The organism is Myxococcus guangdongensis (genome assembly GCF_024198255.1).
GTDB lineage: Bacteria > Myxococcota > Myxococcia > Myxococcales > Myxococcaceae > Myxococcus > Myxococcus guangdongensis.
Genome location: NZ_JAJVKW010000021.1, coordinates 115344 through 171219, shown reverse-complemented (window position 1 = coordinate 171219; position 55876 = coordinate 115344). Strand labels below are relative to the sequence as shown.

Sequence of the window (55876 nt, the reverse complement as noted above, 5' to 3'; positions counted from 1 at the left end):
CGTCCATGCGGACCGGGGGAGGTCGGGGCGGAATCGTCGTGAGCGGTCATCGTGAGGTCTTGGCTCTCAGAGCCGGAGTCGAACGTTGATGCCGGCGCGGAACAGGCCCATGTCCACCGGCGCGCTGGGGGCGATGCCGGCGTCGGGCTGGAAGCGGAACTCGCCGCCCCGCTCTCCGAAGGGAACTTCCACGTAGGCGGCGACCGTCACGTCGCGCAGCCGGGAGGCATTGATGTCCAGTCGCGCCACGTAGGACGGGTCTCCCACGTTGCCCATCACCGTGAGCGTCGTCGTGGGCTCGTAGATGTTTCGCGCGGTGACGGCCACCTGGGCCATGGCGTAGAAGCGGCCGAAGTAGAGCGGCTGGAAGTCACCCACCGCCTGCACCCACGTCAACAGCTCGCGGTCGTCGCTGCCCAGCTGGTTGTAGAACCCCTCCAGCCGCACCACCGTCTTGAACGTGTCCGCCACGCGCAACTCCGCCTGCGCGCCGCCGCTGGCCTGCACCTGGAGCCCGTCGAGCGGCCGCACCTGAAAGCCCCCCGCCGGCGAGCGCTCCCACGTGGCCACGTCCGCGCCGTGCACCAGCGCAATCTCCGTGTTGAAGTCCAGCCGCCCCAGGCCCACCGAGTAGTCCACGCCGTAGCGAGGCCGCCGGCCCTCCACGAACGAGCCCGACACCGCGAGCTCGCTGGTGCCCAGCGCCATCTCCGCGCGCACCGCGCCGCCGTAGCGCACGCGGTCCCCGTCCGCCGTCACCTGGTCCAGCAGGTCCGCCGTGCCGATGAGCCACAGGTTGGCCGCCATCGACTCCCACGGCACGTTGACCTTCACCATGTCCACGCCCGGCCTCAAGTCGTAGAGGAACAGCGGGTCCGGATTGCGCGCGCGCAGGAAGTCGGTGGTGTTCCAGATCTTGGAGCTGCCCCACTTGATGTGCTGCCGCCCCGCGGTGATGAAGACGTGGTCGAACAGGCCGAAGTAGATCCACAGCCGGTCCAGGCTCGTCGCGGGCGTGGAGAGCACCGGGTCCAGCGGGTCGTACGCCATGCGGCCCACCGCGAAGCTGCGCAGCCCGTCGAACGGCTTGAAGTCCAGGTACACGTCGAGCAGCGCCGGGAAGAACGGGTCCACCCCCGTGCGCGCCGTGCTCGTGCGCCGCGCCCCGGCCACCTCCGCGCGCTGCAGATAGAAGCCGCCCACCGTGAGCAGCTCGGGCACCTTGAGGAACGCGGACGGGTGCAGCGGGTCCTCCTCGACGGCGTCCTCCGTCACAGGCTGTGGACCTCCCGCGGCCCCTCCCGCCGCGGAGGCGATGCTCGTGCCCGACGCGGCCACGTCATCCACCACCACCGGCCTGAGCGACGTGTCCACGTCCATGGGCGTCGCGGGGCGCGGGGAGGATGACTCGCCCTCGATGGTGGGCACCGCCAGCTCCAGGCTCGCCACGGCGGGCTGCGTGGCGGCGGCGGGCTCCGCGAAGGCCTCCACGGTGTTGCCGTCGGCGGTCTCCGTATCGTCCTCGGACGGGGTGCCGGCGGCGGACACCGTGTCGCTTCCTTCGGCTGTGTCCGCGGTGCCGGGGGAGGACAGCTCCGGGGGCGGCTCCACGCTCGCGGTGAGCGCGAGCTTGCCTCGCGCGGGCTTTTGATACGTCAGCGCGCGCACGTCGCCGCCGGTGAAGAACACCGCGAGGCCTCGCGACGGGTAATGGAAATACAGCGAGGTGTCCGGCGTGGCCTTCACCACGTAGCAGGGCTTCTTGCTCCAGCCTGTCTTGGGACACGCGGGGCCGAATTGTTTCTCCACCGCGGCGCGCGTGGGCGCGCGGGTGGGGAAGACATCGATGCGCCGCAACTTGCGCGTGCGTGTATCGACGGTGAAGCGCGCGCGCTGGGTCCCCGCTGGCGAGGACTGCCCTTGATAATCGAGCACCAGCGCGCCGTCCTCCCGACGTCTCGCGTCGGGCTCACCGAACAGGATGCGCAGCTGCGCCTCCGTCGTGACGCCCGGTCTGGCTTTCTTCCAGGGCTCCGCGTGAGCCGTGCCATGAATCAGACACAACATGGCCACGATGCGCACGACAGAGGGGGCAGGGGGCATGGAGGGCCGCACTCTAGTGGTGTTGTGACACGCGTGGAAATCCACGGTGGGTTGACATTCCCCTGCTCTTCCTCCGAGCATCCACCTCCCCTGCGTAGTGGAGGCCACCCACATGGCGTCGGAAGAGGCGGTTCAGTCCCCATCCGAAACGGCTGCGAATGCGGTATCCACTCCGAATCCGGCCGAGGCGCCCGAGGCGGTGTCGGCGGCTCCCGAGAAGCTCGACGAGATAGAGGAAATCGATTTCCTCCTCGAGGAGATTGAAAGCAAGATCGCCCCGCTCGCCCTGGCATGAGCACGGCTGGCGAGGTCCGCTCGTACCGGGACACCTTCGTCCCGTACTGGCATCCGGTGGCGTACGCCCATGAGCTCCGGGAAGGCCCGCTGGCCGCCCGGCTCCTGGAGACGGAGCTGGTCCTCTGGCGCACCACCTCCGGTGTCGCGGCCACCCAGCGCTACTGCGCGCACCGTGGAGCCGACCTCTCCGCTGGGACTGTCACACCCCAGGGACTTCGCTGTGCGTTCCATGGATGGACATACGCCCAGAGTGGCTCGTGTGTCCGCATTCCCTCTCAACCCCAGACGCCCGTGCCGGAGCGGGCCCGGGTGAACAGCTACCTTGCCGCGGAGCGGCATGGGCTCATCTGGGTCTGTCTTTCACCCGCGCCGGCGGCGCCGCTGCCCGAGTGGCCGGAGCTGGCCGACAGCGCGACGGTGGCCACGGTGCCGCTGCCCCGATTGGACTGGGAGACGTCCGCCGGACGCATGGTGGAAATCGTCCTGGACGTGGCTCACCTATCGTTCGTTCATGAGGGCACGTTCGGCAATCCGGACCAGCCGGAGGTGCCGGCCTATGACGTGGAGAGGCTCCCGGATGGGCTGCGCGCGCAGATTGTCTATCCCGCGCTGGCACCCGCGGTGGGCAGCGCTCCACCCCGGGTGGACCGCACCACGCTCACGTATGAGGTGACGTTCCCGTTCACCGCGCGGCTCACCTTCAAGCCCACGCTCTTCTATCCACACACCGTCTACGCGGTGGCCTCGCCCTGGTCCGAGGAGAAGATGCAGTGCTTCTACTTCGCCTCGTACCACCCGCGGATCCGCAACTTCGCGGAGCTGTTCGTGAAGTCGGAGTCGGCCATCCTGGAGCAGGACCGCCGCGTGGCGGAGGGACAGCGCCCGCGCGCGCACCCGCTGGACTTCTCGGGGGAGGTCCCCGTGAAGGCGGACCGGCTCCCCATCGAATACCGCCGGGCCGTCGCGGCCCTGCGCCTGGGCCGTCCTCCGGACGCGCCCTCATTGGACTCTCCATAAGGAGTCGCTGAACGTGAATGCCGGGGGCCGAAGCTGGGAGAGGTGTGTGTCCATGGTGGCGCTGCTCGTCGCCGTGAGCGGCTGTCGTGAGAAGGACGCGGCCCCCAAGCCGCCACCGCCCGCCGCCGCCGAGGCGAAGCCCGCCGCGCCTGCCGCACCCAAGCCCGTGTCCGCCGAGGCCGCGCTCGTGGAGCGGGGCCGCTACCTGGGTGAGTCGGTGCTCGGCTGCGTGGACTGTCACACCCAGCGAGACACGGGCCGCTTCGGTGGGCCCTTGTCGGGGCCGGTCCTGGCGGGCGCGTGCTTCGGCCCGGAGTGGGACCTCCCCGGCACGCTGTGCGCGCCCAACATCACCTCCGACGCGGAGCACGGCGTGGGCAAGTGGACCGACGCCCAGCTGCTGCGCACCCTGCGCGAGGGCTACGGCCAGGCAGATCGCACGCTGTTTCCGATGATGCCGTACATGGAGTGGCGCGCCACCCTGTCCGACGGTGACGCCAAGGCCGTCGTCGCGTGGCTGCGCACCGTGCCCGCCGTGGCCCGCGCCACGCCTCCTTCCAAGCTCGCGCCCGAGGTGCTCGCGGACATCCAGGACCTGGCGGGCCCGCTGCCCGGACCGGTGGCCGAGCCCGCCCAGGACGACGTGTCCCGGGGCCGCTACCTGGCCACCATCGCCCAGTGCGCCTTCTGCCACTCGAGCGCGGACGAGGAGCCGAAGCCCTTCGCCGGAGGCCGCGCCGCCCCCACGCCCCTGGGCGAGGAGCCCGTGCCGTCGCTGCTCCCCGATGGGCCCATCCTCAAGGGCCTGAGCGAGGACGCCTTCATCGCCCGCTTCACCGCCTTCAAGGACCTGGCCCCGGCGCCCAGCAAGAAGGGCCAGGTCAACAAGCTGTCCATGCCCTGGCGCGCGTTCGCCTCCATGAAGGAAGACGACCTTCGCGCCGTGTACCGCTTCCTCAAGACGCAGGGCGCGGCAACGCAGCGCGCCAGAGGCCCGTGAATTGGCGCGGCGCTTTCTGAGAAAGTAGGATACACGCCTTGCCCTCCGCTGACCGTCACCGTGCCCTGCGCTGGTGAGCCGCGCTGGACTCGAATCTCATGACCCTGTCCTTCAAGAAGTGCGTCCTGATGCTCCCGGTGCTGGCGGTTGCCTCGGGATGCAACCTGCTCGACACGTCCGACGTGGAAGGCACGCGCGGCCGTGGTGCGCGAGCGTTCGACCCGTACTCGAGCTCCGCCTCCGGGGCCATCTCGCTGTCCCTGCTCTGGTTCAAGGGCTGCGCCATCCTCCCCACGGGCGAGCCCGTGACGAAGGGCGACCTGAACCTGCCGGACTACGGCGCCACCTGCTACAACATGAACAACGGCTACCCCTCGGAGCAGAGTCCCTTCGAGCCGATGGAGCCCTTCGCCCGGATGGTCGTCACGCCCGGTGAGCTGTACTTCCTTCGCGAGTTCTCCGCGATGGACGTGGCGCTGGCGCGCTTCGAGGACCCCAATGACAGGCGCACGCCCGCGGCCTGGATGCGGATGGAGTCGCTCTTCAAGGACCTGGACTGGTCCGGCCTGTCCTCGGGACGTGATGGGTGGAAGCGCCTGCAGCCGAAGACGTTCATGCGCGAGACGTTCTACGAGAACGCCGCGTGGATGCTGGCCACGGACGACACGTTCCTCCTGGAGGTGCTGGACGCGGACGGCAACGTGCGCACCGGCATCACGTACTCGCGCCGGGACTTCCTCGCGGAGAGCACCGTCACGGGTCGCACCCGCGCCAGCTTCGCGGTGACGGGCCTGCAGCGCCCGCTGTTCCCCGGAGACCCGACGCCGCGCCGGGCGGAGGGCTACGACGCGCTCGAGTTCGCCACGGCGGTGAAGGTGTCGCTCGCCAACTCCACCAACCCGTTCAAGTCCTTCACCATGCCGGACCTGCGGGGCGAGGGCGTCATCCGCATCACCTGGAGCCAGCTGCCGCTCAAGCCCTTCCTGTTCCCCGTCATCTTCCAGCCCTCCTCGGAGCGTCTCGCCACCTGCTACCAACTGGGGCCGGACGGGCTGGCCACGGACGTGCCCGCGCCGTGCGGCTTCGGCCTCAAGCAGCAGGTGCGCGTGGCCCGCCCCGCCAACGGCAACTTCTTCAACGCCGGTGAGACGGTGGACTTCGTGGTGTCGCTGCAGGACGGCGACGGCCACGGTCTGCACCCGCGCGACTCCATGCCGTCGTACTTCGACTACATGGGGGAGGGCTCCAACGGCCTGGCCTACTTCAACGAGCAGATGCTGCTGACGTGGCGTGACAGCAGCGCGTCCGAGTCCGGCTTCAAGGTCGTGGGGCCGCTGCAGAACCTGAAGGTGGTCAACGGGGACTACGTGCCCACGGACTACTTCGCCTATCCGGCCGCGAGCGAGCCGCAGTTCTACGTGCCGCCGGACATCATGGCCGTCGCCGGTGGCATGGCGGTGCGTCCGACGACGCGCTACGCGGTGCCGCTGCCCCCGGACGCCAAGCCCGGCACCTACGCCATCCTGCTCAAGGGGCACCGCAACTTCGAGGGTGAGCGGCTCAACCGGTTGGACCCGTTCTTCTTCCAGGTGGGCCAGGCCGCGCCGACCTCGTACCCGGGCCGCATCGGCAACTGCCAGGTGTGCCACAACGGCGTCGGCTCGCTGAGCAACGTGCACCACGGCGTCTCGGTGGACCACGTGGAGACGTGCAAGGTGTGTCACCACGACGACGTGGTGGGGCACGTGTCGGACTTCATCCACCGGCTGCACATCGCGTCGCCCAAGTACGCGCAGAACAAGGGTGACTGCACCCTGTGCCACCTGACGCGCGAGAGCACGCTGCGCCCGAGCATGAACGCGTGCGCGGGCTGCCACCCGGGCACACACGGCACCGAGTACTTCGACTTGCAGTTCCAGGAGCTCAACTCTCCCCCCAACGCCTTTGGCAACTGCGCCAACGCCTGCCACGTGACGACGGCTCCCGCCGAGCACGTGCTGCCGGCGCGCTGAGCCCTTCCGAGGACCGCGATGAAGCTCCGCTCCCTTGCCTCCAGCTTCCTGCTCTTCGCCGCCGCCGGTGGGTGTTCCAGCTCCGACGCGCCCGTGAACATCCCGCCGGACACCGCGCCCGTCGTCGACCTGCCGGCGCGCGCGACGAACATCTCCGGCGTGCTCTACGACCCGGAGGCGTTCCTCGTCGCCTTCATGACGCTGCCCGAGGAGGACGCCGAGGGGGCGCTGCCCGGCCTCTTCAACGGGCCGTATACAATCCTCTCCTCCATCATGGGCGGGCAGGTGTCGCTGTCGTCGCCGGAGGGCGGAGCCGCGCTCGTGTCGGCGCCTTCGGACTTCCTCGGCAGCTGGGGTGTGGTGGGCGCGCCCTCAGGGGAGACGACGACGTATCTCGCGTCGGCGACGCCTCCCGAGGAGGCCGTGGAGCCGAACCCCGACTTCCCCGTCCCGTTGCCGCCGGCGACGTACTTCCCCACGACGTACGTGCGGCCCATCCTGGCGAGCGTCACGCAGTGCTACGGCCAGGCCGCGGTGCTCGTGGGCAACACGGGCGCGCTGGACGCGGTGGCGCAGGCGATGACGGAGGCGGGCACGCCGACGACGCCCGCGGACCTGGTGGACCCGACGAAGACGGGCGGTGTCGCGCTCCTGTGGGTGCACGACATGAGCTTCCTGGCGGATTTGTTCCAGACGCCGGTGTCCAGCATCGCGGAGGTGTCCGCGGGGCGGCTCTTCGCGCTCGACTGGGCTCCGCCGGAGGAGGCGCTGCCGGGGCAGTCGCCGATGGGCTTCATGGTGCTGCCCGGCTCGGAGAGCATGCTGGGTTACTTCGCGCTGGTGCTGCCGCCCAACGCGACCGAGCCGGTGACGGTGAACCTGGTCGACACGTTCGTCCCGGAGCCGGAGCCGGACCCCGAGGCGCCGCCCCGGCCGTACCTGATTCCGCCGGTCATCGTGGAGCCGCGTCCGGGTGAGGTGAGCGTGTACCGGGCCTTCGGGCAGATTCCGATGCCGCCGGGCGAGGAGCCGCCGCCGGGCGGTGGGCTCGAGGACCCGCCGCCGCCGTCCCCGGAGCCCACGTGGACCTGCTACGTCCCGCCTCCGCCGGTGGAGTTGCCGGAGGCGCCCATCGACCCCGAAGGTCCGCCGGCGGGGTAGCGACGAGGCCCGCGAGACTCGGCAGGATTCATCCGGGGTGCGCGCCAGTCCTCGCGAACATTCCCTCCGAGGCCGCGTGTCTTCGGCCGGCTGAGAGGGCTCGTGGCGGCATGTTTCGCCTCGAGCCAATGCTCAGGCGCCGGGGCGCACGTGCAGCTCGCGGAAGCGGACCGAGGGCTGGCCGAAGGACACAGGGAGCGGGCCATGGTCCAGCTTGCGGCACCCGCGCGTGGCGAAGAGGTTGCGCGCGTCGGAGCCCACCGCGTCGATATGCGCCAGCGCTGTCAGTCCGTTGCCGAAGAGGACGCCCGGTCCCACCCGGGGGCCCGCGAGCCCGTCGCGCACCAGGCGCGCCTCGACGATGTAGAAGCTGAAGTCCCCCGACAGGAGGTTCATGTGCCGCGGCGTGAGGTGCTGCACGAGCAGCCCGTGGCCCATGTCCGCGAGGAGTGACGCCAGGTCGCCCTCATGCGGCTCCACGCGCGTGTGCGCCATGCGCGGAAGTGGCGGATGACGGAAATCCACGCGCCGGCCATGGCCGTTGGGCTCGAGGCCGAGTGCACGCGCGCTGCGCGCATCCAACATGGGTGAGGTGACGATGCCTCCACGCAGGAGGGGCACCGCGCGCGCTGCGTGTCCCTCGTCATCCCAGGTGAAGCCGAGTGCTCCCTGCGCATCCGTGGGGTCGTCGGACACGTGGACGAACGGCTCGGCCACGCGCTGTCCCATTCTGCGCGCGAGGAAGGAGCCGCCGCGCGCGACGACATCGCCCTCCAGCGGATGGCCGCAGACCTCATGGAAGAAGCACCCGGAGGCCGCGCCCGGAGGGAAGAGCACGGGCAGCGCTTCGTCGGGGCACGGCACCGCGGGAGTCGTCTCCCGGAGCTCGCGCACCAGCGTCTCCACCCATGCCTCCAGCGAGGGCAGTGCGGCATGGAGGCGCGTGGCATCGGGATGTGTCACGCAGCGCCAGGCGTCGAACCGTGGCCCTCCCGCCTCGCCATGGAACGCCTTCACTTCCAGCAGGGCATGGCGCGTGTGTTCCTCCACCCTCCGCTCGGGCTGCGCGTGGAGCGTCCAGCGGTCCACTTCGCGCAGCGTCACCTCGAGATGGAGCGCGCCGGCCGCGCGAGCGACGTCCACGAGCCTGCGCACCACGTCCTCGCGGAGCGAGGCACCCTCCACGAGTCTGGAGGAGTCGGAGAGGGGCGCGCGTGCCCGCTCGAGGACTTCGGACGGAAGGAGTCCCGGAGCAGGTGCGTCACGAGACAGCTCCGTCCACGTGTACTCGCCGTGGCTCGGAGGGCCTTTGCGGACACAGACGCCACGCTCGAAGCTCGCGGGCTGCACCCGGGTCCCGGAGCGCAGATGGAGCACGTCGGAGACTTCGCGCCGCTCCACGAACCAATCCAAGACGAGGGCTCCTTGTGTCAGCGTCGGGGGGCGCGCGAGGGGACGCGTCCTCCGGGTTGTATCACGCCGTGCGGTGCCTCGCCGAGGCCGCGACAGGCTTCAGGCGCCGTGCCTTCGTCCCGAACACGTCGAGCGTGCCCCCAGACCGACGGATTCCAATGAGTGCCCGCCAGGCCGTGTCGACAGGGTTCGTCGCATCGGGCCGAGGAGCGAGACGGCCCCAGGAAGAGCCCCTGGGGCATGTTCGTGGGCTCATGGTGGGAGCCGGTCTCGGCCGATGGCGCGCTTCACGGTGCGCGGGTCATCGGGTCGTCGAAGACCGCGACGACCTTCGCGTGGGCTTCCGTGATGCACCTGTCTCGGTCTCGCCGGTTGATTCATGATGGGCATCCGCCCTCCCGTGCCGACGGTGGGCAGGTCATCAAGCCGAGGGCCTGTGATGGACAGGTCCCGAGCGATGCGTGCCAGGAGTCCGCATGTCGGAGCATGACGAGGACGTGGGGTTGGAAGAGGCCTGGCCTGGCCTGGCGCGGGAATCGATGGAGCGTCTGGGGCGCGAGCGTGGATGGCGGGGCGTGGAGCTCTACATGCTGTCGCACGAGAACCTGACGCTGGACTACGAGGTCGCCTCGGGGACCTTCTCCAGCAGCGCGGGTGGCGGGTTCACTGTCTCGGCCCGGGTCTGGACCGACGAGCGCGTGGGCACCGCCATCGAGTCCGTTCACAGCAAGCAGACCCTGGAGAAGGTGTTGCTGGCCGCGGAGGAGAAGGCACGCACCGGGACTCCCGGAGCCTTCCCCACATCCTCGCTCGCGAGCACGCCCCTCCCCACGAACGCGTGGCGCGCGGCGGCCGACTTCTCGCGTGCCCACCTGTGCGCGGAGCGCATCGTGAAGGACGTCCTGCCTCCCGGCGTCGTCGTGCAGGCGCTGGTCGTGAAGCAGGAGTGCACGGGCTCCCTGCTCCTGCGAAGTGACGGCGTCGAGGTGTTCCGGCGGGCCGAACAGGAAGCCGCGTTCCTGCGCTGCGAGACCTCGCGCGGCGCCGTGGTGGATGCCGTGCCTCTTCCCCCCGGAGCCGCGAAAGGGCGAAGCGACCTCGAGCCCATCCGCGCCCGACTGGCCGATGCCGTGGCCGCGCTCGAGGGTCCCGCGAAGAAAGCGGACCGCTCGCTCCCGCTCGTGCTGCGGCCCCTGGTCGCGGCGCCGCTCGTCGCGGGACTCGCGTGGCTGCTCAGAGGTGACATCGCCACCGCGACGCCCGCGCTCGTGCGCGCCGTGGGCCGCAAGCTCTTCCCCTCCATCCTGACCGTGGAGGACGACCCGATGAATCCACGCGGCATCCAGCGCCGCCAGCTCGACGACGAAGGACGGCCCACCCGCGTCCTGCGCCTCGTCGACGAGGGGCGGCTCGTGGGCTTCCTCCACTCGGAAGAAACAGCCGCGCGCCTCGGCGTCGAACCCGGAGGCCGAGGGCTCCGAGACCTCGTGCACCCCGCGACGCCCACGGCCCTCAACCTCTGCATCCTCCCGCGCGAGGACACGCTGCCCGCCGACTACACGGAGCTGGTGGCGCGCGTGGAGAACTTCTCCACCATGCCCACGCCCGGCACCGTGTCGCTCATCGCGGGAGGCTGGGAGGTCCGCGACGGTCGTCGCGTGCACCGCGTGGAGCCGCTGGAGCTGGAGCTGCCCGTGCTGGAGACGTTCCGCTCCCTGCGCGGCGTGGGCTCGGACCTGGCCTTCTTCCCCTCGGCGGAGGGCTGCGGCACGCCCACTTTGATGCTGCCTCCGCCGGGAGGCTGAGCCTTCAGCGTCGACGCGCGGGCTCGTGGCGCCACACCGCGCGCCACCGCGCCAGCTCATCCAGCAGCGAGCGCACCCCCGCGCGAGGAAACGCACGCGGCGGCAGTCGCCGGAAGAAGTCCTCCTCCAACGTCCCCACGCAGAGGGGCTTGCCGGAGCTCAACACCTCCGCCAGCGCCTCGAGACGTCTGCGCGCCACCGGCGAAGGACGCAGCGTCCGCGAATATCCATTGGCCGCCACCACGAGCTGTCCACCCTCCAGCGGCACCGTGACGATGGGACGCGCGCAGCTGCCCACCACCGTGTCCTCCCGCGTGAGCGGAGCGAGCCCCCGCGCCTCCGGAGGAGGCCCATCCAGCGCGCCGTTGGTGAGGAAGCGCACCCAGCCCTCGGTGAGCGTGTTGCGCGCCGCGCGCAATCCCTGTCCGCGCCCCTGCTTGCCGAGCGCGTCGCGCACCGACTTCGGCAGCGCCCAATCCCCGACCTGGGGCAGCTCCCCGTGCGGCAGACGCTGAGGCCACGGCTGCTCGGGCGCGCGGTCCAGGAACATGGGCGCGCGGAAGTTGAAGCCCAGCGAGGCGGCGATGGTGAGGCCCTCGCTCGGCTCGGAGCGGTGCCAGTACGACGACGGCCAGTACATGATGTCGCCCGCGCCCGCTTCCAGGAAGCTCGCCTGGGCCATCACCTGACGCGTGTCCTCCGCGTCGCGCAGCACCACGCCATGCGGCCGGTCCTTCAACCCGGGGTCCGCGTGCGGCGCCACCTCCGGCCGGGAGCGCATCGCCTCCAGCGGCCAGAAGCTCATCCGCCGACGTCCCCGGATGACGAAGTAGAAGACGTGCAGGTCGTCCTTGTGGATGCCGAAGGGCGTGTGCCGGTAGTTGCCCAGGAACAGCGCGGAGTCCGCGCCCCCCAGCGGCACACCCAGCGCGCCGTGGACGCCGGACAGGAAGGTGCGCATCTGGAGCCAGTGACTCCAGTGGTGGCTCTGCGTGTTGCTCAGCACCAGCCCGAACCTGCGGCCGTGGAGCAGGTGCTCCATCCGCCGCGCGTACCCGTCGACGTCACCGTCTTGCGCGAGGGGCAGGTAGCGCGACAGCGCCACGGCCGCGAAGACCTCCGGCGGCCCCTCCGCGGTGGCCTCGTTCTCCACATAGAAGCGCACCGGCAGCATCACCTCGCCCTGGCGGTAGCGCGTGCCCACGTCCACCAGCGCCTCGAAGATTTCGGCCGGCGACGGGAAGTGGCGGGGGAACAGGCCCGGGAAGAGGGTGGGTCCCACATCCCAGTGCTCGCGGGCGAAGCGCCTCCAGAAGGCCTTGGGCAGGGCGAGGGACGGTTCGACCGGGAGTGCGGCGGAGGCTCGTGCCATGGGTCCGGGGGGATGCGCGAGGAGAAGGGTGGGTGATACTAGCATCCGGCATCCGGGCTCCACGACACGGGGCGTCCGGCGAGGAGAATCGAGCATGGGGACGGAGTCATCGTTGGCGGCGCGCGTGGACACTTCGGTGGAGCGCGGCGTCGCGGCCCTGTGGACCGCGAAGCCGACGGAGCTGGTGGGCGACTCGCGGGTGCTGCGCGCCCTGCCCAGGGTGGAGCTGCGGCGCGTGGGCCCCTTCGTCTTCTGCGACCACTTCGGCCCCGCCCCCGCCGTGCCGGGCACCATGTCCGTGCCGCCCCATCCCCACGTGGGCCTGCAGACGGTGACGTACCTCTTCTCCGGCGCCATCCGTCACCGCGACTCGGTGGGCTCCGTGCAGGACATCCACCCGGGGGACGTGAACTGGATGACCGCCGGGCGCGGCATCGTCCACGCCGAGGACGTGGACTCGGGGCCCGGCGCCGCTCCGCTGCACGGCCTGCAGACCTGGGTCGCCCTGCCGCGCGAGCACCGCCACACCGCGCCCTCCTTCGAGCACGTCCCCGCCGCGAAGCTGCCCCTCGTCGAGCACGAGTGCGCCCGGGTGCGCGTGCTCGCCGGACGCCTGGGGGACGCCGTGTCCCCCGTGCCCTCCTTCCATCCCCTGACGTACCTGGACGTGGAGCTGGAGCCGGGCGCCTCGGTGTCACTGCCCGTGGAGCCCTCGCACGCGCTCGCGCTCTACGTGGCGGAGGGGGAGGTGGCCGTGGGTGGGACGACGGTGGCGCGGGGTGTGCTGGCGCACCTGGAGGACGGCGGCGCCACGCTGACGTTGCACTCGGTGCAGGGTGGCCGGGCGGTGGTGCTGGGCGGTGAGCCCCTGCCGGACCCGCTGGTCATCTGGTGGAACTTCGTGGTGGACAGCGTGGCGGAGGGCCGCGCGCGGCTGGCGGACTGGGAGGCTGGACGCTTCCCGCCGCTCGCCCCCTGAGCCTCCGGGGTGACAGGCCCTCGTACCCGAGGGCTTGCTTCCCGCCACACGAATCCGGTGCATGCTGCGCGCGCACTCGGGAGGACATGGATGTCGGGTCAGTCGTTGGCGATGAAGCTCTTGGAGGGCGCTCGGGAGTGGGCGAAGCGCCTGCCGTCCCCGCTCTCCGGAGACGTCGCGGTGGACATGGGCGGCAAGCGGCTGCGGCTGTCCCACGTGCGCGTGGAGACGGTGGTGCGCCAGCTGCTCGTCAAGGCGAAGAACGTGGAGCTGCGCCACTGGGAGGCCCGCCCGGAGCTCTATGACATCCGCCTGTCCGTGAAGGGCTGGAAGCTGCGCGTGGAGACGACGCTGGAGCGCGTGGAGTTCGCCTCGGGGCGCTACCGGCTGTGGCTGCGCACGCCCGGCCGCGTCGAGCTGGAGGAGTCACGCGGCGCCTCGTCCCTGGTGATGGGCCTGTTGCGCGCGGGGGCCGGCCGCTCCGCGCTGCGCGCCCTGGCGGAGCGCCTGTTGCCGCCGGGCTTCCGCTGGGATGGACAGGTGCTCCAGGTGGAGGGGCGCCTGCCTCCGGAGGGCGTGCTGTCCGCGAAGCTCTTCGAGAACGCGTCGCTGGCCATGAGCGTGGAGCACGTCGAGGAGGGCCTGTGGCTGGGCGCGGAGGCGTGGCCCGGCCTGGTCGACCTGCTCCAGGCGGTGTTCGGCACGGAGCTGCCGCGCACGCCCCCGGGGACCTGAGTCCCCAGGGCGCGGGTGTCACTCAGGCGAGCTCGACCTTGAAGCGGTGGCCGTGGGAGCGCTGGAGGCTCGCGCGAATCCGCACCCGGTCCCCGGCCTTCACCTGCACCCGCTCCTTGAACTCCTTCACCAGGAAGCCCCAGCACGTCGCGGGCGCGGTGGGGGAGGTCGACAGGACGGTGTGCTCGTCCATGTGCGCGCGGAAGTAGAGCGCCACGCCGCCCAGCGTGCCGGGCGCGTTCGCCTCGAGCACGGACTCGACGGGCGCCTCGTTCATCACCTCCGTCAAGTCCTGGTCGAGCCTCACGTCCCGCAGCACGCAGGGCCGGGTGAGCAGCGTCTGCGGCGGTCCTGCCGGCACGTTCATCCCGCCCAGGTCGAAGTTCGGTCCGGCCACGTCGTACGCCTCGCGCAGGCGCGCGAGCACGGGGCGGAAGGACAGGCCGTAGAAGTCGTCCAGGTTCTCCGCCTCGCGCAGCATGCGCTGCCCGGAGCTCACCGGCTCGGCCATCTGGACGCCGACGCACATCGCCTCGATGCGATGCGGAATCAACCGGCCTCCGGGCGCGAGCAACCGCCGGGTCGCGTCCTGCATCGCGGGCAGCAGGTTCTCCCCGAACGGGTCCACGTTGAGCAGCTCATGGACAATCACATTCGCGCGCTCGGGTAGCTCCACATCCCGGCTGTTGCCGTGGAAGAGGGTGATGCGGTCCGCGACGCCGTTCTCGGCGTACATCTCCAGCGCCACCTCCGCGATGGCGGACTCGTCGATGGCATAGACATGCCGGGCCCCCGCCTTCGCGGCGAGAATCGCGAGCAGCCCCGTCCCCGTGCCGATGTCCAGGACGACCTGGTCCCTGGCGTGCCGGAACAGCGCCGAGCGGTATGCGTGCACCCGGACCGTGTCGTAGAGCATCCGGTGGTGCTCGGTGATGTCCGCCCAGCCTCCGGGCCCCATCAGGTAGCGCGAGCTGTCCACGGCCGCGCCCTTCACCGGCACCACGAGCGAGTGCTCGACGAGGGTGTCGAGCGCCTCGGTGAGCTGCTCGCGCGAGAAGGCGCTCGGCCTCGACAGCAGCGCCTCCTTCGGGAGCGCGGCCTGCAGCGAGCCCACCAGCCACCACTGCGCGGGGGAGAGCGTCAACGGCGGCTGGGACATGGACCCGATGGCGGTCATCTGCCCCTGCGCGTTCATCATCAACAGGATGGACTGAGATACCCGGAGCTGCTCGTTCGACACGGGGGCCTCGCTCGGTTTCAACCCAATTCTGGGAAAGCGAGGCTGAGTCTGCCTTATCCCGAGGCCAATCCCACGCACATTCGCGCGCTATTCATCCTCCGGGACGTTGAGGGCGCGTCTGGCCATGCCCATCGTCACGCCCATCGTGTGGAACGCCAGGCCGATGCCCCAGCCCAGCGCGGGCCAGACCACGAACCAGGTGGGGCCCGAGAGGATGTCGATGAGGGTGAGCGCGCCGATGACGATGGTGTAGCTGATGCCGTGGGTGGCGAGGCCCAGCAAATCCTTGCGCAGCTTCTGGCGATCTCCGTCCTTCTTCCCGCGGGAGGCCAGCGCGGCCTCCACGGACGCCTCGCTCAAGCCCATCTCGCGCGCCATGGCGAGCACCTCCTCGCGCGTGAGCTTCCGCTCGTGGGCGCGGCTCTTGAGGGCGTGGGTGCTCGCCTCGCGGATGAGGTCCGCGGCCTCTGCTTCGGTGAAGTGGGTGGGAGGCGCCTGGGTTCGTGTCTCGGCCATGGCCCGGGGACGTTAGTGCGTCACCCAGGCCCACGTCGATATGGGGCCTGCGCGCCCGACGACCCCGGGCTCAGCCCGCCTTCTGCGCGGACTTCGGCGCCTGGTACGTGCCGGGCAGCGTGCGGGCGGAGATGGCCAGGCGGTTCCAGGCGTTGATGGTGGCCACCGCGCCGGTGAGGTCCGCCAGCTCCTTGTCCGTGAAGTGTGGCTTCACCGCCTGGTACACGGCGTTGGACACGTGGCCCTCCTTCAGGTTCGTCACGGCCTCCGTCCAGGCGAAGGCCGCGCGCTCGCGCTCGGTGTAGTAGGGGCTCTCCTCCCACGCGTCCAGCCCGTACAGCCGCTGCTCCGACTCGCCGATGGCGCGCAAATCCTTCCAGTGCATGTCGATGCAGTAGGCGCACCCGTTGAGCTGCGAGGCGCGCAGCTTGATGAGGTGCAGCAGGCCCGCCTCCAGGCCGCACTGGTGCAGGTACTTCTCCAGCCCCAACATCGCGGTGTAGATGCCCGGGGCGAGCTTCGCGACTTCGAAACGCTGCGCTTCCATGGTGCTTCCTCCGTGGCCTCAGGGACCTGGTGTCCCTTCGTCGATGGGCGTGAAGTAACCGGGCGGCTCGCCCGGCGCGAGGGCCACTCGCGCACCCGTCGATGGGGCCACTTCGCGCGGCCGTCACGGGCCCCGAGTGGCCCCACGCCTTCAGCGCAGGGCCCGCGCGAGCAGGCGGACCCCTTCTTCAATCTGCGCCTCGGGCACGCAGGAATAGCCGAGCATCAGCGCCCCGGGCCCCCGCGACGCGACGCGGAAGGCGGACAGGGGCTGCGACATCACCCCGGCCTCGATGCCCCGCGCCGCGGCCGCCACGTCGTCCTCGCCCTCCGGCAGCCAGCCCACCAGGTGCATGCCCGTGTGCAGGGGCTCGAGCCGCAGCCGTCCGGCGAGCTCGCGCCGGGCCGCCTCCAGCAGCGCCTGCTGCCGGCTCCCGTACAGCACGCGCATGCGGCGCACGTGGCGGCTGAAGTGGCCCTCGTTGAGGAAGTCCGCGAGCACCGCCTGCTCCACCACGGGCGTGTGGGTGTCGACGAACCGCCGCGCCGCGCAGAAGGCCTGCACCAGCGGCTCCGGGACGACGAGGTAGCCCACCCGCAGCGCCGGGGACACCACCTTGCTGAACGTGCCGATGTAGATGACGCGCGCGTCCGGCGACAGCCCCTGCAGCGCGGGCAGGGGCCGGCCCTCGTAGCGGAACTCGCTGTCGTAGTCGTCCTCCACGATCCACGCATCCGAGCGCGCCGCCCACGCCAGCAGCGCCTTGCGCCGCGCCTCGCTCATCGCCACGCCCAGGGGGAACTGATGCGCGGGCGTGACGATGGCCAGCCGCGCGTCCGGCGAAAGCCGCGTGCCCGCCTCCACGTCCAGCCCCTCGTCGTCCACCGGCACGGGCACCAGCGTGGCGCCCGCGGCCACGAGCGCCCCCCGGCTGGCGAAGTAGCCCGGGTCCTCCACCCACGCGGCGTCACCGGGGTCCAGCAGCACCTGCGCCGCCAGGCTCATCGCCTGCTGCGCCCCGTTGACGATGATGACCTGCTCCGGCACGCACCTCACCCCGCGCGAGGTGGCCAGGTAGTCCGCGACGGCGCGGCGCAGCGGCGGGTGGCCTCCGGGGTCCGCGCGCTTGAGCAAATCCCCCCACGAGCGCCGCCAGCGCGTGTTCAGCAGCCGGCCCCACAAGTCGCTCGGGAAGGCATCCACCGCGGGGGTGCCCATGCGGAAGGCCAGGCGACTGTCGGGGATGCCCGGCGCGCTGAGGCGCACGTCCGGCAGCCCGGCCACCGCGCTGCCCCGGCGGGAGATGCCCGGCGTGTGCTGGGCCACGGGCGCCTCCTGTCTGGCGCGCCGGGAGGACTGCAGCCGCTCCGGCAGCTCGCTGGCCACGTACGTGCCCGAGCCCAGGTGGCCGCGCAGATAGCCCTCCGACAGGAGCCGCGAGTACGCGTTGAGCACGGTGTTTCGCGACACGTCCACCTGCTCCGCCAGCGCCCGCGTGGAGAGCAGCCGCGTGCCCGGCCCCAGCCGCCCCGAGACGATGGCCGAGCGCAGCGCCTCCACCAACTGCGTCTGGAGCGAAGCGCCCGTGGAGCCGTCCAGCACCACCGACGTGGCCGCCATCACCGGAGGCCGCTTGCGCGCGCGCCCCCGGGCCGGCCTGCCACCGCGCGGTGCGGGCTTCGCGGACGTCATCGCGCCCGCTCCCACTTGGCGCTGGAGCCCGGAGCCATCCTCTCCCAGGGGAATTCACCGGGGTGATGTCCTGAATCACGAGCCATCACTGTTGGAAACGGGCGCAAGCGGGCTAGGTGGGGGGCGTAGCGCCCATCCAACGAGGCAAGGGGGAGCGTCATGTTCGGGGTGCCCTGGTTCCACTTCATCGTCGCGCCGCCGCGCGCCAGAATCGAGGGAATGCGTGAGCGCCTCCTCCACGCTGCGGAGGGCCTGCTGCGCGAGGAGGGCCCCCAGGCTTTGACGCTGGAGGCCGTGGCCCGTCGCGCCTTCGCGGGCCGAGGTGCACCGCGCTACCACTTCGGCGGTCGACAGGGGCTGCTGGAGGCATTGGCCGCCCGTCAACACCCTCGCGTCCGAGGCCGACGTCGAGTCCCGCACACTGGACGTTGAGGGCCCTGTCGACCCCTCGTCACTTCGAGGGCGGACCCGGCGTTTCGCCTGCCTGCCTGGATGCTTCGTCCAAGCGTCCCACATGTCGCGTCCGGGGGCGCGCCTTACCTTCCGAGATGCGGCGGACCGGAGGGGCGACCATTAAGCTGAAACGAGAATTGTTCGGGGAGCCCGTGCGTTCATCCGCGCGAAGTTGGGGTCGGTTGGTTTTTTCGAGGTCACCCGGGAGATGACAGGGGCCTCCTATCAGGCTAAGGGCAGTTCCGCTCCCCAGGTTCGGGGGGTAGGGCGGCCTTGGATGCCGCGAGAAGAAAGAAGACGCATATGGCGACTGGTTCCGTGAAGTGGTTCAACGACGCGAAGGGCTTTGGCTTCATCGCGCAGGATAATGGCGGCCCTGACGTGTTCTGCCACCACACCGCAATCGTTGCGGACGGGTTCCGGACCCTGGCCGAGGGTCAGAAGGTGGAGTTCGATGTTGCGAAGGGCCCCAAGGGGCTCCAGGCGTCCAACGTTCGCCCGATCGGCTGAGCGCGTCGCCTGAGTAACCCGTGGCCCGGTCTCCTCGCGAGGGGCCGGGCCTTTACTTTCAGGAGGGAGGCGGCATGCAAGGAAGATCGACGAAGCGCCAGAAGGAGCAGGCGCGCAAGCAGCACCAGCAGGAGAAGGGCGTCAAGCGCGAGGAGCGCAAGAAGGCGAAGGCCGAGAAGGGACCCCGCCAGCCTGGCGACGTGGACCCCGACATCGCGGACATCGTCCCGGGGCCGCAGCCGCAAGTGGAGTACTGAGTCGTGTTCTCCCCATCGAGGCCCACCACGCGTCTTCGTGGTGGGCCTTGTCGTGTCTGGCGCTGAGCCGTCCCCGGGGCAATCGCTCACTGGTGGATGATCGCGTCCTTCCCTCGTCGACACATCCTCTGAGTGTGGGCTACGCGTCCACTGCCATGCCACGTTCCAGGCATGCGGCGACGTCCAACGTCGCGACAGGGAGGATGTCGAGTATGGCGACGGGTACCGTGAAGTGGTTCAACGACTCGAAGGGCTTTGGCTTCATCGCGCAGGACGATGGGGGCGCCGACGTGTTCTGCCACCACACCGCCATCATCGCGGATGGGCACCGCTCCCTGCGGGACGGGCAGAAGGTGGAGTTCGTCGTGAAACAGGGGCCCAAGGGGCTCCAGGCGGAGAACGTCCGCCCGCTGGACTGAGCGCGCCGCCAACTGCCCGCGGCCGTGCAATCGCACGTGGGGTGGGAGCGTAGGTGGGAGGTCTCCCCCAACGCTTCCTTGGGCGCCCCATGCTGCGAATCTCCGCGGTCTCCAAGTCGTACCCCAACGGCGTCCAGGCCCTGCGCGGCATCGACCTGGACATCGGCCGGGGGCTGTTCGGTCTGCTCGGACCCAACGGCGCCGGCAAGTCCTCGCTGATGCGCATCCTCGCGACGCTCCAGGCCCCCGATGCGGGGCAGGTGACGTTCGACGGGTTGGATGTGCTCGCCCACCCGGAGGCGCACCGCCGTCACCTGGGCTACCTGCCCCAGGACTTCGGCGTGTACCCGGGCGTGAGCGCCGTGGAGCTGTTGGACCACCTGGGCCTGCTCAAGGGCCTGACGCACGCGAAGGCGCGCCGTGAGCAGGTGGACGCGCTGCTGCACCTGACGAACCTGCACGCCCACCGCAAGAAGGCCGTCAGCGGCTTCTCCGGCGGCATGCGGCAGCGCTTCGGCATCGCCCAGGCGCTGCTGGGCAGCCCGCGGCTGCTCATCGTGGACGAGCCCACCGCGGGCCTGGACCCGGAGGAGCGCCAGCGCTTCCACAACCTGTTGGGCGAGGTGGGGGAGAACGTCGTGGTGCTGCTCTCCACGCACATCGTCGAGGACGTGCGCCAGCTGTGTCCGCGCATGGCCATCCTGTCCGAGGGGCAGGTGCTGTGCGAGGGCGCGCCCGAGGCGCTGGTGGCGTCCCTGGAGGGGCGCGTGTGGCGCAAGACGGTGGAGAAGGCGGCGGTGGAGCGCTACCGCGCGGACTTCCCGGTGCTGTCCACGCAGCTGAGGGCCGGGCGCACGCGCGTGCACGTGCTGGCGGACGCGCGGCCGGAGGAGGGCTTCGAGCCGGTGGCCCCGGATCTCGAGGACGTCTACTTCTCCACCCTGTCCGCGCGTCGCGCGGCGTGAGGGGCGCGGGCATGCTCGGCGGAATCCTCCACTTCGAGTGGCGCCACCAGACGCGCCAGGCGGTCTTCTTCGCGGCGGCGGCCGTCTTCGTCGCGCTCGCGTTCCTCTTCGTCTCCACCGGCTACGGCGGTGACAACCTCCACGTCAACTCGCCGCACAGCGTGGCGCAGTCCTTGGGGTTGTTGTCGCTGACGTCGCTCTTCGTGCTGGGCCTCTTCTGCGCGAACACCGTGCAGCGCGACGCCGAGCACGGCATGACGGAGCTCATCTACACCACGTCCGTGCGCAAGCGGGACTACCTGCTCGGCCGGTTCCTGGGCGCGACGCTGGCGACGCTCGCGGTGTTCGGCGTGGCGACGCTCGCGCTGATGGTGGCGCCCTTCCTGGTGCCGCTCGCGCCGGAGCGGGTGGGGCCCTTGGGCGTGGGCCGCTACGTTTGGGCGCTCGTCGTGTTGGTGCTGCCCAACATCGTCTTCGCCGCGTCGCTGCTGTTCGCCGTCTCCGCGCTGACGCGCAGCACGTTGGCCACGTACGTGGGCGGCATCCTCGTCTACGCGCTGTATGTGGTGGGCGCCATGTGGGCGGACTCGCCGCTGATGGCGGGGACGTCGCCCCAGACGCCGGAGGCCCTGGCGCGCGCCGCGCTGTGGGACCCGTTCGGCCTGTCCGCGTTCCTCGAGCAGACGCGCTACTGGACGGAGGCCGAGCGCAACACCCGCGCCTTCGCGCTGGAGGGCCACCTGCTGTGGAACCGGCTGTTGTGGCTGGGCGTCGCGGCGTGCGTGCTGGGGTGGGTGCACGCGCGCTTCTCCTTTCGCGACTCCGCGGTGAAGCGCCGGCCCGACGCGCGCCTGGAAGAGGTCTCCGGTGGGCCGCCGTCCGCGTACCGGCCCGTCGAGGTGGGCGCGGCGTCGACGTGGGCGGCGCTCGTGTCCGCGACGCGGCTGGAGCTGCGGCACGTGCTCAAGAGCTGGCCGTTCCTGGCGCTGCTGGTGCTGTGGCTCTTCATCGTCTGCATGGAAATCGTGACGGGCGCGGGGCGGGGGGAGTACGGCACCCGCCGCATCCCCACCACGGGCCGGGTGGTGGAGCACCTCTGGTCGCCCCTGTCGCAGCTGGGCACGCTGGTGCTCATCTACTTTGGCGCGGAGCTGGCGTGGCGCGAGCGCATGGCGCGCTTCGACGCGCTGCTCGACGCGACGCCCGTGTCGAGCGCGGTGTTCGTCGTCTCCAAGCTGCTGGCGCTCGGGGCCCTGGTGGGCGTGCTGACGGGCGCGCCCATCCTGCTGGGCATGGGCTTCCAGCTCTCGCGCGGCGTGACGGCGCTGGAGCCGGGGCTGTACCTGTCGTCGTTCTACTTCGCGGGGCTGCCGCTGGTGCTCTTCGCGGTGGCGGTGCTGTTCCTCCAGACGCTGAGCCCGCATCGGTATGTCGGCATGGTGCTCAGCCTGGCCCTGGCCATCGTCTCGAGCCAGGGCGCGGGCTGGGGGCTGGAGCATCCGCTGACGCGCTTCGGCGCGGCGCCCGGCGTGGTGCACACGGACCTCAACGGGCTGGGGCCCATGGCGGGCTCCTTCACCGCCTTCATGGCGTACTGGAGCGCCTTCGCGGGGGGGCTGGTGCTCGTCACCTGGGGGCTGTGGCGACGCGGCCTGGGGTTCTCGTTGGCGGCGCGCCTGCGGGCGCTGCCGGCGCGGTGGGGGAGGGGCGGGTGGCTCGCGGCCAGCGTCGCGGGGGCCGTGCTGCTGCTGGTGGGCGGCGTCATCCTGCACGACACGGTGCTGCGGGGGACGTACGCGTCGCGCGCGGCCTCACGCGACTGGAAGGAGGCGTACGAGCGCACGTACAAGGTGCAGCAGGCGCTCCCGGTGCCGAGCATCACCGCGGTGACGGCGAAGGTGGACCTCTTCCCCCGGGAAGCGCGCTACCGCGTCACCGGCGGCTACCGGCTGGAGAACCGCACCCAGGAGCCCATCGACACGCTGTGGGTCGCGGTGCCCCGGTCCGCGCGGCCCGTGTCGCTGGCGCTGCGCGGCGCGGAGCAGGTGTCCCATGACGAGCGCTTCGGCATGGTCCGCTTCGCGCTGTCCCCCGCGCTGCCCCCGGGCGGGGTGTCCGAGCTGTCGTTCGACGTCACCCGCGAGGAGCAGGGTGTTCGGGCGACGGACTTCGAGCTGGCGGTGGTGGAGAACGGCACCTTCCTGCGCAACACGGAGGTGTTCCCCTCGCTGGGCTACCGCCGCACGTACGAGCTGGGCAACGCCGCCGAGCGTCGCGCGCGGGGCCTGCCGGAGCAGCCGAGGCTGCCGCGCCTGGACGAGCGCGGCACCGTCCCCCTGCCCGTGGACCAGGGCTGGCACACGCTGGACCTCACCGTGTCCACCGAAGAGGACCAGACGGCGATTGCGCCGGGCACGCTGCGACGCGAGTGGCGCGAGGCGGGACGCCGCTTCTTCCACTTCGTGGAGGCGCGGCCGATGACGCCGATGTTCGCCATCGTCTCCGCGCGCTACGCGGTGGAGCGGACGCGGCACCAGGGCGTGGACGTGGAGGTGTATTACCACCCGTCGCACCCCTACAACGTGAAGGCCATCCAGGCGGCGATGACACGCTCGCTGGACGACTTCGGCGCGCGCTTCCAGCGCTATCCGGACGCGCAGCTGCGCGTGGTGGAGATTCCGTCGTACTGGGACTTCGGCGCGCTGGCGATGCGGCAGGTCATCTACTTCGTGGAGGACCGGGGCTTTCTCACCGACATGGGGCGCGAGGACGGCGCGGTGGACCTGGTGACGCGGCGCACGGCGCACGAGGTCGCCCACCAGTGGTGGGGACACCTGCTGGACCCGGCCCCCGTCGAGGGCGCGACGATGCTGGTGGAGTCCCTGACGAAGTACGCCGAGCAGCGGGTGCTGGCGGGGCAGCACGGTGAGCGTTCGCTGTTGCCCGTGCTCGCGTACGACCGGGACCGCTACCTCTCCGGCCGGGGCGAGGACGCGGAGGCCGAGCCGCCGCTCTACAAGGGCGCGGGGCAGTCCTACCTCTACTACGGCAAGGGCGCGCTGGTGATGAACGCGCTCCGGGACTTGCTGGGCGAGGCGAAGCTGGACGCGGCGCTGCGCCAGTTGCTGGCCTCGCAGACGCGGGAGAACACGCTGACGACGCTGGACCTGCTGGCCGCGCTGTCCGCGCAGGCGTCCGCCGAGCAGCGCGTGCTCATCGACCAGTGGATGAAGCAGGTCGTCCTCTACGACTTGAAGGTGGAGTCGGCCTCGGTGGAGGCGCTGGAGGACGGGCGCTTCCGGGTGACGGCGCGCGTGGCCACCGCCAAGCACGCCCAGCGCGGGGGCGAGGACGTGCCGCTGCCCATGGACGAGGTGCTCGAGTTCGCCATCTACCGCGGCTCGCCGCGCGACGGCGCCGCGGAGGACGTGCCGCTGCGCGTGGAGCGCCACCGCTTCCAGGGCCCGTCCACGCAAGTGTCCTTCATCGTGGAGGAGCGCCCCGCGTACGTGGGCGTGGACCCGGGCTTCCTGCGCATCGAGCGGGAGCGCGGGGACAACTTCCGGAAGCTGACGCCCCACGTTCAGGCGTCAGCGTCCCGTTAGCGCTCCGCTCCGGCGGCCAGGGCCAGCATTGCCCGGGCCGCCGTGACGCGTGGAGCGCCGTTCGAATCAGGCGACCTTCTTCTCGCGCAGCTCGCGGCGGAGGATCTTGCCGACGTTCGTCTTCGGCAGCTCCGTGCGGAACTCGATGTGCTTGGGCCGCTTGTAGCCGGTGAGCTGCTCACGGCAGAAGTCCATGACCTGCGCCTCGGTGAGCGACGGGTCCTTCTTCACGATGAAGAGCTTCACCACCTCGCCCGAGTGCTCGTCGGGGATGCCCACCGCGGCCACCTCCAACACGCCGGGGTGCATGGCCACCACACCCTCGACCTCGTTGGGGTACACGTTGAAGCCGGACACCAGAATCATGTCCTTCTTGCGGTCGACGATGCGGGTGTGGCCGCGCTCGTCCATGATGCCGATGTCGCCCGAGCGGAAGAAGCCGTCCGGGAACATCACCTTCGCCGTCTCGTCCGGGCGGTTCCAGTAGCCCGCCATCACCTGCGGACCGCGGATGCAGATTTCGCCCGACTCGCCCATCGGAACGTCCTTGCCGTCCTCGTCGCGGATGGCGATTTCGGTGCCCGGCACCGGCAGGCCGATGGTGCCCGAGTACTCCGTGGCCACGGGCGTGTTGCTCGTGGCGACCGGGGACGTCTCCGACAGGCCGTAGCCCTCGATGAGCGGCACGCGCGTGAGCGCGAACCACTTGTCCGCCACCGCCTTCTGCACCGCCATGCCGCCACCGTTGGAGACCATCAGGTGGGAGAAGTCCAGCTTGGCGAACTCGGGGTGGTTGACCAGCGCGTTGTACAGCGTGTTGACGGCCGGCAGGATGTGGAAGGGCTGCTCCGACAGCGTCTTGATGAACGCCGGGATGTCGCGCGGGTTGGGGATGAGGATGTTCATCGCGCCCATGCGGATGCCCATCAGCCCGCACACGGTGAGCGCGAAGATGTGATACATCGGCAGCGCGCAGACGATGTTGACCTGGTCGATGTTGCGACCCTTGGTCGCCGGCTGCAGCCACGCCTCCACCTGCAGCAGGTTGGCGATGACGTTGCGGTGCAGCAGCATGGCGCCCTTCGACACGCCCGTCGTTCCACCCGTGTACTGGAGGAAGGCGATGTCGTCGCGCGTCGTGGCGGCCGGCGTCAGCGTGCGCGAGCCACCCTCGGACAGCACCTGCTTGAAGCTGACCGCGCGCGGCAGCTCGTACGCGGGCACCATCTTCTTGACCTTGCGCACCACGAAGTTGACCAGCGTGCCCTTCAGGCCGCCGAGCAAATCACCCATCGTCGCGACCACGACGTGGCGCACCGGCGTCTTGTCCAGCACCGCCTGCAGCGTGGTGGCGAAGTTCTCCAGGATGAAGATGGCCTGGGCTCCGCTGTCCTTGAGCTGGTACTCCAGCTCGCGCGGCGTGTAGAGCGGGTTGACGTTCACCACGATGTAGCCCGCGCGCAGGATCGCGGCGATACACACCGGATACTGCAACACGTTGGGCATCATGATGGCGATGGTCGCCCCACGCTCCAGCCCTCGCGACTGCAGCCACGCGCCCACGCGCCGCGACAGCGCATCCAGCTCGCGGTAGGTGATGACCTTGCCCATGCATTTGAAGGCCGGCTTGTCCGCGTACTTCGTGAAGGCCTCTTCCAGCAGGTGCGTCAGCGTCGGGTACTGACGGTCATCGATCTCCGCCGGAACTCCAGGCGGATAGTGCTTCAACCAGGGCTTCTCCATCGGCTCGCCTCCAAGGCGCGTGTCGTGGGTGGGTTGGGTTGGGGGACGCGGATGGTATCCCGATTGCGCTCCTGTTCGACCCTTCACGTCACGGATGTTCGTTGTCTGCCTTTGATGCGGTGCGGCATGACGCGCGGCGCGCGGGGAATTCAGGGCTCGAAGGCGCGCAGCACCTCGGCGTGGACGATTCGGTCCAGCCGGAAGGGGCGTCGCTCGCCGCTCTGGACGTCCTGGGTGTCCAGGCGTGTCTCATGTCGGTCCATCACGACGGAGCGGATGCGCACCTCGCGCGTGGTCTCCAGGTAGTTGCCGTCCACGTACGTCAGGCGCAACGGCTGCTGCTCGAACCAGGCGCGCTCGATGGCCGCTCGCACGGCGGGCTTGCTCGGCAGCGACGGCACGCCCAGGAAGCTCAGCTCCTTGAGCCGGTCGAGCAGCTCGCGCTGCGCGGACGTGGAGAGCGCGGCGCGCACCTTGTCCAACGCCGAATCAAGCGTGCCCGCGAAGGGCATCAGCCGCATGTCGATGGCGAAGCGCCCCAGCGCCACCAGCAGCGCGGCCTCGCGCGCGGTGAAGTTCACCGGCGGCAGGCTGTAGCTGCGGTCCAACGCGTAGCCACCGCCGCGTCCCCGCTCCGCGGCCACCGGCATTGACGCGGCGCGCAACGTGTCGAGGTCGCGGTAGATGGTGCGGATGGTGACGCCGAAGCGCTCGGCGAGCGTCTCGGCGGTGACGCCGGTGCGGCGGCCCCGGAGGTACTCGGCGAGTGCGAAGAGTCGCTCGGTGCGTTGCATGGCGAGGGTTTCCTGACATACCGCTGACACCCGGGAGCGGCAAGCTGTGGGGCATGATGGCGGGCATGGTGGAGGACGAATGGCTGTGGGGTTGGGACGCGACGCCGGGCATCGTCTCGGTGTGGGCGGAGCCCGACGGCCGCGCCTTCGTGTGGCGCAGGCTCCCGGAGTCGGGGGCGCTGGTGCGCGAGGACGTGCGCTTCCGGCCGTGGTTGGTGCTGTCGCACCTGGAGGACCTGGAGCACCTGGGGCCGCGGCTGCGGCCGGAGCGTGAGGGGCCCGCGCCGCGTCGGGTGACGTACCAGGAGCTGTCGGGGCCGGGGGCGCTGCGCTTCCTGATTCGCGCGGAGGATGGGCGCGCGCTCGCGTCCGACGTGTTGCAGGGCGCGTCGCGGCGGCTGGGGCGGCCGTTCGCGAACCTGCGGGACTTGAGCGCGGAGACGGTGCTGTCGCTGCCGCCGGAGGAGCAGTACCTCACGGCGTCCGGGCGGACGTACTTCCGGGGGCTCTCTTTCGAGGCGCTGCAGCGGCTCCAGTTCGATTTGGAGACGACGGGGTTGGACCCGGGGAAGGACCGCATCTTCCTCATCGCGATGCGGGGGCCGGGCGGCGACACGGACGTGCTGGAGGCGCACGGGGAGGGGGACGCGGCGGAGGCGGACCTGTTGCGCCGGTTCGTCGAGCGGGTGCGCCAGTGGGACCCGGACGTCATCGAGAACCACAACCTGCACGGGTTCGACCTGCCCTTCGTGGCGCGGCGCGCGCGGCGGTTGGATGTGCCGCTGGCGTTGGGGCGGGCGGGCTCACCGGGCTTGCGGCACCGGCCGTCGGCGAGGGGCTCGGCGCTGGGGCGGGGGGCGGAACGCAACGCGGACTCGATGCGGCGCGCGCGCTACACGGTGCCGGGGCGCGAGTTCATCGACACGTTGGACGCGGTGCTGCGGCATGACTTCTCCGCGCGGGACTTGCCGGGGCATGGGCTCAAGGTCGTTGCGCGACACTTCGGCATCGCGGGCCCGGCGCGTGAGTACATCCCCGGGGCGCGGGTGCACGAGGTCTTCAAGACGGACCCGGAGCGGGTGCGGCGCTACGCGCGCGACGACGTGGCGGAGGCGGAGGGCGTGGCGCGGTTGTTGGGTGGGGCGGCGTTCGCGTTGGCGCGCATGGCGCCGCGTCGCTACGAGCGCCTGGCGGACGCGGGGCCGGCCACCGGGGTGTTGGACCCGTTGTTGGTGCGGGCGTACCTGCGCTCGGGGGCGGCGATTCCGGCGCACGAGGGGGGGGACGGCACGGCGCACAGCGGCGCGGCGCTGCACCTGTTCGCCACGGGGGTGGCGCGGCGGGTGGTGAAGGCGGACGTGGCCAGCCTGTATCCGTCGTTGATGCGCGAGTACCGCATCGGTCCGAAGCGGGACCGGCTGGGGGCGTTGTTGTCGATGGTGGACCGGCTGGTGGACCAGCGGCTGGCGGCGAAGAAGCGGGGCCGGGCGGCGCCCGCGGGCTCCACGGAGCGGCACGAGAACGACGCGCTGTCGGCGGCGATGAAGATCATCGTCAACTCGGCCTATGGCTACATGGGCGCGGTGGGGCTGACGCGCTTCTCGGACGTGCACGCGGCGAACGAGGTGACGCGGCGTGGGCGCGCGGTGCTGGCGCTCTTGTGTCGGGAGCTCGCGCGGCGGGGCGTGACGTTGTTGGAGGCGGACACGGACGGCGTGTACTTCGCGGTGCCGGAGGACTGGCGCGAGGAGGACGAGCGGCGGGTGGTGGCGGAGGTCGCCGCGCTGTTGCCTCGCCGCGTGCAGTTGGAGTTCGACGGGCGCTACGCGGCGATGTTGTCGCACGAGCCGAAGAACTACGCGCTGCAGTCGCATGACGGGACGCTGCACCTCAAGGGCGTGGCCTTCCGCTCCAGTCGCGCGGAGCCGTTCGGCGAGGTGTTCCTGCGCAAGGCCCTGCGGTGCCTGTTGGCCGGAGACGTGGCGGGCGTGCGGGACGTGTACGTGGACACGGTGATGGCGCTGCGCAGGCGGCGGGTGCCGACGACGGAGGTGTCGGCGCACGTGCGGCTGACGAAGGACTCGGCGCAGTACGCGGCGGTGCGCGAGCGTCGGCGGGAGCTGGCGTACGAGGCGATGCTCACCGCGGGCAGGACGTCGTGGGCGGTGGGTGAGCGCGTGCGCATCTACCGCGCGGTGGGCGGGCGCGCGGGGCTGCTCCCCGAGCCGGAGATGGATGACGTGGAGGAGGTGTCCGCGCAGGGCGCCGAGGACCCTCGGGACTACGACGTCGAGTATTACGTGCGGCTCTTGAAGGACACCTTCGCGGCGCGCCTGGAGCGGGGACTGACGCCGCTGGACTTCTCCACCGTGTTCGACGACCCGGGGCAGCCCTCGCTCTTCACGCCGTCACTCGCGGACTCGCGTCCCATCCTCACGGTGGTGCAGGCGCCGCCGGAGGAGGAGCCGCTGGAGCCGGCGCCAGAGGAGTCCCTGGGCGGTCCGTGAGTTCAGGAGAAGAATCAGAAGCTGGAGCTGCCACCGCCTCCACCACCGTCGCCGCCTCCTCCTCCTCCGCCACCGTCACTCCAGCCTCCGCCACCCCAGCCTCCGCCACCCCAGCCTCCGCCACCTCCTCCCAAGGACCCGCCCGAGTCGCAGATGTCGTCTGTTCCTGGGGCAGAATCCAGGCGCGACTGATGCTCACGAAGGTACTCGGGGTTGTAGCCGAGCCAGATCATCGCTCTCAGGCTGAGTGAGAAAGGCTTCGGCCTGGCGAGTCCATGGATATCCATGGCGTTCAGGATGGAGCCGAGGGTGTAACGGAGCCCCAAGGCGAGCAGCAGGGTCGTGACGAGGCTCGGAGTGAGCAAGCAGGCCCACAAGGTGGGCGCGCGTTCGAGGTCGCCGGACGCGTGAAAGTAGCTGAGCAGGGGCGTCCCGTTGGCGACGAGCATGGCGCTGGGGGGATGGGAGTTCAGCCAGCGATACATCGTGCAGAAATAGGCCACGAAGGCTCCGAAGAAGCCCAGGGTTTCGACGATGGAGATGCCCCGGGTGAATGCGGATGTCGCCACGACAGCGACCTCGATCGCGAGGAACCAAGGAATAGTGCCACGTGACTCCTTCATGTCGCGCCAGATGCCGAACATCACGAGGCTGCTCGCCGCGGCGAAGATCAACACCGTGAAGAAGACGTCCTTGGTCGCTGGAGGTCGTCGAGGCCGCTTGGCGGCCACGCCGCTTCGATGGTGGGTGGTCGTGGGCGATGTGTTGGCCTCCACCAGTCGTTCCTGGACTCCCTCGACGATGTTCAGGATGCCCCCGCGCCAGTCTCCTCGGGCGAACCAGGGCGACTGTGCTTCGAGGAGGGCTCGCGCGACGCTGTCGGGGATGGGCCCTTCCAGGCCGTAGCCGACTTCCAGCCTCACGCGCCGGTCCTTCACCGCCACCACGAGCAGCAGCCCATCGTTCCTCTCCCGGCTTCCTCCCTTCCAGCCATCGAAGATGCGCCGCGCGAAGTCCTCGATGGGCTCATCGGACGTTGTCTCGACGAGAACCACCGCCATCTGGGCTTCGGTCCGCTCGCGCAGTCGGACCAGCTCCGTGGAGATGCTCTCCTCTTCTTGCGGGGGCAGTACCTCCGCGAGGTCCTCGACGGAGCGCGTGATGGTCGGGACGCGGGGCTGGGCGGAGACCGTCAGCGCGAGCAGGGGGACCAGCACCAGCAGCGATGGCTTCACCATGACTTCAGCTCGGTGGACAGGGGAAGGCTTCGAGGCAGCTGGGTGCGCTCCACCACCCAGCGGTTCGGGATGGAGGCCGCGGCGGCGTTGTAGTCGGCCACCAGTTGGTCGTAGCGGCGCTGCTCCACGAACACGCGGTTGTCGGCGCCGGACAGCTCGGCGTCTCGTTCAGGACTCGCCGTGACGGTGGCGAAACGCGCCCGCACCTCGTCTCGCCGTACCAAGACGTTGTGCACCTGGGCGCGCTGCCGAGCCACCTCCAACGCCCGTGTCCCCAGGTCATTGTGAATGGCGCTCATGACCAGTCCAGACAGGGCGACTGCGCCCGCGAAGAGCGCCATGCCCCAGCGCGCCCGCAGGAGATGGCGTTGGCGCCGTGCCTGACGGGTGACCTCCATCGCCCGTCGCGACCGCGCTTCTTGTTGGAGCCGCTCGATTCGAAGCGCCCGGGCTTCGTCGATGTAGCGAGCGGGGATGTCCAGCTCGTCGCCGATGCGCTGGAGTTCCTCGGGAGTGAGCGTCTCCAGCGACTGGTCTGCCTGCATCAGCTCGGTCGCTCTGCGGATGATTTCGTCGACGTCCTTGTACGAAACGGGGGCATCCTGTGGGGAGGTATCCGTGCGTCGCCGGTCACTCATGCCGGTCCTCCATGACGGCCGCCGGGTGGGGCGGCCCGTCGTCCTGCGTCGGGGAGGAGTGTGGCGGTGGGCGCGGGCGGAGGTCAGCGTTCCCTCGGTCTCGCGGATTGGTGGTGGGTCAACACTCGTTGCTCGGTCAGGATGGCGTGGACACCGCTGCGGGGGACCTCCGGGGCAGACTTGAACTCAGCGAGAGGATTGAGGCCGCCGGGAGGTCTGGGACGCTCCATGCAGCGCAAGCTCTCCAGCAACGAGGAGTCCACCGCCGGGCACGTACGCGGCGCGCCCGTGCTGGGCCGTCGGTACGTGCCCACGCTGACGCTCATCTCCCATCCAGACCTTCAGCGCGCGGGCGAGCGCGCCCTGCTCGAGGTGCTGGAGACGCTCGGCGTCCCCATGTCGATGTCTCGCAACGGCCCGGACTTCTCGCGGCCAGGTGTCCCAGGTGCACGGCCCCTGGATGACCCGTTCCTGAGTCGCACGCCGCTGTGGCTGGAGCCGAGGCCTCGTGGGGGCCTCCGCCTGGTGGCGCCGGCGCAGGGCACGCACGTGGCCGTGGCGGACACCCCCGTGCATGGCGCGGTGGAGCTGACGGCCGAGGCGCTGCGGGAAGGTGTGCCGTTGGTGCTCGCCGAGCGGCTGGTGTTGCTGCTGCACCTCACGGCCGTCCCAGGCCCGCGGGGTGTGGATGACCTGGGGCTTCTGGGGCCCTCGGAGCGACTCCAACAACTGCGCGAGGACATCCTGCGCGTGGCGGACCTGCCGGTGCCCGTGCTCATCCGAGGAGAGACCGGCACGGGCAAGGAGCTGGTGGCGCGCGCCATCCACGAGCACGGACCGCGCCGCTCCGGTCCCTTCGTCAGCGTGAACCTGGGCGCGCTCTCCAAGGAGCTGGTCGCCGCGGAGTTGTTCGGCGCACGGCGCGGCGCGTACACGGGCGCGAGCGTCGAGCGCGACGGCTTCTTCCGCGCGGCGCACGGCGGCACCCTGTTCCTGGACGAAATCGGCGAGGCCCCCACCGAGGTCCAGGCCGCGCTTCTTCGCGTCATCGAGTCGGGCGAGGTCTGCCCCGTCGGCGGGCACTCCCCCGTCCCCGTGGACGTACGACTGGTGGCGGCCACGGACGCGGACCTGGAGGCTCGCATCGAGGAGCGCCTGTTCAAGGCGCCGCTGCTCCACCGGCTCGCGGGCTTCGAGCTGCGCGTCCCTGCCTTGCGCGAGCGTCGAGAAGACATCGGCCCGTTGTTCCTCCACTTCGCCCGTCGCGAGCTCGCCAACCTGGGGGAGTCACACCGCTTGAGCCGAGGCGACGCCCGGGCCGAGCCGTGGCTGCCCGCGTCCCTGATGGTCCGCCTGCTGCGCCACGCGTGGCCCGGAAACGTCCGGCAGCTCCACAACGTCACCCGACAACTCATCATCGGAAGCCGGGGGCTCCCACACCTGCGGGTCCCCTCCTTCCTGGAGCAGGAGCTGGCCTCGGCTTCCACGCCCTTGGGCGGACGCCTGGCGCTGGCGCCCCTGCCCGCGTTGGAGCGCCCGCCCTCGAATCCCCGCGCGCGACGCAAGCCCTCGGACGTGGGTGAACACGAACTGCTCGAGGCCCTGCGCGAGAGCGCCTGGGACCTCCAGGCCACCGCAGAGCGGCTGGGCATCCCGCGCTCCTCCGTCTACCTGCTCATCGAGCGGAGCTCGCTGCTGCGCGCAGCGGGGGACGTGAGCGCGGAGGAACTCACCCGGTGCTTCCACGAGTGCGCGGGAGACATCGATGCGATGGCGAGACGCCTGGAGGTCTCCCGCCGCGCCCTCCAACGTCGCATCCGTGAGCTGGGCCTGAGTGGCGGCTGACAGCCCACGACGCCGCGCTGTTCAGAAGACGTCCTCTGTCACCCGCGCCGCGTTGAATCGGCGCGTGCGCTGCGTCAGACCAGGAGCCTCCAGGGGGATGGGATGCGGCCAGCATCGATGGAGATGATGCCGGCGCGCGGGATGTCGCGCACGCTGCTGACGACGGCGGACCTCGCGGGCACCTTCGTCTTCGCTCTGGAGGGAGGACTGACGGCGGCGAGGGCGGGGCCGTCTGCTTCACGCTGAGGACGCTCGCCATCCTTCTCCACTGGAAGCTCCCAGGTGTCCTCCCCACACCCTGAGTGGCTTGTTGGCAATTTCGCGCGTATTCCAACGCTGACGGGCTGGGCCTAGAGTTCCCGTCCATGCGCGAAAAAGACACGCAGTATGTATTGGATTGGATTGCCATCCAGGAGCTGGTGGCGGAGTACGGGCAGGCCATCGACTTCGGCAAGGACACCGGGGACTGGAGCCGGTGGGCGAGCGTCTTCACGCCCGAGCTCACCGCGGACTACAGCCGCTTCATGGGTGGTGAGCCCCTCCGCATCACCCGCGAGCAGGCCGCCGAGTACGGCCGGGTCGCGGTCAGCCCCTTCACCCGCGTCCAGCACGCCACGGCGACGACCGTCCGCATCCACTTCAGGAACGAGACGCATGCCCAGGTGATGGCCTACGCGGAGGTGGCCCACTATTTCACGCTCGGCGGCGTGCAGCAGGAGTGGACCATCGTCGCGCGCTACACCCATGACGTGGTGAAGACCGCCGAGGGCTGGCGCATCGAGAAGGTTCTCCTGGACCCCGTCCACTACCGCGGCAACCCCCTGGGCCTGGAGTTCGTGCAGGGCAAGCGGCTGGCCTGAGAGAGTCTGCTTTATCCGGAAACTATTGTCACTGGGTTGCCGATACTCCGGGTGTGGGTGCTTCATCCCCCCTCACCCTGGAGTCCCGCATGCCGCGTGCATGGTTCGTGTCGTTGTGTCTTTTGCTGCTGGGGCTGTCTTCGAACGCGCTGGGACAGCCCCTGGTGGACGCGGGTGAGCCCTTCGGCTTGCTGCCGTTGATCGACGAGGTCAACGTCGGAGACCCGGCGGACCCGCACCCCGTCGTGCACGGAGCGAACAGCACGTCGACGCTGCGCTCCCTCACCCTGGGCGGGGTGACGCGGCCGGTGCGCGTCATGACGATGGGGCCGCAGGCGAAGTCCTTCTCCTACAAGCTGGGGGTGGGCAAGGGGCTCCAGGCCGGGCGCGCGTACCTGCTCGTGGTGGAGTACCCGGACAACGAGTCGCGACTGATGGCGGTGGCGAACAAGGGCGCGGACAAGTTCCGGGGCTTCAGCACCGGAACGTCCATTGGCGACTTCCGCGAGCAGTACGCCTATCCCAACCCGGAGTCGCTCCGCTTCCCGCTGTCGAACCAGTGGCAGCAGTTCCGCCAGTTCTTCTACCTGCATGACCGCTTCGCCCCCATCGTCGGGCAGCGCAACCTGAAGGACACGCGGCGCCCCGAGGGACCGGCCCAGGGCTTCTGGGTCTCCGTGGGCCACTTCGCGCGCCACGGTGGACCGACGGACAAGGGCACGGCCGTCTCGCGCATCCGGCTGTTCGAGGTGCCGAACCCGTCGAGCCTGGACCTGGCCATCCACTACCCGCCCGCGCCGCTGCCGCGTCGGCACATCTTCTGGCGCGAGGAGATGAACGACGACACGGCCATCTGCGCGCAGGGCGCGGGGACGGGCTGCCAGCCCGGGGCCTCCCCCGGCAACTGGTTCGATTACCGGATGAAGCAGGCGAAGTTCCTGGGCATCGACACGTATGGCCACGACTTGATGGAGTTCGGCTACACGGAGGGGTGGGACGCGGACTCGTTCTCCGCGCCGCCCTGGTACGTGCAGCCCAAGGACCCGACGCTGTGGGCCACGGCGGTGTCCCGCGCGGCGGCCAACGGCTTCTCCGTGTTGCCCTATTACGAGTACTCGGGCGCCATCTCCGGTGAGCGGCTCTTCACGGACACGCCCTGCTCGGAGGACTCCGACTGCAAGTCCATCTCCCAGTGGCACGAGTGCATGGAACCGTGGGAACAGCCGCTGGCATGCGGGCTGCGGCCGCTGGGCGAGCAACGTCGATGCAAGCCGTTGTTCGACCGGGATGGGGACATCTACTCGCCCATCTACTGGTCGGACGAGAACTGCGTGGACGTGTCGGACCCGGACGCGCTGGCGGACGTGAAGAAGGTGATGGACGCCACGGTGCTGCACTTCAAGGGGCAGGTGAACTTCCTGGGCGCGTGGTTCCGCACGCGGCCCACGGACCTTCCGATGAGCTTCTCTCCTGAGACGCTCGGCCGCTTCTCCAGCGACACCGGACAGAGCGTGTCACGCGTGATGCTCCAGACGGACCTGGCCCTGCGGGCGCGCTACTTCGCGTGGTGGTTCGGCAAGCGGCGCGCGTTCCTGGAGGCCATCCGCGACTACCTGAGACAGAACGGCGTGCCGAACGCCCAGGTGCTCTTCACGCCTTATCCGGAGGAGGGGTTGCCCACCCCGGAGGACCTGTCGGAGATGGCCGTCACCGTCACCGACGACCCGGCCACGTGGGCCACCATCGATGACCAGGGATGCTGCGCTCCGGGGGACACGACGACGAACTGCTGTCAGTACCGCTACCCGCCCACCGAGCCGGCGGCATTCCTCCAGGATGGCACGTACCGCAAGGCCATCACCGCGGACGAGCTGCCGCCCACCGAACACCTGGACCGTCCCTGGGGCGAGCCGTTCAGCAGCTTCCCTCCCGCGGACCCGGATGGCTTCAAGACGTCGGAGGGGCTCTACGTGACGTATCCGTTCAACCGGCTCTTCAGCGTGGCGGACCCGACGTTGCTCGGTCGCTTCCGTGGGGCGTCGGGTCTGGCGATGGTCCACCACTTCCCGTTGAACGAGGACGACGGCACGGGCAACCACGCGCAGGACACGGCGAATGACCGCTATGGCAATTGGCCCATGGGGGGCCTGTGGGGTTACCTCTCCATGGCGGTGGACCGGCAGGGGCCGTACTCGATGCTCGCCGAGGCGCGCGCGGTGGCGAACGGCGACCCGACGTTGCTGGGCTACCTGGAGGCGTCGTCCATCAGCCGTGGCTTCCCCGAGTACACGCGTGCCTTCCACGCGGCGTTCCTGGCGCTGCCCGCGCTGCCGAGCACGGTGGTGCCGGGCGCGGCCTCCACCGCGGAGGTGGTGGTGCGGAAGATGGCCACGGCGCAGGGGAACTTCTACGCGGTGGTGAACACGTCCATGCAGTCGAAGACGGGGGTGAACATCGTGCTGCCCGGCGAGACGCGGCCCATCGTGGACCGGGTGCGGCGCACGGTGGTGACGGGGACGAACCTCACGCTCTACCCAGGTCAGCTCCTCGCGTGGCAGGTCGGCGGAACGGAGGGAGTGCCGGGTCCGACGGACGCGGGCTCGGAGCCTGGATGTGTCGATGAGACGGGTGTGGGGACGGCCCGGCCGCTCGAGGGGAGGGATGGCGAGGTGGAGGCGGTACAGGGCTGTGGTGGCTGCGGCTCGACGGGTGGGGCGGGGGCGCTCACCCTGGTGGGGCTCGTGGGGCTGGCCCTGATGCTGCGCCGCAAGCGCGCCTGAGTGATGCTCCTCCCAGGTGGTCAGGGTTCCGGCTGTAGACCGGTCCGCTCGCGCAACTGGGAGGAACCGCATCATGCGTGACGAACACCCCTTGCGCATCGCGTCCGAGCTCGCGCGAGAGGGCAGGACGGCCGAAGCCATCTTCGTGTCTGGAGGCCGCGCTGGAGCGCACTCGCTCCATGGAGGAGCGCCCCGCCAACACCTCGCTCCTGGCGAGGACGGCGGGGCTGCTCTGCGAGGAGGCCGGGAGGCTTCCTCGCGCTGCGCTCTACTACGAGGAGGCTCTTGGCGCAGCGGCTGAGCGCGAGCCGCTCCTGTTGCTCGCCCTGGCGGAGGTGCATCGGCGCTCGGGACAGGTCGCCCGCGCCCATGCCTGTCTGGATGAAGCCGAAGCCCTGGCGCGCGGCTCCGCGGATGTCGACGCCCCGAAGATGATCGCCCAGCTCCGCGAAGCGTTGGCGCGCGACGCGTGTTGAGAGAGGCCTCGAGGTTGGTGGCCCCTCTCGAAGTAGAACCTCGCCGGAGGTGAGACCCTCGTGAGGTGACCTCCGACGGATGATTCCAGTCCGAGGCGCGCGAGTCCTCGGCACATGTGGGTGTCATATGCGTGAGTGACGCGCCCGCTGGTGGACGATTCGGGCCCGTCGCCCGCGTGTCCCCGGCACGAGCGCGTCACGCGCGTGGTTTACTCCCGCCCCTGGAGTGCACGTGTCGCCAAGGAGCGGGAACCGGTGAAGAAGCTCGTCAATGAGCCCAGGGCCGTCGTGAGGCAGATGCTGGAGGGATTCGTCGCCCTCGCTCCAGGACAGGTGTTGCTCGACGACGAGACCGTGGTCATCCGGAGCGACACGCCCGCGGACCCCCGGCAACGCAAGGTGTCCATCATCTCCGGTGGTGGCAGTGGCCATGAGCCGGCGCACGCGGGCTACGTGGGCGCGGGCATGCTGGACGCGGCGGTGGCCGGTGACGTGTTCACCTCGCCGAGCACCGACGCCGTGCTCGCCGCCATCCGCGCGGTGTCGGGCCCCGCGGGCTCGCTGCTCGTGGTGAAGAACTACACCGGAGACCGCCTCAACTTCGGCCTCGCCGCCGAGCTGGCCCGCGCCGAGGGCATCCCGGTGGAGGTCGTGGTGGTGGCCGACGATGTCGCCCTGCGCGACACCGTGGAGCCCTCGCGCCGGCGCGGCATCGCCGGCACCGTCCTGGTGCACAAGGTCGCGGGCGCGGCGGCCGACGCCGGACTCCCTCTGGCGGAGGTGCTCCGTGAAGCCCAGGCCGCGTCGGCGGAGCTGGGCACCATGGGCGTCGCGCTCGGCCCCTGCACGGTGCCCGCGGCGGGACGTCCCGGCTTCACCCTCGGCGACGAGGAGATCGAACTGGGCCTGGGCATCCACGGCGAGCAGGGCGTGCGACGCGCCCAACTCCAGGCGGCGGACGCGTTGGTGGACACGTTGCTCGCAACCATCATCGAGGACCGTCGCCTCGCCGCCGGCGCTCGCGTGGCGTTGCTCGTCAACGGACTCGGGGGCACGCCGCCCATGGAGCTCGCCATCGTCACGCGCCGGGCGCTGTCCGTCCTGCGTGAGCGCGGCCTTCGCGTGGAGCGAGCCTGGAGCGGGACGTTCCTCTCCGCGCTGGAGATGCCCGGCTGCTCGTTGTCGCTGTTGAAGGTCGATGACGCGCTGCTGGCTCGACTGGATGCGAAGACATCCGCGCCCGCCTGGGGTGGCGAAGGGAGGCTCGCTCCCGAGCGTGCGCCGAGGCCCGTCACCGCTGCGCCCTCCGTGCCCTCGGCCCCCGCCGCGAAGTCACCGGGGATGGAGAAGGTCCACGCGGCGGCGCTCGCGGTGGCGTCCGCTTTCGAGGCGAGCGAGTCGCGCCTGACGGAGCTCGACAGCGCGGCGGGAGACGGCGACCTGGGCATCAGCCTGTCGCGCGGCGCCGCGGCCATCCGCGCGCTCCCCGAGTCCTCGTGGACCCATCCCTCGCGAGCCCTCACCTCCATCGGTGAGGCCCTGCGCCGCGCCATCGGCGGGAGCTCCGGTCCGTTCTACGCCACCGCGCTGCTGCGGGCCGCGCGCCGCTTGTCGGAAGGCCCGGTGGATGCACCGGCCTGGGCGGAGGCGTTCGTCCTCGCCGTCGACGCCGTGGCGAACCTCGGCGGCGCCAGACCCGGAGACCGCACCATGCTGGATGCACTCCGTCCCGCGGCGGACACCTTCGCCCAGTCGCTGCGGGCAGGGACGTCTCCAGCGGAGGCCTGGGCCGCGGGTGTGCGCGAAGCGGAGCAGGGCGCCGACGCCACCGCGCGCATGCAACCTCGCCTGGGCCGCGCCAGCTACCTGGGGAGCCGCGCGCTCGGTGTTCCGGACGCGGGCGCCGCCGCCGTCGTCGTCTGGGTGAAGGCGCTCACGCCCTTCATCGGATGAGGGGCGACGTGTTGCCCTTCGCCGGAGGCATGCCCGACAGGCTGTCTCCGGTCGGACGCGCGGACGCCGCGGCCCGCTTCGGGGGCCGCCACCCGAGCGACACCCGCAGGTAGGGCGCCGGGCCCGTGGACTGGAGCATCCCCAGTTCCACCCGGTCCCGGTTCCTGTCGAGCAGCGCATAGTCATTCAGGAAGTCGAGCCCCAGCGACGTGCTCAACCACAGGCTGCTGCCACCCAGGCGCGTGTTCACCGTGGGGCCCGCGCGCAGCGCCGTCTCGCGCACATAGCGAGCGGCCAGGTCCTGGCTGCCCTCGGGCAGGCGCGTGCGGAACACCTGCTGGTCGAACATGCCAGTGAGGCCCAGCTCCAGACCGTCGCCCACCTTGAGCATCGCGGTGAGCCGGGGCAGCCCCAGCTCCAGGATGTACGGCCCCTTGCGATAGGTGAAGGCCACCATGGGCACGACGGGCGTGGCGTCGAACGGATAGATGGCGACGAGCCCGAAGGTGAGCCGCACGTCCGGGTCTCCGCCAATCAGGTAGTTCGCCATCGCGAAGCCCGCCCACGACGTGTCCAGGCCGACGTCGAACGAGCTCTTGAAGTCCGTGCGTGGATTCGCGGACACGCCCGAGATGAGCATCCACCGGGGCGCCAGCGGACGAATCACCGTGAGCCCCAGGCTGAAGCGATGGAAGCGTCGGCTCAGGTCCTCCTCGGACACATCCGCGAGCGGGCCGCGCTGCTCCATCCCCATGAAGCGCGTCTCGTACCCGAACGAGGGCAACACCACCGTCTTCCCCAGGAAGAGGGGCGGCAGCGGCAGGCGGAGATCCAACTGCCGCCTGTCCTCCAACCGGCCGCCCTGCGAGCCGATGCGAGTCCCTCGCGCGACGGTGATGCCGACATAGGCCCGGTCCTCCGTCGTCTGCGCGGAGACCGCACCGGCGAAGACGAGCACGCAGGCGAGCAGCACCTGTTGAAGGGGCGCCCAGCGCACAGCCCTGGTCACTGACACATGGACCTCACCACGGTTTTCCCGGCCGAGCCCCCACTATACAGGGAGTCGGTGCCGCCGAGCCGGCATCGAGAGTCCGTCGAAGACATTGTCCTCGTCACCGAGACCCGGGACTTCTACCCTGGGTGCATGAAGCTCTTCGATACGTTGCTGCAGGAAGCCTCGTTGCATGACAAGGCCGGCTCGGCCTCCAAGCGGGCGGCGCTCAAGGCGAAGCTGACCCCCACCGGCACCAGCGAGCAGGTTGCGGGCGACCTGCGGGTGTCCGAGGGCGAGGACCGGCGCGTGGACGGTGGCCTCGTGGTGAAGGGCAACCTGGTGCTCGAGGACCAGGGGCGGCTGCTCGTCGCGGGTGACCTGGTCGTCGAGGGCAACATCATCCACGAGGGCTTCGACTACTCGCTGCTCTTCGTCGGTGGCTCGCTGCAGGCGGGCAACCTGCTCGTGCACGGCGAGGTCGTGGTGCTCGGTGGCTTCAAGGTCCAGGGCGTCGCGTGGACGTACTACAGCGACTACTCGACCTACGCTGACACGCTGACGGCCCGGCTCGTCGTGGCGGATGACCGCGAGGACGCCATCGGCAAGGTGAGCGCGGAGAACCACCTCATCGGCCACTCGAGCGAAATCGGTCCCAAGCTGAGCAAGCTGCTCCAGAAGGGCCTCGTCGATGAAGAGGGCGAGTGGTCCTACACCACGCTCGCCAAGAAGCTGCTGAAGAAGGAAGCGCTGCTGGCGTGAGCCGGCCTCCGCGCGTGGCGCGCAGTCGATAGAGCCAGGAATCCTCCGGATTGTTCGCGCCATCCGGAGCGTGCGTGTGTCCGAGGAGTAACCCCCCACCCTTCCGCCTCCAGACGAAGGGCCCTCCGAGGTTCACTCCATGCACACACCCTGGGCTTTCCCCTGGGCACGGCTCGCCGTGTCCCTGCTGGTGCCGTTGCTCTCGTGGTCCTGCGCGGGTGGAGCACCGGAGGAGCAGGGCCCCTCCGCGGGCGACACACCCCAGGGCGAGGCCCCCTCGGCGCCCATGGAGGCGGGCTCGCTCGGGACGGACGCTGACGCGCTGGCGACGGTGCTCGTCGCGTCGGGCGCGACGTGGCGCTATCTGGACACGGGCGTGGACCTGGGCACGGGGTGGACGGCGCCGGGCTACGGGGACAGCGCGTGGGCCTCGGGTGCGTCGCCCCTGGGGTACGCGGAGACGGACCTGGCCACGACGGTCTCCTTCGGGAGCAACACGGCCAGCAAGCACATCACCACGTACTTCCGGCACACCTTCACGGTGACGGACGTGGCGTCGGTGCGGGAGCTGCTCCTGCGCTTGCAGCGTGACGACGGCGCCATCGTCTACCTGAATGGCGTGGAGGTGCTCCGCAGCAACCTGCCCTCGGGCACGGTGGGCCATCGCACGTTGGCGCCCGCGACCGTCTCCCTGCCCGTGGAGGAGCAGACGTGGCACACACAGGCCCTCGACACGGCGGCGCTGCGCACGGGCTCCAACGTGCTCGCGGTGGAGTTGCACCAGTCCGCGGCGAACACGTCGGATGCGCGCTTCGACCTGGATCTGAGCGCGACGGTGGTGCCCGCGCCCTCGCCCCTCTCGCAGTGCTATCCGTTCGACATGCCCTCGACGGGCGTGCTGCGCGCGGCGCCGAAGAAGGTCTTCGGCTTCTATTACGCCATCTTCCCCATCTCCATCGACAACAAGGCGCCCGCTGAGGACCACTGGACCAGTTGGTTGACGCCCGAGGCGCGCGGCGGTGAGTACGCGAACATCGGCGGGCTGATGCGTGACCGGCCGCTGCCGCGTGCGCCCTGGACCGACAGCGCGTGGCGACAGCGCGACTTCGAGGTGGAGGTGCGCCGCGCCATCGCCGCTGGCATGGATGGGTTCATCTACGAGCACCCGTACCGCGTCTCGTCCGACACGCGGAACAACCAGCTGACCACGATGCTCGCCGCGGCGGCGGCCGTGGACCCGGAGTTCCGCATCGTCCTCAGTCCTGACTTCCCCACCGAGGCCACGGGCACCACGGACGGCCTGGTGTCGATGATTGCCTCCGTCGCGAACCACCCCTCCGTGCACAAGCTCGACGGCGCCATCGTCCTGGCCAGCTTCAACCCGGAGCGCAAGTCGGTGGCGTGGTGGACGGAGGTGAAGACGCGGCTCGCGTCACAGGGAATCCAGGTCACCTACTGGCCGCTGCTCGCGTACACGGGAGACGTGACGAAGTACGCGGAGTGGAACACCCTGGTGACGGGCTTCTCCACCTGGGGCGAGCGCACCGCGCAGTCCGGAGAGGCGATGCGCCGCTGGAGTGTGGAGTCGCACCGGCGCGGCAAGAAGTGGATGTCTCCCGTCGCGTTCGAGGACGTGCGCCACAAGCTCACCGACAGCGAGAACAGCAGCCGCGTGTACTGGGAGGCGCAGAACAGCCTGACGTTCCGCACGCAGTTCGAGAAGGCGATGGAAGGCGACGCGGACTGGGTGACGCTGCTGACGCTGACGGACTACGGCGAGTCGTGGATGACGGCGTCGCAGGAGCGTGGCTACGTCATCATGGATTGGATTGCGTACTACACCACCTGGTTCAAGACGGGGCAGCGGCCCACCATCGTCCGCGACACGCTCTATTACACGCACCGCCGGCACCGCACCGACGCGCCCTTCGATGCCACGAAGCAGACGGCGCGCGCCATGAAGCTGCGTGGCGGCGTGGCCGCATCCAATCAGGTGGAGTTGCTCGCGTTCCTCAAGGAGCCGGGCAGGCTGGTCATCACGCAAGGAATGGATGTGCGCACGCTGGATGTGGCGAGCGCGGGCGTGACGGCCTTCCAGGCGCCGCTCGTTCCCGGCACCACGCCCGTGTTCGAGCTCCAGCGCAACGGCGTGACGGTGCAGCGGCTCCAGAGCGCCACGCCTGTCGTCGCGCAAACCGTTTATCAGGACTTCATGTATCACGCGGGCGGTGGACGCTCCTGCACGAGGCCTTGAGCGTGGACGGGCGCGGACCCGGTGGTTAGGGTCCGCGTCATGTCCGCCACACGCTACGGCTTCATCGACATGAAGGGGGAGCTGGTCATCCCCAGTCCTCATGGCTCGCCCTTCAACTTCAACGAGGGGATGGCCCGCATGCCCATGGGCGGAAGCTGGGCCTTCATCGACGTGAAGGGGGAGACGAAGTTGACGGTGAAGCGCGCCTTCTCGGGCTTCAACGATGGGATGGCGCTGACGGACGAGGGCTTCATCGACCCGAGCGGGAAGGTCGTGCTGCCGGTGGCGTTCAAGGCGAACTACACCAAGTACGTCATCGCGGGGGCCTCGTACGCGAACGTGGGGCGCTTCGACTCGGGGCTCGCGCCGGTGATGCGCTCCGGAGCGAAGGCCTCGGATGGCTACATCAACCACCAAGGCGAGGTGGTGCTGGACGGCTTCGGTGGTGGACTGGCCCGAACCTTCTTCAAGGGCAAGGCGCTCGTCAGCCTCAAGAAGCCACCCAAGGGCGAGACGTCGCGCCTCATCGACCCGAAGGGAACGTGCCTCGCGACCTATTCGTTCGAGTCGATGGGCACCACGTTCATGGATGGGCTCGTGGTGGTGGTGCAGGGCGAGAAGCTCGGCTTCGTGAACGAGGCGGGCGAGTGGGTGCTGGAGCCCGTGTTCCCAGCTTGGGACCGAGGACTGTCCGAGTGCTGGTTCAACGAGGGACTGGCCCGGGTGCAGGTGAAGGGGCGCTATGGCTTCATCGACAAGAAGGGGGCCCACGTCATCGAGCCCCGCTTCGAGGCGGTGAACGGCGGGTTCTCGGAAGGACTGGCCGCCGTGAAGGAAGGCGGCCTGTTCGGCTACATCCATCCGGATGGGAGCTGGGCGCTGACGCCTCGCTTCGCGTCGGCCCAGCCCTTCACCCACGAACGGGCCGTCGTGCTGCCCGCCGCGTGAGCGTGGTCTACTTCGACGGCGTGGGGATTGCGGCGGTCAGCTTGTGCCCGGGCACTGGCGTGGCGGTGGCCACGTTCCAGCTGTCCGGGCGGCCCGCCACGTCTCCGGTGGGCAGCACCCCGTTGCCCAGCACGCCCGTCTTGTTGCGGCCCCAGGAGTAGAGGGTGCCATCCGTGGCGGTGGCGTAGCCGTAGAAGGACTGCGCGGTGTTGTGCAGCGCCTTGAACGTCACGCCCGGGGCGACCTGCACGGGACGGAAGACCATCTTCTGGTAGTTGGACCAGTCCCACTGATAGGGCGTGTGGTAGGTGGCGAAGTCCAGCATCACGCCGTTGCCCACCTCGCCCATCGCGCTGTCTCCCCAGCCCCACAGCGAGCCGTCGTCCAGGATGACGTGGGTGGCGTGGCCGTTCGCCGTGACGTGGATGATTCTGCGCGAGCCGAACTCCGGGAACGACAGCTTGCGCGGCGTGGCCACGGGGTACCAGCCGCCCGCCGGCGGGCCGAGTCCCAGGAAGGTGCCCTGCAGGCCCCAGCCCCACAAGTCCCCGGCCTCGTCGAGCGCCACCGCCCAGCGGCTGCCTCCCGCGGCCAGCTCCTTCACCCGCGTCGGGATGCTCAGGGAGTTGGGGCGCGCGTAGTCGGTGAACTTGCCGGTGCCCAAGGTCTCCGCCGCGGCGCTCCCGCCCCAGGCCCACGCCTTGCCCGTGTCATCCAGCGCGAAGATGGAGTTGTCGTTGGTGGTGAAGCTCTGGATTCGAACGCCCTGGGGCAGGGGGACCTTCGTGGGCCGGGTGATGTTGCGCGGCGCCGTGTTCCCGTCACCGGCGATGCCCAGCGTGTTCCCAATCGCGGTGCCGCTCATGCCCCACACCCAGAAGGAGCCATCGGCCTTGAGCGCCATGTTGAAGAGCAGCGCGCTGCGCACCTTGATGACGTTGTCGAACGTCGCGCCCGTCGAGTCGGTGAGGACGAGGTACGGCTGGCCGTTGTTCGGCGTGGTGGCGCGGTTGGGGTAGTCGTTCGTTGTGCCGTCCCCGCGCTGGCCGTAGAGGTTCTGCCCGAAGGTCCACACGCGCCCCTGGGTGTCGAGCGCCACGCTCTGGAAGCCGCCGCCGGCCACGTCCTTGAAGCGCAGCGCCTGGGGCAGGGCGATGTCCACCGGCGGGACCTGGTTGTAGGGATTGGCGTGCCCCACGCCGAGCTGTCCCGCGCGGTTGGAGCCGAGCCCCAGCACGCGTCCGTCCACCAGGTAGAACAGCTGGTACTCCGCGGTGGCGATGTGCGTCAGTCCCGCGAGGCTGTCTCCCGCGTCGGGAGTCCCCGCGTCTGCCGTGGCTTCCTGTCCGCGCTCCTCGTCCGGCGGGTCCTCCCTCTCCGATTCAGCGGGCGACCCGGAGCAGCCAAGGAGGACCACGGCGAGCGAGGCGAAGAGGGCGCGGAGGAGTGACATGTTTCTATTGTCACTCGATTGCGAAGGCGAAGGAAAGCGTCGGATGTCGCGACGGACTGACAGGCGGTGCTCCTTCCAGTTTCAGAGGAGGAATCCGCGCGGGTATGAATGTCGATGGGACTTTGTGTAGCTTGTCGCCATGTCACGCGGACGCGGCTGGCTGTTGTGGGTGGGGGCCTTCGCCTACTGGACCTTGCAGGGGCTGGCGGCCTCCAGCGAGGCGCACTCCGTGCGGGGCGTGTCCTGGTCCCATGCGCTGCTCACGGACGGGTTCGCCACGGCGCTGTGGGCGCCCGTCACCATCGCGGTGGTGTACTTCGGCCTGCGCTTCCCGTTCGACAGGCGCCTGTGGCGCTCGCGGCTCGCGCTGCATGTGGGAGGCGCGCTCGCCGTCTCGTTCTTCCGGGCGACGGTCATCTACTCGCTGGACCCGTACTTCCACTGGTACGACGCGCCGCCCGCGTACACGGCCGTGCTCGAGCACGCGCTGCTCTACAACCCGTTCATCTACCTGACGCTCCTGGGCGTGGCCCACGCCATCTACTACGCGGAGCAATTGCGGCTGCGTGACACCCAGCTCGCCCGCGCGCAGCTCCATGCGCTGGAGGCGCAGCTGCACCCGCACTTCCTCTTCAACACGCTCAACTCCATCTCCGCGCTGGTGCGAAGAGACCCCCTGGGCAGCGAGCGGATGATTGCGCGCCTCAGCGACTTGTTGCGAGAGACGCTCGAGGCGGCGGGGCGCGAGGAGGTGTCGCTGCGCGACGAGCTGCGCACGCTCCAGCTCTACCTGGACATCCAGGGCGTGCGGTTCACGGACCGGCTCCGCGTGGAGCAGGACATCGCGCAGGAGGCGCTCGGGGCGCGGGTGCCGCACCTGGTGCTGCAGCCGCTGGTGGAGAACGCCATCCAGCACGGCATCGCGCCGCGCTCGGCGCCGGGCACGGTGACGGTGTCCGCGAGACGCGAGGGCCCGGAGCTGCTGCTGGAGGTCCGTGACGACGGCGTGGGTCTGCGCGACGGGGCGGCGGCGAAGTCCGGGGGGAGCGGCAAGGGGCTGTGGATCACCCGCGAGCGCCTGGTGCAGCTCTATGGCCCCGCGCACCGGCTGAAGCTGGAGGCGCGCGAGGAGGGTGGGGCGCGGGTGTCGCTGGCCATCCCCTTCCGGACGGAGCGCGCGGCGTGACGCAGGCCATCCGCGTGCTCATCGTCGACGACGAACCGCTCGCCCGGGCGCGGCTCAAGGAGCTGCTCTCGGAGGAGCCGGACATGGCCGTCATCGGCGAGTGCCGGGACGGCAACGAGGCCATCGACGCCATCGGCAAGCAGCGCCCGGACCTGGTGCTGCTGGACGTGCAGATGCCGGAGCCGGATGGCTTCGGGGTGCTGCGCGCGGTGTCGCGGGAGCACCAGCCGGCGGTCATCTTCGTGACGGCGCACCGGGACTTCGCGGTGCAGGCGTTCGAGGCGAACGCGCTCGACTACCTGCTCAAGCCGTTCGACCAGGAGCGCTTCCGCCAGAGCCTCTCGCGGGTGCGCGAGCGCCGGCGCACGGGGGCGACGGAGCTGGACGCGGAGCTCGTCGAGCGGTTGGAGTCGCTGTCCTCGCGACTGCCTCCCGCCTCGGAGCGGTATGCGACGCGGCTGGTGGCCAAGGTGGGCTGGCGCATGCGCTTCTTGCGCGTGGAGGACATCGACTACCTGGAGGCGGAGGGCAACTACGTCTCCGTCCACCAGGGCAAGCAGTCCTTCCTGACGCGCGAGACGATGACCGCGGTGGAGGAGAAGCTGGACCCGAGGGACTTCGTGCGCATCCACCGCTCGCTCATCGTCCGGCTGGACCGCGTCGAGGAGGTGGAGCCGCTGGCGCCCGGGGAGATGGTGCTCACCCTGCGGGATGGGACGAAGCTGACCTCTGGACGCAGCTACCGCGCCCGACTGCAGCGGGCCTTGGACCTGCCCTCCTGAGCGTTGCCGGGGGCGGGTTCCACGGTTCGCCCCGGAAGCTCCACCGTTCGTCACATCGTCGGTGCGGCCCTCGAGGGGGAAGGCGACTGTGTCTCCAACAAAGGAGACACCGCATGCACCGCTTCACGCCGAGCAAGTCGTGGTCCGTGGGATTCATCGCCGCCCTGTCGTCCCTGTCGATGGCGTGCGCCTCACAGGCGCCGGAGACGGCCCCGGTGGCCGAGGCACTGGGCGCGAGTGAGGTGTCCAGCGAGGATGCGCTGCGCTTCCTGAACTGCACCGCGGGCGGCAGCATGTTCGCGCCGGGAGAGGTCTCGCTGCCGGACCGCTCGGAGTACCGGCTCAGCTTCTCCGCGGATGGCAACACGGCGTACTACCACGTGGACTCGGCCGAGGCGCCGTTCCAGGCCATCTACGAGACGCGCAAGGTGAACGGCCACTTCACCCCGGGCCAGTTGGTGTCCTTCTCCGGGACGTGGTTGGACACGGACCCGTTCCTGTCGGTCGACGGTCAGTCGCTCTTCTTCTCGTCCACCCGGCCGGTGACGGGCACCGAGGAGCGCGCGGACTCCGACCTGTGGGTGGTGCACAAGCAGGCGGATGGGAGCTGGGGTGAGCCTCGGCACCTGGGGCCGAACGTGAACTCGGACCGCCAGGAGCTGTACGTGAGCGCGACGCGGGATGGGACGTTGTACTTCGCGAGCGGGACGTTCGACTCGGACTTCAACGTGTATCGCGCGGAGCGTCGGGGGCCGGGGTACGCGCCAGCGGAGAAGCTGAGCGCGGCCATCAACAGCCCGGACTACTGGGAGTACAACTCGCACATCTCCGCGGATGGGCGCGTGCTCATCTTCGCGTCGCTCAACCGGCCGGAGGGTTACGGGCTCGGGGACTTGTACGCGAGCGTCAACATCGGCGGGAAGTGGACGAAGGCCATCAACCTGGGGCCGGCGGTGAACACGGAGAAGGACGAGTTCCACCCGTCGCTGAGCGTGGACGGCCGTCACCTCTACTTCGTGCGCCAGACGTGGGCGCCGTTCGTGCCGTCGGACTTCTACACGCTCGACACCCTCTGCCTGCTCTTCCAGTGACGGAGAGGGCGCCCTCCGCCCGGGGGCGGCGTCCTCGTCGGGTCGCAAGGCGGGGCGGGCGGGGAGTGGAGCAGGGCCACTCCTCGTCCGCCTTCGCTGTGTGGCTTCGGTGCGCGCCGCGTTGGCTCGCCGCCGACGCGCACGCCGGCCTGGGTGTGGCTTCGTCGTCGAGTGGAGAGCCGGGCGAGGAATGGGGGCGGGACGGTCCCTCGGTCGCCTCGGCTTCAGCCCGCGACGCCCACGACGAGCGTGATGACATAGCCGGCGGTGACGCTGCCCGTCACCGTGGCGACCTGGGTGGAGGAGCCATCGCTGAAGACGTTGTCCGTCGCGAGGCTGACGCGTTGGAAGTTGGCGACGCTCTGCGAGTAGCCGGACGTAGCATAGACCTCATCGCAAGCGGCCTCGGGCAAGGCGAGCTGGGAGGTGGCCAGCTTGTTCGCGGACGAGGTGGCCGAGGCGAGGTCCGGGTACACCTCGAAGTGGATGTGAGGCCAGCGGCCGCTGTAGCAGGCGGGGAAGATGCTGGTGAAGGTGACCTGGCCCGCGCTGTTGGTCTCCTGCACGCCGCGCAGGTAGTTCTCGTTGGTGATGCCCCGCCCGTAGAGGGAGTACTCCCCCGAATTGTCACAGTGCCACAGATAGACGGCTCGGCCGGCGAGCGGGGCGCAGGCGTTGTTGGTGTCGACGAGGGTGAGGGTCACCGTCGTGAGCACACCCTCGGCGACGGTGCTGGTGTTGCCGAAGCTCGCGCGGATGTCCGAGCGGACGATGCCCGACTGCTGGAGGACATTGGGCCCGTTCGAGCCGTCCGCGGGGTAGGGGCCGGCGGTCTCCTCGGGGATGCGCGAGCAACCGGACGGGTCTGTCGGGTCCGGGGTCGGGTCGTCATCGTCGCTGCAGCCAATCAATGGAATGAGGCTCGCGCCGGCCATCCAGCGCAGCACCTGTCTGCGCCCCGCGCGTGCCATCAGGACCCGCAGGTCTTGCTGGAGCCCTTGATGATGGCTCTGATCCTCGTCGCTCATGTGTCCTCCCCAGGTTCCTCGCCAAGGTAGGAACAAGGTCTGAAGAAAGTCCGAAGCAGGCACGGGCAAGGACGTGTGCAGACGTGGTCCACTCAACGCCTGTTCCGGCAGGTGTCGGCGAGTGGAGGGTCGTGTCGCGCTGGAGCGCGGGCTTCCCGCTGGTCGGGGCGCTGTCCCTGCTCCTCGCGCTCACACTGACGACAGGCCGTGAGGTGCGCACGTTCTCGTCTCCGCCGCTCGCGCCACCGCTGCCATGCATGGCAGTGGACGCTACCAGGAGGGCCAGCAGCTGTACCTCCCAGGCCACGCGGAGGCTGGAGGCCGCCCGGCACATTCCGAGTGCCGCCTGTCTGCTCTTAAGTTGCGGCGCGCAACGCAGGTGCGTGGAGTTGCGTGTCACGAAATCGTCGCGGTCCGCGCCCCGGACTCCCTGACACGCTCGTACCCGCTTCCCGCGCGACGAATCCCAGACACGGCCGGTGGCCGCTTTCTTGTCATTTCCTGTCGGCCCCGCATTCTTCCTTGCCTGGCATGCATTCCACCGCCAGGAGAGGACCGCCATGAATCGTCACAGTCGAATGGTATTGGGATGGGTTTGTACGCTCGTCGGATTGAGCGCTTGGGCTGGAAGCAAGCGAGACATCCGCCCGGTCGTCATCGAGGGGACCTATCTTGCCTACGGCACGCTGAGCACTGCCCGCAACAGCAGCGACCCGGTCCAGTACATGGGCTGTGGGATCGCCACCTTCGACTCGGGCTACTCCATTGTCAGTTGCACTGCGGTGTCGAGCGCAGGGCAGACCCTCATCTGCACCTCCGTGAATCCTCACATCATCGAGACAGCACGTGCCATCAATGGCGATTCGTACATCATGTTCTACGTGAACACGGAGGGGACCTGCACCAGCCTGACCGTGATGCAGTCCTCGGGCTTCGAACCCAAGCAGCCCTGAATTCCCACTCGGGCCGGAGCGCACGCGCGTCGTGCTCTCCGCGTCCGGAAGGAGTACCTCGTGTCCATGAACGGCAAGTGGTTCGCCGTGACGCTGGTCCTGGTTTTGGGGGCGGGCTTCCTCGCCGGCCGTCAGGCGGCTTCGACGACGGATGCCGCGGTGATGAGTGAACTTGAGCGGGTGCGTGCCCGACTCGACGCGTTGGCGGACAGCCACCTCGCGCCAACGCGAGTCGACTGTCCGAGTGTCATGGCTCCCTCGGTGGACACCACTCGCCTGGGAGTGGAACTGGCCCAGGTGCTCCGCGAGGAACTGGCGCGCTCGCTCGCCGCACCGAGGCCCGTCTCCGCTCCAGCCCTGGCCGAACCCTTGCCTCAGTCCTCGGGGGCGCACCAACAGGCCCGCCATCTCCTCGACGACGCCGTGCGCGCCCGCCGCTGGACGACCGAGGACGCCCTGGCCTTCCGGCGAGCCCTGGTGGACATGACGCCGACCCAGCGAGACGAGGTCATCCGCCGACTCGTCACGTCCATCAACAGCCAGGCCCTGGACATCCAGACCCAGGGCCCCCCGTTCTGAGGGCTCGCCGCCAACCAAAGACAGAGGGCCTTGGAGCGTCGCCTCCGCGCTCAAGGTTTCAGGGTCGCCGTGTCCTTGGCTGGGGGGGCGAATGAAGAGGTCCCGACCAGCGTGATGTTCTTGCCCGTGGGCCCGCTCCCCCAGTCGGTCACGACGCGGTCGTGGAGGGCTCCACCCATGAGCGTCAAGGTGACGCTGGTCCGCGGGTTGCCGTCGTTGATGCCGACGACGACGAAGCTCCTGGACTGGTTGTCGACGGTGAGGGTGAGCGTGATGTCTCCGCTCTGGGAGAGGATGACCTGAATCCGGAAGGGAGCCCCGCTCTGCACGAACGGTGGGACGATATCGACCGAGGTCATTGGGTCTCCTGTGCAGTCTTCTTGGAGGCGAGTCCCGTGCTCTTGAGCTGGATGGGCACGGTGACGCCGAAGAGCTCCATCATCTCGACGGCCTTGGCCGCGTCGAGCGTGATTCCAAAGTAGGCATCCCTCTGCCAGCGGCGGGTCTCCTGGTTCTCGAATACCAGGGTGCCTCCGCTCAGCTTGAAGGGAGACAGGGCCTGCATGCTCAGCCCCAGCAGGAACCCGGGCCCCCCTCGTCGCCGGGCATCGTCGAACTTGTCAGCCGTCAGCGCCGCGATGCCAATCTCCGCGGAGAATGAACGGCCGAAGTTCGCCAAACTGCTCCACGACTGCTCGTTGCCACGAAGACAGCCGACGTAGGGGCAGAAGGAGACCGAGACAGGGTAGACGAGGTCATTCAGTCCGACGAGATAGACCGCTCCGGACGAGAGGGAGTAGTCCCTGCGCTTGGCCTCCGCCTCGAGGAGCTGCGCGCCTGGGTCGAACAGCTCGAGGGTGACCGCCAGGTGCGCCGCCAACTGCTTCATCCGCGCGGTCAGCGCCTCCTGGGCCCGCTGCGTGGCGCTGAAATGTCGGGACAACGTCAGGAGACCCTGGACCCCCGCGAGCTGCTCTCGCGTCACCTTTGGACAGATGTTCGGGCTCTTGTCATAGCTGGCGGTCATCTTCTTGATGGCGCCGAGGACATCGTCGTCCGGGGTCTTATCGTCGAAGCCCGCAACTGCCTGCGCATCGAGCAGCGCCTGACAGGTCACGTCGTTGAGGCTCGTGGGGCCAGGAGGGTTCCCAGTCTTCTCGTTGGTCGTGTTGGTCCCGATGTCCGCGTGAATCTTCTGGAGGCACCGGTCGGCGCTGGCGAGCAGGTCCTTGGGTGTGTCGGCCGGGACGGGTGGGCCAAGCAGGGTGGAGCACTTCTTAGCCGAGAGCCGCGCCGCCGTCACGCTCGCGTTGGATGAGAGGATGCCCTGGTCGGCGCGCGCGGCGGCCTGCTCGTTGAGGATCTCGAGGGTCTTGTCCGAGGGTCTCCACTGCGAGGTGTTGGCGTCCTTCTGGTAGCCCATCCCCTTGAGCAGCTCGGGAATCGCGGGCAGGTCACTGCGGGTGCGCGCATCCTCGAGCAGCTTGAAGCGGCCCGACTTGGGGTCGACGGGCTGGTGGAATTTCCACTCCGAGCCGTGCTTGCCCAGCGCCTGGGTGATGTCGTCCACGATGGCGGCGTCGAACGCGACCAGCTCCGCGAGGAGCTTCTCCTGGACGGCGAGGGCCGGCGTGTAGAGGTAGGCGAGCTCCACGCGCACCTCATCTCCCGGCAGGACGCGCTCGGGGATGTGGACGAGCCAGGAGGTGGCATCACCGAACACCTCGGCCTGCTTCGGTGCCGTCTCTCCAACCTGATACGCCACCCGGAGCCCTTCGTTGTCTCCACGGAAGGGGTCCTCGCGCTTCGGGCAGCGCAGCGAGTAACCGCGCGTGCTGTTCTCGTAGACCTGACACAGCGCGGGCGCCATCCGGCTGCGCAGGGGCGCTTCGTCATGGTTCGTGTTCGTCGTCTTGCAGGCCGCGGTGCACGCGAGGACGAGCAGAGCGCAGAGCGCGCCTGGCTTGTGTGGAGTCGAGCGGCTCATGGCGTGGGCTCCTCGGCGGGCAGGACGTGCAGGTCGAATCTCCCGAGCTGGGAGACGGAGCTCTCGCCGCCGCTGCGGGCGAGTCCGAAGCGGACCTGGGCGTTCGTCGGCTGGGCCACGGGCCCCTTGGCTCTCACCGCCCACTGCGCCACGCCGCTGACCCGCAGCCCGTTCACCGTCCGGGCCTCTGTCTGCTGGAGGTCGCGAGGCTGCGACGCCTCACCCTTGACCAGGGTCACCGGCGAGTCGACCCCGCCGAACACCTCCGCATAGAGCTCCACTCCGTTGATGGGCTGGTCCTTCTCATCCGTGGCCTGGACCGCGAGCGACGTCAGGTCCGTGCTCCCCGAGTCCAGCTCGATGGGCGTCGAGGGCAGGGGTGTCAGCTTGACCTTCGCGAGGTCGGGCACGACTTCCACTGTGAGCTGCGATAGCGGTACCGAGGGTGGGGTGCTGGCATCCGCGAGCTGCTCGGTGCGCGTGAGCGAAGCGGCAATCCCAGCCGTTCCGTAGAGGGCGTCGTCCTTCACCTTGAACTTGATGCGAGCCGCGCCCCGCAGGCCGCTATCCTTGTCGAAGGCCGTGATGACGGTGGTGTCGCTCGGGTGCCCCACGTCGACGAACTCGAAGCGCGCGGGGTCCAGCACGAGGAACCTGACCTCGACGTCGTCCGCGGCGTAGGAGTCCTCGTTCATCGCCTGGACTACGAGGCTGCCCTCCTGGCCGGGCTTCAGCTTCAAGGGCTGCTCGGTGGGGACGCGGACCGCCAGCGAGCTGGCGGCGGCCGAGCGGTCCTCCACGCACGCCAGCGAGGTGAGGACGGACAGCAATGCCAGCCACCATATGCGCCGATACATGGATTCCCCCCCCCGGAGGTGTGACGCAACCCGGCCGTCGCCAGGACTCACACTTCAACTGGCATTGTATGCTCTGGAGAGAAGGCTTGCAAATCACGGGGGTTGATCTGCGATTGGTGCGGCCTGGGTCACTCCCTACACGCCAGTGAACTCCGGTAGCGTCGAGCCGCATTCGAGCCCGGGGGCGAGCAGTCCATCGATATGAATGGTCAGGACAGTGGAGTGGCGTTGGCGTTGGGGCGGCGCTGCGCATCTCCCCGATGACGAACCCTGAAGGTCAGCGGCCCCGGCTGCCTGGGGCCTGCCGGCTCGCGGCGGCGCGCTCGGCGTACTGTCCGGGGGAGCAGCCCACCAGGGCCTTGAAGTCGCGGATGAAGTGGGACTGGTCGAAGTAGCCCAGCTGGAGGGCCAGGCTCGCCATGTCGGGCACCCGGACGCGCGCGAGCTGCTCGGCGGCCTCGTGGAGCCGGTAGCGCTTGAGGACCCACTTGGGGCTCACGCCCACCGCGGCGCTGAACCTCCGCTGGAGGTTGCGCGGCTCCAGCTTCGCCAGCGCGGCCACCTGCTCCATGCGCGTCACCGACGCGTCCGCCGCGAGCCGCTCCACAAGGTCCCGCATCCTCGCGATGGGTTCGGGCATGGGCGGTAGGCGTGGCCGCAGGAAGTCCTGCGCCAGCGTCACGCACCGGCGCACGTCGGGCTCCGCGAGGATGGCGTCCTTCAACGCGATGCCTTCCCGACCGAACACCGAGCGCACGCTCACCGTGCGGTCCGTCAGTTGCGACAAGGGCGCGCCCCACAGCGGCTGGAAGGCCGCGGGTCGGAACTTGATGCCGAACACCCGGGACTGCCCCTGAATCCTGCGGCGGAACCTGCGCGACTGCACCCCCGTGACCCGGCCCTGCGCCCGGTCGAAGACCACGTGGACACACGGATGGGGGAGCGTCTCCGCCAGGAGCGGCGGCTCGCCTCGCAAGTCCCACCGCACCGTCCAGAAGTGCTGGATGAACTCCTCCAGCTCCGCCGAGGGCGCGAAGCGCTCGTGCACGATTCTGTCCGCGGGGGCGGGACGTTGGAGGACGCCACGCACGGCGTCGATGCGAGGGCGACTCACCGGCGCGCATTCTGTCGGCGTGTCGCGTTTTTGCAATCCACCCGGCGCGCGCCCACATATCTACGGCCCACACCACGAGGAGCCCCCATGATGAAGGCGGGAACGAATGTGTTGGCGTGGGTGCTCGGCGCCGTGCTCTGCCAGGGCTGCGCGAGCACTCGAGCAACGGCGACACCCACGCGGACCGGAAGCGAGACGAACATGACGAAGCACGTGAAGGGCATCTTCAACGTCAAGGCGACCCCGTTGGCCCCGGACGCGGGCGCGGCCGAGTCCCCCATCGGCCGGATGTCCATCGACAAGCGCTACCACGGCGAACTGGAGGGCACGGGCGTGGGCCAGATGCTCGCCACGCTCGACGCCAACCAGTCCGGCGGCTACGTCGCGCTGGAGCGCGTCACCGGCACCCTCCAGGGACGCAAGGGCAGCTTCACCCTCATGCACACGGGCTCCATGTCGCGCGGAGCCTTCAAGGTCGTCGGCTCCGTCGTGCCCGACTCCGGAACGGAAGAACTCCAGGGCATCTCCGGCTCGTACGAGATTCAAATCGACGAGAAGGGCGTCCACATGTACGTGCTCGATTACACCCTCGCGGACCCGTCCTGAGCACACGGCTCCCGGCCCCGAGCGGCTTCCGTTCCCGCTTGGGGCGGGGTAGAGGCCACACATGGCGAGCGCGACGTGGCGAGAGGACTTGAAGGCGCTGTTGAACGAGATGGACGCCTGGGCCCAGGCGCGAGGCTGGCGGCTCATCCGCGAGGCCCCCCTGACGCGGGAGGAGGTGGACGCACTGCCCCACATGCTGACCGGGTTCGAGTACGAGCTTCCGACGCCCTATCGCGAGGAGGCCTTCATCATCCCGGACAGCTACCGCGAGTTCCTGATGCTGCATCGCGAGGTCCGGCTCGAGTACCGGCCGGATGCCGGGAAGTGGGAGACGTATCGCCCGTTCCACGTCT

Annotated in this window: 49 protein-coding genes (1 of these 49 running past the window's edge); 31 read left to right on the top strand and 18 right to left on the bottom strand. The window is 69.8% G+C overall.

The features are described 5' to 3' along the window. Positions 1-66: 66 nt before the first annotated feature. Positions 67-2103: a hypothetical protein gene (locus tag LXT21_RS40985; protein ID WP_254043703.1), complete on the bottom strand. Its 2037-nt coding sequence runs from the start codon at positions 2101-2103 to the stop codon at positions 67-69. Positions 2104-2215: 112 nt separating this feature from the next. Here LXT21_RS40985 and LXT21_RS40980 point away from each other — a divergent pair, with 112 nt between their 5' ends. The 5 genes from LXT21_RS40980 to LXT21_RS40960 all read left to right on the top strand — a co-directional run bounded on the left by LXT21_RS40980 (position 2216) and on the right by LXT21_RS40960 (position 7590). Beyond that, positions 2216-2398: a Xan family putative trans-acting RiPP leader peptide gene (locus tag LXT21_RS40980; protein WP_254043702.1), complete on the top strand. Its 183-nt coding sequence runs from the start codon at positions 2216-2218 to the stop codon at positions 2396-2398. After that, positions 2395-3417 carry an aromatic ring-hydroxylating oxygenase subunit alpha gene (locus LXT21_RS40975; protein WP_254043701.1) on the top strand — a complete coding sequence of 341 codons (1023 nt, stop codon included), beginning with the start codon at positions 2395-2397 and terminating at the stop codon, positions 3415-3417. Before LXT21_RS40980 ends, LXT21_RS40975 begins: the two co-directional genes overlap by 4 nt. 52 nt (positions 3418-3469) lie before the next feature. Next, a complete protein-coding gene (locus LXT21_RS40970) occupies positions 3470-4417 on the top strand; it encodes a c-type cytochrome (protein WP_254043700.1) in 948 nt (315 codons plus the stop codon). Between the two features lie 98 nt (positions 4418-4515). Further along, on the top strand, positions 4516-6429 hold the full coding sequence (locus LXT21_RS40965) for a hypothetical protein (protein ID WP_254043699.1): 1914 nt from the start codon (positions 4516-4518) through the stop codon (positions 6427-6429). An 18-nt stretch (positions 6430-6447) separates the two neighbouring features. Further along, a complete protein-coding gene (locus LXT21_RS40960) occupies positions 6448-7590 on the top strand; it encodes a hypothetical protein (RefSeq protein WP_254043698.1) in 1143 nt (380 codons plus the stop codon). A gap of 132 nt (positions 7591-7722) precedes the next feature. Here the strand turns inward: LXT21_RS40960 and LXT21_RS40955 are convergent, their stop codons facing one another. Then, a complete protein-coding gene (locus tag LXT21_RS40955) occupies positions 7723-9003 on the bottom strand; it encodes a TldD/PmbA family protein (RefSeq protein ID WP_254043697.1) in 1281 nt (426 codons plus the stop codon). Between the two features lie 476 nt (positions 9004-9479). On the opposite strand from LXT21_RS40955, the gene LXT21_RS40950 reads away from it, so the two are divergent. Beyond that, positions 9480-10808 carry a metallopeptidase TldD-related protein gene (locus LXT21_RS40950; protein WP_254043696.1) on the top strand — a complete coding sequence of 443 codons (1329 nt, stop codon included), beginning with the start codon at positions 9480-9482 and terminating at the stop codon, positions 10806-10808. Positions 10809-10812: 4 nt separating this feature from the next. Here LXT21_RS40950 and LXT21_RS40945 read toward each other — a convergent pair whose 3' ends face one another. Continuing rightward, complete coding sequence (locus LXT21_RS40945) at positions 10813-12180, bottom strand: cupin-like domain-containing protein (RefSeq protein WP_254043695.1); 1368 nt, start codon at positions 12178-12180, stop codon at positions 10813-10815. Between the two features lie 94 nt (positions 12181-12274). Here LXT21_RS40945 and LXT21_RS40940 point away from each other — a divergent pair, with 94 nt between their 5' ends. Together LXT21_RS40940 and LXT21_RS40935 are read left to right on the top strand one after the other, a co-directional pair. Next, positions 12275-13159: a pirin family protein gene (locus LXT21_RS40940; RefSeq protein WP_254043694.1), complete on the top strand. Its 885-nt coding sequence runs from the start codon at positions 12275-12277 to the stop codon at positions 13157-13159. 90 nt (positions 13160-13249) lie between these two features. Beyond that, positions 13250-13894, top strand: a complete 645-nt coding sequence (locus LXT21_RS40935; protein ID WP_254043693.1) for a hypothetical protein — start codon at positions 13250-13252, stop codon at positions 13892-13894. 22 nt (positions 13895-13916) lie between these two features. Here LXT21_RS40935 and LXT21_RS40930 read toward each other — a convergent pair whose 3' ends face one another. From LXT21_RS40930 to pdxR, 4 genes are all read right to left on the bottom strand, one after another. Continuing rightward, entirely contained in the window at positions 13917-15134 is a 1218-nt protein-coding gene (locus LXT21_RS40930) for a 50S ribosomal protein L11 methyltransferase (RefSeq protein WP_254043692.1), read from the bottom strand. Between the two features lie 87 nt (positions 15135-15221). Continuing rightward, a complete protein-coding gene (locus tag LXT21_RS40925) occupies positions 15222-15650 on the bottom strand; it encodes a 2TM domain-containing protein (protein WP_254043691.1) in 429 nt (142 codons plus the stop codon). 70 nt (positions 15651-15720) lie between these two features. Further along, entirely contained in the window at positions 15721-16197 is a 477-nt protein-coding gene (locus LXT21_RS40920) for a carboxymuconolactone decarboxylase family protein (RefSeq protein ID WP_254043690.1), read from the bottom strand. A 150-nt stretch (positions 16198-16347) separates the two neighbouring features. Then, positions 16348-17889, bottom strand: coding sequence for a MocR-like pyridoxine biosynthesis transcription factor PdxR (gene pdxR, locus LXT21_RS40915; protein WP_254043689.1), 1542 nt, complete (start codon positions 17887-17889; stop codon positions 16348-16350). Positions 17890-18048: 159 nt separating this feature from the next. On the opposite strand from pdxR, the gene LXT21_RS45725 reads away from it, so the two are divergent. The 6 genes from LXT21_RS45725 to LXT21_RS40890 all read left to right on the top strand — a co-directional run bounded on the left by LXT21_RS45725 (position 18049) and on the right by LXT21_RS40890 (position 24098). Then, entirely contained in the window at positions 18049-18321 is a 273-nt protein-coding gene (locus LXT21_RS45725) for a TetR/AcrR family transcriptional regulator (protein WP_407667097.1), read from the top strand. 324 nt (positions 18322-18645) lie between these two features. Next, a complete protein-coding gene (locus LXT21_RS40910) occupies positions 18646-18852 on the top strand; it encodes a cold-shock protein (protein WP_254043688.1) in 207 nt (68 codons plus the stop codon). 74 nt (positions 18853-18926) lie between these two features. Then, the gene (locus tag LXT21_RS40905; RefSeq protein WP_254043687.1) at positions 18927-19109 is read left to right on the top strand and encodes a hypothetical protein; all 183 of its coding nucleotides are present in this window, start codon (positions 18927-18929) and stop codon (positions 19107-19109) included. A gap of 212 nt (positions 19110-19321) precedes the next feature. Further along, complete coding sequence (locus LXT21_RS40900; protein WP_254043686.1) at positions 19322-19528, top strand: cold-shock protein; 207 nt, start codon at positions 19322-19324, stop codon at positions 19526-19528. 89 nt (positions 19529-19617) lie between these two features. Further along, a complete protein-coding gene (locus LXT21_RS40895; protein WP_254043685.1) occupies positions 19618-20493 on the top strand; it encodes an ABC transporter ATP-binding protein in 876 nt (291 codons plus the stop codon). Between the two features lie 11 nt (positions 20494-20504). After that, on the top strand, positions 20505-24098 hold the full coding sequence (locus tag LXT21_RS40890) for an ABC transporter permease/M1 family aminopeptidase (protein ID WP_254043684.1): 3594 nt from the start codon (positions 20505-20507) through the stop codon (positions 24096-24098). Positions 24099-24164: 66 nt separating this feature from the next. Here LXT21_RS40890 and LXT21_RS40885 read toward each other — a convergent pair whose 3' ends face one another. Together LXT21_RS40885 and LXT21_RS40880 are read right to left on the bottom strand one after the other, a co-directional pair. Next, positions 24165-25841 carry a long-chain fatty acid--CoA ligase gene (locus LXT21_RS40885; RefSeq protein WP_254043683.1) on the bottom strand — a complete coding sequence of 559 codons (1677 nt, stop codon included), beginning with the start codon at positions 25839-25841 and terminating at the stop codon, positions 24165-24167. 149 nt (positions 25842-25990) lie between these two features. Next, complete coding sequence (locus LXT21_RS40880) at positions 25991-26635, bottom strand: helix-turn-helix transcriptional regulator (RefSeq protein WP_254043682.1); 645 nt, start codon at positions 26633-26635, stop codon at positions 25991-25993. Positions 26636-26700: 65 nt separating this feature from the next. Between LXT21_RS40880 and LXT21_RS40875 the strand changes: the two genes are divergently transcribed. After that, positions 26701-29142 (top strand): DNA polymerase domain-containing protein, encoded by a 2442-nt coding sequence (locus LXT21_RS40875; protein ID WP_254043681.1) that lies wholly within the window; start codon positions 26701-26703, stop codon positions 29140-29142. Between the two features lie 14 nt (positions 29143-29156). Here LXT21_RS40875 and LXT21_RS40870 read toward each other — a convergent pair whose 3' ends face one another. Both LXT21_RS40870 and LXT21_RS40865 read right to left on the bottom strand, forming a co-directional pair. Further along, positions 29157-30380: a TPM domain-containing protein gene (locus LXT21_RS40870; RefSeq protein WP_254043680.1), complete on the bottom strand. Its 1224-nt coding sequence runs from the start codon at positions 30378-30380 to the stop codon at positions 29157-29159. Continuing rightward, positions 30374-31018, bottom strand: a complete 645-nt coding sequence (locus tag LXT21_RS40865) for a LemA family protein (RefSeq protein ID WP_254043679.1) — start codon at positions 31016-31018, stop codon at positions 30374-30376. The genes LXT21_RS40870 and LXT21_RS40865 overlap by 7 nt, the downstream gene beginning before the upstream one ends. 228 nt (positions 31019-31246) lie before the next feature. Between LXT21_RS40865 and LXT21_RS40860 the strand changes: the two genes are divergently transcribed. From LXT21_RS40860 to LXT21_RS40835, 6 genes are all read left to right on the top strand, one after another. Next, positions 31247-32863, top strand: a complete 1617-nt coding sequence (locus LXT21_RS40860) for a sigma 54-interacting transcriptional regulator (RefSeq protein ID WP_254043678.1) — start codon at positions 31247-31249, stop codon at positions 32861-32863. 102 nt (positions 32864-32965) lie between these two features. Further along, the gene (locus LXT21_RS40855) at positions 32966-33109 is read left to right on the top strand and encodes a hypothetical protein (RefSeq protein WP_254043677.1); all 144 of its coding nucleotides are present in this window, start codon (positions 32966-32968) and stop codon (positions 33107-33109) included. A gap of 119 nt (positions 33110-33228) precedes the next feature. Further along, positions 33229-33723 carry a nuclear transport factor 2 family protein gene (locus LXT21_RS40850; protein WP_254043676.1) on the top strand — a complete coding sequence of 165 codons (495 nt, stop codon included), beginning with the start codon at positions 33229-33231 and terminating at the stop codon, positions 33721-33723. A gap of 89 nt (positions 33724-33812) precedes the next feature. Continuing rightward, positions 33813-36503, top strand: a complete 2691-nt coding sequence (locus LXT21_RS40845; RefSeq protein ID WP_254043675.1) for an MYXO-CTERM sorting domain-containing protein — start codon at positions 33813-33815, stop codon at positions 36501-36503. Positions 36504-36682: 179 nt separating this feature from the next. Further along, positions 36683-36979 carry a hypothetical protein gene (locus LXT21_RS40840; protein WP_254043674.1) on the top strand — a complete coding sequence of 99 codons (297 nt, stop codon included), beginning with the start codon at positions 36683-36685 and terminating at the stop codon, positions 36977-36979. 255 nt (positions 36980-37234) lie between these two features. Further along, on the top strand, positions 37235-38932 hold the full coding sequence (locus LXT21_RS40835) for a dihydroxyacetone kinase family protein (protein WP_254043673.1): 1698 nt from the start codon (positions 37235-37237) through the stop codon (positions 38930-38932). Here the strand turns inward: LXT21_RS40835 and LXT21_RS40830 are convergent. Further along, complete coding sequence (locus LXT21_RS40830) at positions 38922-39941, bottom strand: DUF6268 family outer membrane beta-barrel protein (RefSeq protein WP_254043672.1); 1020 nt, start codon at positions 39939-39941, stop codon at positions 38922-38924. The genes LXT21_RS40835 and LXT21_RS40830 overlap by 11 nt on opposite strands. 135 nt (positions 39942-40076) lie before the next feature. Between LXT21_RS40830 and LXT21_RS40825 the strand changes: the two genes are divergently transcribed. The 3 genes from LXT21_RS40825 to LXT21_RS40815 all read left to right on the top strand — a co-directional run bounded on the left by LXT21_RS40825 (position 40077) and on the right by LXT21_RS40815 (position 43887). Beyond that, entirely contained in the window at positions 40077-40685 is a 609-nt protein-coding gene (locus LXT21_RS40825) for a hypothetical protein (protein ID WP_254043671.1), read from the top strand. Positions 40686-40824: 139 nt separating this feature from the next. Beyond that, on the top strand, positions 40825-42939 hold the full coding sequence (locus LXT21_RS40820) for an endo-1,3-alpha-glucanase family glycosylhydrolase (protein WP_254043670.1): 2115 nt from the start codon (positions 40825-40827) through the stop codon (positions 42937-42939). A gap of 39 nt (positions 42940-42978) precedes the next feature. Then, a complete protein-coding gene (locus tag LXT21_RS40815; protein WP_254043669.1) occupies positions 42979-43887 on the top strand; it encodes a WG repeat-containing protein in 909 nt (302 codons plus the stop codon). Positions 43888-43894: 7 nt separating this feature from the next. Here the strand turns inward: LXT21_RS40815 and LXT21_RS40810 are convergent, their stop codons facing one another. Beyond that, positions 43895-45340: an RCC1 domain-containing protein gene (locus LXT21_RS40810; protein ID WP_254043668.1), complete on the bottom strand. Its 1446-nt coding sequence runs from the start codon at positions 45338-45340 to the stop codon at positions 43895-43897. A gap of 139 nt (positions 45341-45479) precedes the next feature. Between LXT21_RS40810 and LXT21_RS40805 the strand changes: the two genes are divergently transcribed. The 3 genes from LXT21_RS40805 (at position 45480) to LXT21_RS40795 (ending at position 48399) form a co-directional block, all read left to right on the top strand. Continuing rightward, a complete protein-coding gene (locus LXT21_RS40805; protein WP_254043667.1) occupies positions 45480-46526 on the top strand; it encodes a sensor histidine kinase in 1047 nt (348 codons plus the stop codon). Continuing rightward, complete coding sequence (locus LXT21_RS45580; protein WP_254043666.1) at positions 46523-47308, top strand: LytR/AlgR family response regulator transcription factor; 786 nt, start codon at positions 46523-46525, stop codon at positions 47306-47308. The genes LXT21_RS40805 and LXT21_RS45580 overlap by 4 nt, the downstream gene beginning before the upstream one ends. 113 nt (positions 47309-47421) lie before the next feature. Further along, a complete protein-coding gene (locus tag LXT21_RS40795) occupies positions 47422-48399 on the top strand; it encodes a TolB family protein (RefSeq protein WP_254043665.1) in 978 nt (325 codons plus the stop codon). A gap of 224 nt (positions 48400-48623) precedes the next feature. On the opposite strand, the gene LXT21_RS40790 is transcribed toward LXT21_RS40795, so the two are convergent. After that, positions 48624-49427, bottom strand: a complete 804-nt coding sequence (locus LXT21_RS40790; protein WP_254043664.1) for a dioxygenase family protein — start codon at positions 49425-49427, stop codon at positions 48624-48626. Positions 49428-49987: 560 nt separating this feature from the next. Between LXT21_RS40790 and LXT21_RS40785 the strand changes: the two genes are divergently transcribed. Further along, complete coding sequence (locus LXT21_RS40785; RefSeq protein WP_254043663.1) at positions 49988-50380, top strand: hypothetical protein; 393 nt, start codon at positions 49988-49990, stop codon at positions 50378-50380. Positions 50381-50446: 66 nt separating this feature from the next. Continuing rightward, on the top strand, positions 50447-50959 hold the full coding sequence (locus LXT21_RS40780) for a hypothetical protein (RefSeq protein WP_254043662.1): 513 nt from the start codon (positions 50447-50449) through the stop codon (positions 50957-50959). A gap of 50 nt (positions 50960-51009) precedes the next feature. Here LXT21_RS40780 and LXT21_RS40775 read toward each other — a convergent pair whose 3' ends face one another. From LXT21_RS40775 to LXT21_RS45575, 4 genes are all read right to left on the bottom strand, one after another. Continuing rightward, positions 51010-51318, bottom strand: a complete 309-nt coding sequence (locus LXT21_RS40775) for a hypothetical protein (RefSeq protein ID WP_254043661.1) — start codon at positions 51316-51318, stop codon at positions 51010-51012. After that, the gene (locus tag LXT21_RS40770) at positions 51315-52946 is read right to left on the bottom strand and encodes a hypothetical protein (RefSeq protein ID WP_254043660.1); all 1632 of its coding nucleotides are present in this window, start codon (positions 52944-52946) and stop codon (positions 51315-51317) included. Before LXT21_RS40770 ends, LXT21_RS40775 begins: the two co-directional genes overlap by 4 nt. After that, on the bottom strand, positions 52943-53803 hold the full coding sequence (locus tag LXT21_RS40765; protein ID WP_254043659.1) for a hypothetical protein: 861 nt from the start codon (positions 53801-53803) through the stop codon (positions 52943-52945). The genes LXT21_RS40770 and LXT21_RS40765 overlap by 4 nt, the downstream gene beginning before the upstream one ends. 277 nt (positions 53804-54080) lie before the next feature. Then, positions 54081-54917 (bottom strand): DUF6597 domain-containing transcriptional factor, encoded by an 837-nt coding sequence (locus tag LXT21_RS45575; RefSeq protein ID WP_254043658.1) that lies wholly within the window; start codon positions 54915-54917, stop codon positions 54081-54083. 87 nt (positions 54918-55004) lie between these two features. On the opposite strand from LXT21_RS45575, the gene LXT21_RS40755 reads away from it, so the two are divergent. Both LXT21_RS40755 and LXT21_RS40750 read left to right on the top strand, forming a co-directional pair. Then, positions 55005-55523: a DUF3224 domain-containing protein gene (locus LXT21_RS40755; RefSeq protein ID WP_254043657.1), complete on the top strand. Its 519-nt coding sequence runs from the start codon at positions 55005-55007 to the stop codon at positions 55521-55523. A 61-nt stretch (positions 55524-55584) separates the two neighbouring features. Further along, a protein-coding gene (locus tag LXT21_RS40750; protein ID WP_254043656.1) for a hypothetical protein crosses the window boundary here: on the top strand, positions 55585-55876 show its 5' portion. The gene runs 371 nt beyond the window's last position; only the first 292 of its 663 coding nucleotides appear in the window; it begins with the start codon at positions 55585-55587; the stop codon falls past the right edge of the window.

What these genes read in the sequence shown, in the direction of transcription:
- LXT21_RS40780 (WP_254043662.1), top strand. Translation starts at nt 50,447, where the DNA reads ATGAACGGCAAGTGGTTCGCCGTGACGCTGGTCCTGGTTTTGGGGGCG.
- LXT21_RS40765 (WP_254043659.1), bottom strand. Translation starts at nt 53,803, where the DNA reads ATGTATCGGCGCATATGGTGGCTGGCATTGCTGTCCGTCCTCACCTCG.
- LXT21_RS40775 (WP_254043661.1), bottom strand. Translation starts at nt 51,318, where the DNA reads ATGACCTCGGTCGATATCGTCCCACCGTTCGTGCAGAGCGGGGCTCCC.
- LXT21_RS40815 (WP_254043669.1), top strand. Translation starts at nt 42,979, where the DNA reads ATGTCCGCCACACGCTACGGCTTCATCGACATGAAGGGGGAGCTGGTC.
- LXT21_RS40980 (WP_254043702.1), top strand. Translation starts at nt 2,216, where the DNA reads ATGGCGTCGGAAGAGGCGGTTCAGTCCCCATCCGAAACGGCTGCGAAT.
- LXT21_RS40890 (WP_254043684.1), top strand. Translation starts at nt 20,505, where the DNA reads ATGCTCGGCGGAATCCTCCACTTCGAGTGGCGCCACCAGACGCGCCAG.
- LXT21_RS40895 (WP_254043685.1), top strand. Translation starts at nt 19,618, where the DNA reads ATGCTGCGAATCTCCGCGGTCTCCAAGTCGTACCCCAACGGCGTCCAG.
- LXT21_RS40855 (WP_254043677.1), top strand. Translation starts at nt 32,966, where the DNA reads ATGCGGCCAGCATCGATGGAGATGATGCCGGCGCGCGGGATGTCGCGC.
- LXT21_RS40875 (WP_254043681.1), top strand. Translation starts at nt 26,701, where the DNA reads ATGGTGGAGGACGAATGGCTGTGGGGTTGGGACGCGACGCCGGGCATC.
- LXT21_RS40970 (WP_254043700.1), top strand. Translation starts at nt 3,470, where the DNA reads ATGGTGGCGCTGCTCGTCGCCGTGAGCGGCTGTCGTGAGAAGGACGCG.
- LXT21_RS40805 (WP_254043667.1), top strand. Translation starts at nt 45,480, where the DNA reads ATGTCACGCGGACGCGGCTGGCTGTTGTGGGTGGGGGCCTTCGCCTAC.
- LXT21_RS40920 (WP_254043690.1), bottom strand. Translation starts at nt 16,197, where the DNA reads ATGGAAGCGCAGCGTTTCGAAGTCGCGAAGCTCGCCCCGGGCATCTAC.
- LXT21_RS40770 (WP_254043660.1), bottom strand. Translation starts at nt 52,946, where the DNA reads ATGAGCCGCTCGACTCCACACAAGCCAGGCGCGCTCTGCGCTCTGCTC.
- LXT21_RS40950 (WP_254043696.1), top strand. Translation starts at nt 9,480, where the DNA reads ATGTCGGAGCATGACGAGGACGTGGGGTTGGAAGAGGCCTGGCCTGGC.
- LXT21_RS40945 (WP_254043695.1), bottom strand. Translation starts at nt 12,180, where the DNA reads ATGGCACGAGCCTCCGCCGCACTCCCGGTCGAACCGTCCCTCGCCCTG.
- LXT21_RS40940 (WP_254043694.1), top strand. Translation starts at nt 12,275, where the DNA reads ATGGGGACGGAGTCATCGTTGGCGGCGCGCGTGGACACTTCGGTGGAG.
- LXT21_RS40810 (WP_254043668.1), bottom strand. Translation starts at nt 45,340, where the DNA reads ATGTCACTCCTCCGCGCCCTCTTCGCCTCGCTCGCCGTGGTCCTCCTT.
- LXT21_RS40840 (WP_254043674.1), top strand. Translation starts at nt 36,683, where the DNA reads ATGGAGGAGCGCCCCGCCAACACCTCGCTCCTGGCGAGGACGGCGGGG.
- LXT21_RS40960 (WP_254043698.1), top strand. Translation starts at nt 6,448, where the DNA reads ATGAAGCTCCGCTCCCTTGCCTCCAGCTTCCTGCTCTTCGCCGCCGCC.
- LXT21_RS40905 (WP_254043687.1), top strand. Translation starts at nt 18,927, where the DNA reads ATGCAAGGAAGATCGACGAAGCGCCAGAAGGAGCAGGCGCGCAAGCAG.
- LXT21_RS40820 (WP_254043670.1), top strand. Translation starts at nt 40,825, where the DNA reads ATGCACACACCCTGGGCTTTCCCCTGGGCACGGCTCGCCGTGTCCCTG.
- LXT21_RS40845 (WP_254043675.1), top strand. Translation starts at nt 33,813, where the DNA reads ATGCCGCGTGCATGGTTCGTGTCGTTGTGTCTTTTGCTGCTGGGGCTG.
- LXT21_RS40755 (WP_254043657.1), top strand. Translation starts at nt 55,005, where the DNA reads ATGATGAAGGCGGGAACGAATGTGTTGGCGTGGGTGCTCGGCGCCGTG.
- LXT21_RS40850 (WP_254043676.1), top strand. Translation starts at nt 33,229, where the DNA reads ATGCGCGAAAAAGACACGCAGTATGTATTGGATTGGATTGCCATCCAG.
- LXT21_RS40985 (WP_254043703.1), bottom strand. Translation starts at nt 2,103, where the DNA reads ATGCCCCCTGCCCCCTCTGTCGTGCGCATCGTGGCCATGTTGTGTCTG.
- LXT21_RS45725 (WP_407667097.1), top strand. Translation starts at nt 18,049, where the DNA reads ATGTTCGGGGTGCCCTGGTTCCACTTCATCGTCGCGCCGCCGCGCGCC.
- LXT21_RS40790 (WP_254043664.1), bottom strand. Translation starts at nt 49,427, where the DNA reads ATGAGCGACGAGGATCAGAGCCATCATCAAGGGCTCCAGCAAGACCTG.
- LXT21_RS40865 (WP_254043679.1), bottom strand. Translation starts at nt 31,018, where the DNA reads ATGAGTGACCGGCGACGCACGGATACCTCCCCACAGGATGCCCCCGTT.
- LXT21_RS40880 (WP_254043682.1), bottom strand. Translation starts at nt 26,635, where the DNA reads ATGCAACGCACCGAGCGACTCTTCGCACTCGCCGAGTACCTCCGGGGC.
- LXT21_RS40870 (WP_254043680.1), bottom strand. Translation starts at nt 30,380, where the DNA reads ATGGTGAAGCCATCGCTGCTGGTGCTGGTCCCCCTGCTCGCGCTGACG.
- LXT21_RS40795 (WP_254043665.1), top strand. Translation starts at nt 47,422, where the DNA reads ATGCACCGCTTCACGCCGAGCAAGTCGTGGTCCGTGGGATTCATCGCC.
- LXT21_RS40925 (WP_254043691.1), bottom strand. Translation starts at nt 15,650, where the DNA reads ATGGCCGAGACACGAACCCAGGCGCCTCCCACCCACTTCACCGAAGCA.
- LXT21_RS40965 (WP_254043699.1), top strand. Translation starts at nt 4,516, where the DNA reads ATGACCCTGTCCTTCAAGAAGTGCGTCCTGATGCTCCCGGTGCTGGCG.
- LXT21_RS40825 (WP_254043671.1), top strand. Translation starts at nt 40,077, where the DNA reads ATGAAGCTCTTCGATACGTTGCTGCAGGAAGCCTCGTTGCATGACAAG.
- LXT21_RS40885 (WP_254043683.1), bottom strand. Translation starts at nt 25,841, where the DNA reads ATGGAGAAGCCCTGGTTGAAGCACTATCCGCCTGGAGTTCCGGCGGAG.
- LXT21_RS40860 (WP_254043678.1), top strand. Translation starts at nt 31,247, where the DNA reads ATGCAGCGCAAGCTCTCCAGCAACGAGGAGTCCACCGCCGGGCACGTA.
- LXT21_RS40785 (WP_254043663.1), top strand. Translation starts at nt 49,988, where the DNA reads ATGAATCGTCACAGTCGAATGGTATTGGGATGGGTTTGTACGCTCGTC.
- pdxR (WP_254043689.1), bottom strand. Translation starts at nt 17,889, where the DNA reads ATGACGTCCGCGAAGCCCGCACCGCGCGGTGGCAGGCCGGCCCGGGGG.
- LXT21_RS40975 (WP_254043701.1), top strand. Translation starts at nt 2,395, where the DNA reads ATGAGCACGGCTGGCGAGGTCCGCTCGTACCGGGACACCTTCGTCCCG.
- LXT21_RS40910 (WP_254043688.1), top strand. Translation starts at nt 18,646, where the DNA reads ATGGCGACTGGTTCCGTGAAGTGGTTCAACGACGCGAAGGGCTTTGGC.
- LXT21_RS40900 (WP_254043686.1), top strand. Translation starts at nt 19,322, where the DNA reads ATGGCGACGGGTACCGTGAAGTGGTTCAACGACTCGAAGGGCTTTGGC.
- LXT21_RS40935 (WP_254043693.1), top strand. Translation starts at nt 13,250, where the DNA reads ATGTCGGGTCAGTCGTTGGCGATGAAGCTCTTGGAGGGCGCTCGGGAG.